The organism is Actinoplanes sp. NPDC051537, from assembly GCF_055586105.1.
In genome coordinates, this window is sequence record NZ_JBVJIU010000016.1 from 55006 (window position 1) to 112112 (window position 57107).

The 57107-nt window shown below is 70.6% G+C and carries 52 protein-coding genes, 1 pseudogene and 1 riboswitch (2 of these 54 only partly in view); of the genes and pseudogenes, 34 read left to right on the forward strand and 19 right to left on the reverse strand.

Features of this window, described 5'->3' with window-relative positions:
• The 3 genes from ACZ6TB_RS34200 to ACZ6TB_RS34210 all read right to left on the reverse strand — a co-directional run.
• On the reverse strand, positions 1-243 hold the 5' portion of the coding sequence (locus ACZ6TB_RS34200) for a putative glycolipid-binding domain-containing protein (protein ID WP_465561603.1). The gene continues 381 nt to the left of window position 1, outside the view; 243 of the gene's 624 nt are visible here — the first part of the coding sequence; its start codon is at positions 241-243; its stop codon lies beyond the left edge, outside the window.
• An 89-nt stretch (positions 244-332) separates the two neighbouring features.
• Positions 333-1940: a DEAD/DEAH box helicase gene (locus ACZ6TB_RS34205; RefSeq protein WP_465561944.1), complete on the reverse strand. Its 1608-nt coding sequence runs from the start codon at positions 1938-1940 to the stop codon at positions 333-335.
• A gap of 525 nt (positions 1941-2465) precedes the next feature.
• Complete coding sequence (locus ACZ6TB_RS34210; RefSeq protein WP_465561605.1) at positions 2466-3977, reverse strand: hypothetical protein; 1512 nt, start codon at positions 3975-3977, stop codon at positions 2466-2468.
• A gap of 112 nt (positions 3978-4089) precedes the next feature.
• Here ACZ6TB_RS34210 and ACZ6TB_RS34215 point away from each other — a divergent pair, with 112 nt between their 5' ends.
• On the forward strand, positions 4090-4788 hold the full coding sequence (locus tag ACZ6TB_RS34215; protein ID WP_465561606.1) for a hypothetical protein: 699 nt from the start codon (positions 4090-4092) through the stop codon (positions 4786-4788).
• Between the two features lie 92 nt (positions 4789-4880).
• On the opposite strand, the gene ACZ6TB_RS34220 is transcribed toward ACZ6TB_RS34215, so the two are convergent.
• Complete coding sequence (locus tag ACZ6TB_RS34220; RefSeq protein WP_465561608.1) at positions 4881-6566, reverse strand: C40 family peptidase; 1686 nt, start codon at positions 6564-6566, stop codon at positions 4881-4883.
• Positions 6567-6789: 223 nt separating this feature from the next.
• On the opposite strand from ACZ6TB_RS34220, the gene mqnE reads away from it, so the two are divergent.
• The 6 genes from mqnE (at position 6790) to ACZ6TB_RS34250 (ending at position 12301) form a co-directional block, all read left to right on the forward strand.
• Positions 6790-7959 (forward strand): aminofutalosine synthase MqnE, encoded by a 1170-nt coding sequence (gene mqnE / locus ACZ6TB_RS34225; RefSeq protein ID WP_465561609.1) that lies wholly within the window; start codon positions 6790-6792, stop codon positions 7957-7959.
• A 35-nt stretch (positions 7960-7994) separates the two neighbouring features.
• Positions 7995-8423 (forward strand): hypothetical protein, encoded by a 429-nt coding sequence (locus tag ACZ6TB_RS34230; protein ID WP_465561611.1) that lies wholly within the window; start codon positions 7995-7997, stop codon positions 8421-8423.
• A gap of 13 nt (positions 8424-8436) precedes the next feature.
• Positions 8437-8865 carry a DUF4229 domain-containing protein gene (locus ACZ6TB_RS34235; protein WP_465561613.1) on the forward strand — a complete coding sequence of 143 codons (429 nt, stop codon included), beginning with the start codon at positions 8437-8439 and terminating at the stop codon, positions 8863-8865.
• A 266-nt stretch (positions 8866-9131) separates the two neighbouring features.
• Positions 9132-9192: riboswitch (cobalamin riboswitch) on the forward strand.
• Between the two features lie 120 nt (positions 9193-9312).
• The gene (locus ACZ6TB_RS34240; RefSeq protein ID WP_465561615.1) at positions 9313-10248 is read left to right on the forward strand and encodes an ABC transporter substrate-binding protein; all 936 of its coding nucleotides are present in this window, start codon (positions 9313-9315) and stop codon (positions 10246-10248) included.
• Positions 10245-11336: a FecCD family ABC transporter permease gene (locus ACZ6TB_RS34245; RefSeq protein ID WP_465561617.1), complete on the forward strand. Its 1092-nt coding sequence runs from the start codon at positions 10245-10247 to the stop codon at positions 11334-11336. The genes ACZ6TB_RS34240 and ACZ6TB_RS34245 overlap by 4 nt, the downstream gene beginning before the upstream one ends.
• A 188-nt stretch (positions 11337-11524) precedes the next feature.
• A complete protein-coding gene (locus tag ACZ6TB_RS34250) occupies positions 11525-12301 on the forward strand; it encodes an ABC transporter ATP-binding protein (protein ID WP_465561946.1) in 777 nt (258 codons plus the stop codon).
• Positions 12302-12310: 9 nt separating this feature from the next.
• On the opposite strand, the gene ACZ6TB_RS34255 is transcribed toward ACZ6TB_RS34250, so the two are convergent.
• From ACZ6TB_RS34255 to ACZ6TB_RS34285, 7 genes are all read right to left on the reverse strand, one after another.
• Positions 12311-13135, reverse strand: coding sequence for a GDSL-type esterase/lipase family protein (locus tag ACZ6TB_RS34255; protein WP_465561619.1), 825 nt, complete (start codon positions 13133-13135; stop codon positions 12311-12313).
• Between the two features lie 111 nt (positions 13136-13246).
• Positions 13247-14074: an SGNH/GDSL hydrolase family protein gene (locus tag ACZ6TB_RS34260; RefSeq protein ID WP_465561621.1), complete on the reverse strand. Its 828-nt coding sequence runs from the start codon at positions 14072-14074 to the stop codon at positions 13247-13249.
• 23 nt (positions 14075-14097) lie between these two features.
• On the reverse strand, positions 14098-14847 hold the full coding sequence (locus ACZ6TB_RS34265) for a VOC family protein (protein WP_465561622.1): 750 nt from the start codon (positions 14845-14847) through the stop codon (positions 14098-14100).
• Between the two features lie 50 nt (positions 14848-14897).
• Positions 14898-15638 carry an ABC transporter permease gene (locus ACZ6TB_RS34270; protein ID WP_465561624.1) on the reverse strand — a complete coding sequence of 247 codons (741 nt, stop codon included), beginning with the start codon at positions 15636-15638 and terminating at the stop codon, positions 14898-14900.
• A complete protein-coding gene (locus ACZ6TB_RS34275; RefSeq protein WP_465561626.1) occupies positions 15599-16486 on the reverse strand; it encodes an ABC transporter ATP-binding protein in 888 nt (295 codons plus the stop codon). Before ACZ6TB_RS34275 ends, ACZ6TB_RS34270 begins: the two co-directional genes overlap by 40 nt.
• Complete coding sequence (locus ACZ6TB_RS34280; protein WP_465561628.1) at positions 16483-16797, reverse strand: winged helix-turn-helix domain-containing protein; 315 nt, start codon at positions 16795-16797, stop codon at positions 16483-16485. Before ACZ6TB_RS34280 ends, ACZ6TB_RS34275 begins: the two co-directional genes overlap by 4 nt.
• Positions 16794-17426, reverse strand: coding sequence for a transporter (locus ACZ6TB_RS34285; protein WP_465561630.1), 633 nt, complete (start codon positions 17424-17426; stop codon positions 16794-16796). The genes ACZ6TB_RS34280 and ACZ6TB_RS34285 overlap by 4 nt, the downstream gene beginning before the upstream one ends.
• A 77-nt stretch (positions 17427-17503) precedes the next feature.
• Here ACZ6TB_RS34285 and ACZ6TB_RS34290 point away from each other — a divergent pair, with 77 nt between their 5' ends.
• Positions 17504-17920, forward strand: a complete 417-nt coding sequence (locus tag ACZ6TB_RS34290; RefSeq protein WP_465561948.1) for a GNAT family N-acetyltransferase — start codon at positions 17504-17506, stop codon at positions 17918-17920.
• On the opposite strand, the gene ACZ6TB_RS34295 is transcribed toward ACZ6TB_RS34290, so the two are convergent.
• A complete protein-coding gene (locus tag ACZ6TB_RS34295; protein ID WP_465561631.1) occupies positions 17901-19904 on the reverse strand; it encodes a HelD family protein in 2004 nt (667 codons plus the stop codon). The genes ACZ6TB_RS34290 and ACZ6TB_RS34295 overlap by 20 nt on opposite strands.
• Before the next feature lie 187 nt (positions 19905-20091).
• On the opposite strand from ACZ6TB_RS34295, the gene ACZ6TB_RS34300 reads away from it, so the two are divergent.
• Genes ACZ6TB_RS34300 through ACZ6TB_RS34310 form a run of 3 tightly spaced genes read left to right on the forward strand, consistent with a single transcriptional unit; the run spans position 20092 to position 22833 of the window.
• Entirely contained in the window at positions 20092-20676 is a 585-nt protein-coding gene (locus ACZ6TB_RS34300) for a helix-turn-helix domain-containing protein (protein ID WP_465561633.1), read from the forward strand.
• 49 nt (positions 20677-20725) lie between these two features.
• The gene (locus ACZ6TB_RS34305; RefSeq protein ID WP_465561635.1) at positions 20726-21985 is read left to right on the forward strand and encodes an MFS transporter; all 1260 of its coding nucleotides are present in this window, start codon (positions 20726-20728) and stop codon (positions 21983-21985) included.
• Positions 21982-22833, forward strand: a complete 852-nt coding sequence (locus ACZ6TB_RS34310; RefSeq protein ID WP_465561636.1) for a menaquinone biosynthetic enzyme MqnA/MqnD family protein — start codon at positions 21982-21984, stop codon at positions 22831-22833. The genes ACZ6TB_RS34305 and ACZ6TB_RS34310 overlap by 4 nt, the downstream gene beginning before the upstream one ends.
• 761 nt (positions 22834-23594) lie before the next feature.
• Here the strand turns inward: ACZ6TB_RS34310 and ACZ6TB_RS34315 are convergent.
• Positions 23595-24548, reverse strand: coding sequence for an aldo/keto reductase (locus tag ACZ6TB_RS34315; protein ID WP_465561638.1), 954 nt, complete (start codon positions 24546-24548; stop codon positions 23595-23597).
• 149 nt (positions 24549-24697) lie between these two features.
• Between ACZ6TB_RS34315 and ACZ6TB_RS34320 the strand changes: the two genes are divergently transcribed.
• Positions 24698-26290, forward strand: coding sequence for a beta-1,3-glucanase family protein (locus ACZ6TB_RS34320; RefSeq protein WP_465561640.1), 1593 nt, complete (start codon positions 24698-24700; stop codon positions 26288-26290).
• Here ACZ6TB_RS34320 and ACZ6TB_RS34325 read toward each other — a convergent pair whose 3' ends face one another.
• Both ACZ6TB_RS34325 and ACZ6TB_RS34330 read right to left on the reverse strand, forming a co-directional pair.
• Positions 26291-27142, reverse strand: a complete 852-nt coding sequence (locus tag ACZ6TB_RS34325; RefSeq protein ID WP_465561641.1) for an SWIM zinc finger family protein — start codon at positions 27140-27142, stop codon at positions 26291-26293. It lies immediately after the preceding gene.
• A 1-nt stretch (position 27143) separates the two neighbouring features.
• Positions 27144-29996, reverse strand: a complete 2853-nt coding sequence (locus ACZ6TB_RS34330) for a DEAD/DEAH box helicase (protein WP_465561642.1) — start codon at positions 29994-29996, stop codon at positions 27144-27146.
• Between the two features lie 88 nt (positions 29997-30084).
• Between ACZ6TB_RS34330 and mqnC the strand changes: the two genes are divergently transcribed.
• The 20 genes and pseudogenes from mqnC (at position 30085) to ACZ6TB_RS34430 (ending at position 52041) form a co-directional block, all read left to right on the forward strand.
• Positions 30085-31371, forward strand: a complete 1287-nt coding sequence (gene mqnC, locus ACZ6TB_RS34335; protein WP_465561644.1) for a cyclic dehypoxanthinyl futalosine synthase — start codon at positions 30085-30087, stop codon at positions 31369-31371.
• 234 nt (positions 31372-31605) lie between these two features.
• The gene (locus tag ACZ6TB_RS34340; RefSeq protein ID WP_465561646.1) at positions 31606-32352 is read left to right on the forward strand and encodes a demethylmenaquinone methyltransferase; all 747 of its coding nucleotides are present in this window, start codon (positions 31606-31608) and stop codon (positions 32350-32352) included.
• Positions 32353-32400: 48 nt separating this feature from the next.
• A complete protein-coding gene (locus ACZ6TB_RS34345; RefSeq protein ID WP_465561647.1) occupies positions 32401-32679 on the forward strand; it encodes a hypothetical protein in 279 nt (92 codons plus the stop codon).
• A 98-nt stretch (positions 32680-32777) separates the two neighbouring features.
• A complete protein-coding gene (locus ACZ6TB_RS34350) occupies positions 32778-34058 on the forward strand; it encodes a geranylgeranyl reductase family protein (protein WP_465561649.1) in 1281 nt (426 codons plus the stop codon).
• Between the two features lie 78 nt (positions 34059-34136).
• On the forward strand, positions 34137-34502 hold the full coding sequence (locus tag ACZ6TB_RS34355) for an NADH-quinone oxidoreductase subunit A (RefSeq protein ID WP_465561651.1): 366 nt from the start codon (positions 34137-34139) through the stop codon (positions 34500-34502).
• A 6-nt stretch (positions 34503-34508) separates the two neighbouring features.
• Positions 34509-35180 (forward strand): NuoB/complex I 20 kDa subunit family protein, encoded by a 672-nt coding sequence (locus tag ACZ6TB_RS34360; RefSeq protein WP_465561653.1) that lies wholly within the window; start codon positions 34509-34511, stop codon positions 35178-35180.
• On the forward strand, positions 35177-35893 hold the full coding sequence (locus tag ACZ6TB_RS34365; RefSeq protein WP_465561655.1) for an NADH-quinone oxidoreductase subunit C: 717 nt from the start codon (positions 35177-35179) through the stop codon (positions 35891-35893). The genes ACZ6TB_RS34360 and ACZ6TB_RS34365 overlap by 4 nt, the downstream gene beginning before the upstream one ends.
• The gene (locus ACZ6TB_RS34370; protein WP_465561657.1) at positions 35890-37215 is read left to right on the forward strand and encodes an NADH-quinone oxidoreductase subunit D; all 1326 of its coding nucleotides are present in this window, start codon (positions 35890-35892) and stop codon (positions 37213-37215) included. Before ACZ6TB_RS34365 ends, ACZ6TB_RS34370 begins: the two co-directional genes overlap by 4 nt.
• A gap of 42 nt (positions 37216-37257) precedes the next feature.
• Positions 37258-37965 (forward strand): annotated as a pseudogene (nuoE, locus tag ACZ6TB_RS34375) (NADH-quinone oxidoreductase subunit NuoE); the annotation flags it as partial.
• 32 nt (positions 37966-37997) lie between these two features.
• Positions 37998-39314, forward strand: a complete 1317-nt coding sequence (gene nuoF / locus ACZ6TB_RS34380; RefSeq protein WP_465561659.1) for an NADH-quinone oxidoreductase subunit NuoF — start codon at positions 37998-38000, stop codon at positions 39312-39314.
• Positions 39314-41797 (forward strand): NADH-quinone oxidoreductase subunit G, encoded by a 2484-nt coding sequence (locus ACZ6TB_RS34385; RefSeq protein WP_465561661.1) that lies wholly within the window; start codon positions 39314-39316, stop codon positions 41795-41797. The genes nuoF and ACZ6TB_RS34385 overlap by 1 nt, the downstream gene beginning before the upstream one ends.
• Entirely contained in the window at positions 41794-43155 is a 1362-nt protein-coding gene (gene nuoH / locus ACZ6TB_RS34390; protein WP_465561662.1) for an NADH-quinone oxidoreductase subunit NuoH, read from the forward strand. The genes ACZ6TB_RS34385 and nuoH overlap by 4 nt, the downstream gene beginning before the upstream one ends.
• A 1-nt stretch (position 43156) precedes the next feature.
• Positions 43157-43747 carry an NADH-quinone oxidoreductase subunit NuoI gene (nuoI, locus tag ACZ6TB_RS34395; RefSeq protein ID WP_465561664.1) on the forward strand — a complete coding sequence of 197 codons (591 nt, stop codon included), beginning with the start codon at positions 43157-43159 and terminating at the stop codon, positions 43745-43747.
• Positions 43744-44487: an NADH-quinone oxidoreductase subunit J gene (locus tag ACZ6TB_RS34400; RefSeq protein ID WP_465561666.1), complete on the forward strand. Its 744-nt coding sequence runs from the start codon at positions 43744-43746 to the stop codon at positions 44485-44487. The genes nuoI and ACZ6TB_RS34400 overlap by 4 nt, the downstream gene beginning before the upstream one ends.
• Positions 44484-44783, forward strand: coding sequence for an NADH-quinone oxidoreductase subunit NuoK (gene nuoK, locus ACZ6TB_RS34405; RefSeq protein WP_465561667.1), 300 nt, complete (start codon positions 44484-44486; stop codon positions 44781-44783). The genes ACZ6TB_RS34400 and nuoK overlap by 4 nt, the downstream gene beginning before the upstream one ends.
• A gap of 12 nt (positions 44784-44795) precedes the next feature.
• The gene (nuoL, locus tag ACZ6TB_RS34410) at positions 44796-46715 is read left to right on the forward strand and encodes an NADH-quinone oxidoreductase subunit L (protein ID WP_465561669.1); all 1920 of its coding nucleotides are present in this window, start codon (positions 44796-44798) and stop codon (positions 46713-46715) included.
• Complete coding sequence (locus ACZ6TB_RS34415; RefSeq protein WP_465561671.1) at positions 46712-48250, forward strand: NADH-quinone oxidoreductase subunit M; 1539 nt, start codon at positions 46712-46714, stop codon at positions 48248-48250. The genes nuoL and ACZ6TB_RS34415 overlap by 4 nt, the downstream gene beginning before the upstream one ends.
• A 2-nt stretch (positions 48251-48252) precedes the next feature.
• On the forward strand, positions 48253-49785 hold the full coding sequence (nuoN, locus tag ACZ6TB_RS34420; protein ID WP_465561672.1) for an NADH-quinone oxidoreductase subunit NuoN: 1533 nt from the start codon (positions 48253-48255) through the stop codon (positions 49783-49785).
• 7 nt (positions 49786-49792) lie between these two features.
• On the forward strand, positions 49793-50407 hold the full coding sequence (locus ACZ6TB_RS34425; RefSeq protein ID WP_465561673.1) for a nucleotidyltransferase family protein: 615 nt from the start codon (positions 49793-49795) through the stop codon (positions 50405-50407).
• Between the two features lie 635 nt (positions 50408-51042).
• Positions 51043-52041, forward strand: a complete 999-nt coding sequence (locus ACZ6TB_RS34430; protein WP_465561949.1) for a polyprenyl synthetase family protein — start codon at positions 51043-51045, stop codon at positions 52039-52041.
• A gap of 115 nt (positions 52042-52156) precedes the next feature.
• On the opposite strand, the gene ACZ6TB_RS34435 is transcribed toward ACZ6TB_RS34430, so the two are convergent.
• The gene (locus ACZ6TB_RS34435; protein WP_465561675.1) at positions 52157-53338 is read right to left on the reverse strand and encodes an MFS transporter; all 1182 of its coding nucleotides are present in this window, start codon (positions 53336-53338) and stop codon (positions 52157-52159) included.
• 153 nt (positions 53339-53491) lie between these two features.
• On the opposite strand from ACZ6TB_RS34435, the gene ACZ6TB_RS34440 reads away from it, so the two are divergent.
• Positions 53492-54286 carry an IclR family transcriptional regulator gene (locus ACZ6TB_RS34440; RefSeq protein ID WP_465561677.1) on the forward strand — a complete coding sequence of 265 codons (795 nt, stop codon included), beginning with the start codon at positions 53492-53494 and terminating at the stop codon, positions 54284-54286.
• Positions 54287-54367: 81 nt separating this feature from the next.
• Positions 54368-55069 (forward strand): zf-HC2 domain-containing protein, encoded by a 702-nt coding sequence (locus ACZ6TB_RS34445; protein ID WP_465561679.1) that lies wholly within the window; start codon positions 54368-54370, stop codon positions 55067-55069.
• Between the two features lie 15 nt (positions 55070-55084).
• Here the strand turns inward: ACZ6TB_RS34445 and rarD are convergent, their stop codons facing one another.
• The 3 genes from rarD to eccE form a co-directional block, all read right to left on the reverse strand.
• The gene (rarD, locus tag ACZ6TB_RS34450; RefSeq protein WP_465561681.1) at positions 55085-56023 is read right to left on the reverse strand and encodes an EamA family transporter RarD; all 939 of its coding nucleotides are present in this window, start codon (positions 56021-56023) and stop codon (positions 55085-55087) included.
• A gap of 134 nt (positions 56024-56157) precedes the next feature.
• Positions 56158-56535 carry a phage holin family protein gene (locus tag ACZ6TB_RS34455; RefSeq protein ID WP_465561682.1) on the reverse strand — a complete coding sequence of 126 codons (378 nt, stop codon included), beginning with the start codon at positions 56533-56535 and terminating at the stop codon, positions 56158-56160.
• 58 nt (positions 56536-56593) lie between these two features.
• On the reverse strand, positions 56594-57107 hold the 3' end of the coding sequence (gene eccE, locus ACZ6TB_RS34460; RefSeq protein ID WP_465561684.1) for a type VII secretion protein EccE. It continues 1334 nt past the right edge of the window; only the last 514 of its 1848 coding nucleotides appear in the window; the start codon falls outside the window, past its right edge; it ends in the stop codon at positions 56594-56596.

Below are 57107 nucleotides of genomic sequence, written 5' to 3' on the forward strand. Positions count from 1 at the left end.
GCGGTTCGCGGCCAGCTCGAGCCGGACGCTGCGGATCCAGCCCGCGCCCTCGGCGGTGACGTCCAGGTGGGCCGTGGACCAGCCCGGCTCGGTGCGGAGCTCGTAGCGGCAGGTGTACGGGATCGGGTCGACGGCCAGGGCCGTTCCGCGGGCATAGAGGCCGGTGCGCGCGTCGATCAGGGCGTGCTCGGACCCGGTGGTGTCGCGTCGTTCCCAGAAGAGCGAGTCAGGCGTCGGCGGCATGCCTCTACCTCTACCCGACGATTCGGCTCTCCAACAGAGTTCCGGCCCCCTGCACAGGTGCAGGGGGCCGGATGACTCGCGATCAGATGTCAGTACGAGCGGGCGGGGCGCGCCGAGCCGAAGCGGCCCGAGGTGCCGTCGCGCCGGTCGTTGCGCGGGTTGTCCCGGCGGAAGCCGGTCGAGCGCTCGCCGTTGCGGGGTGCGAAGCCGCGGTCGCCACGGGGGCGGTCGGTGAACGGGCGGTCGGTGGCCGGGCGGTCGCTGGCCGGGCGGCCCTCGAAGCCGCCGCGGTCGGTGCGCTCGCCGCGGTCGGTGCGCTCACTTCGCTCACCGAACGGGCGCTGCGGACGGTCGCCGTAGGAACGCTGCGGACGGTCACCGAAGCTGCGGTCACGGTCCGTACGGTCGCCGCGGGGGCGGTCACCGTAGGTGCGCTGCGGCCGGTCACCGTACGAACGCTGCGGACGGTCGCCGAAGCGGCCACGCGGACGGTCGCCACGCTCGCGGCGGGGCTCCGGCTCGTCGACCACGGGCACGCCCGAGGGCTCGCGAGCACCGGTGATCTCGGTGAGCTTGGCGTCGCCGAGACGCACCCGCACCTCGCCCGGCGCGACGCCGGCCCGGCCCATCATGGCCTGGGTGCTGCGGCGCTGCTTGGGCAGCACGAGCGTGACCACGCCGCCGGACTCGCCGGCCCGGGCGGTGCGACCCGCACGGTGCAGGTAGTCCTTCGGGTCCTTCGGCGGGTCCACGTGCACGACCAGCGAGATGCCGTCGACGTGGATGCCGCGGGCCGCGACGTCGGTCGCCACGAGGACGCTGGTGCGGCCCTCCTTGAACTCGGCGAGCGTGCGGGTGCGGACCCGCTGGGTCTTGCCGCCGTGCAGCGCGCCGGCCCGGACGCCGACCTGGCGGAGCTGCTCCACCAGGCGGTCGACGCCCATCTGCGTACGGGCAAAGACGATGGTCTTGCCCTGCCGGTTGGCGATGGCCGCGGTGATCGGGAACTTCTCCTGCGGCGGGATCAGCAGCAGGTGGTGGTCCATGGTGGACACGCTCGCCTCGACGGGCGCGGTCGAGTGCGTCACCGGGTCGTGCATGAACCGCTTGACCAGGGTGTCGACGTCACCGTCGAGAGTGGCCGAGAAGAGCAGGCGCTGCGCGTGCTCGGGCGTCTTGGCCAGCAGCTCGGTGACCTCGGGCAGGAAGCCCATGTCGGCCATCTGGTCGGCCTCGTCGAGCACCGTGACCTCGATCTCGTCGAGGCTGCAGGCGCCCCGCTCGATCAGGTCGCCGAGGCGGCCCGGGGTGGCGACGATGACCTCGACGCCGCGGCGCAGCGCGTCCATCTGGCGGTCGTACGGAACGCCACCGACGGCGGTCTTCAGGAAGACGCCGACGGAGCGGCCGAGCGGCTGCAACGCGTCGGCCACCTGCATGGCCAGCTCGCGGGTCGGCACCAGGATCAGGGCCTTGGGGTGGTGCGGCTTGGCGCGGCCACCCTGCGCGACGCGGGCGAGCAGCGGCAGGCCGAACGCCAGCGTCTTGCCGGAGCCGGTCTGGCCGCGGCCGAGAACGTCCCGGCCGGCGAGGGCGTCGGGCACCGTCGCGGCCTGGATCTCGAACGGGGTGGTGATGCCCTCGCGGGTGAGCACGCGCACGAGCTCGCCGGGGAGGCCGAGGTCGGTGAAGCTCATGACCGAGGTGGCGGGCGTCTCCGTGGCGGGCGTCTCAGTGACGGCCGTCTCGGTGGCGGCGGGCGGCTCGGTCGCCGCGGCCGTATCGGTTACCGCGGCCGTCTCGGTTACCGCGGCCGTCTCGGTTACCGCGGCCGTCTCGATCGCGGCGGCCTCCGGGGCCGGGCTCGCGTCGGCCTCGGTCACGACAGCCTCGGTCACGACAGCCTCGGTCGGGGAAGTCTCGTCAGTAGCGGGGGTTTCGAAAACGGACGGGAACGTGCTGGGATCAGCGAAAGTGGTCAAGAGAACCTCTCTACGGGGGCGCATGCTCGCGAATGGCCCGCCGCGGCTGCCATGAGCCTGCCGCTGTAATGCCCGCAAGAACGCCCGTGGCGTGCTTCGTAAAGGCACGCCGCGTCAACAACTGTCATAAGTGTACGGCTCAACGTTTGGCACGCCGACCGCATTCCGTGCCCGCAGTGGGCAGGCTCACCCCTCGGGGCAACCTCGCCAGGATAGGCGTGATTACGCGGAGCGACAAACTCAGCCGAACATTCCCGAGATCATGTCGGTGAAGGCACTGCCCGCGGTGAGCAGGAACACGACGCTCACCGTCACCAGCAGACCCAGCACGACCAGCATGGCAATGACCACCTTGAGGTTGCCGCGGCGCCGGTCGACGATCTCGTCACGCCAGCCCTGAGCCAGGATGTGGCCGGTCAGCGACCCGGAGTTCTCCACCGCGTTGGTAGAGACGGGCATCGTTGTATCGATCGACGGGTAGCCGCCGGTGCCATAGACCGTGCCGCCCAGGCCAGGGTCGCCGGGGACGGTGCCGGCGCGCTGCTGCGGTACCGCCATCGTGGCCGCCGGATCGAACCCGGGCGGATACGCCGGCGGCGGGCTGACCTGCGCGGTCGGCGCCGAATTCACACCGAAAGGCTGGGTCATGGCGGCCGGTCCGCCGACCCCGAACGGGTTCTGCGGCGGACTCGCCACCGGCTTGGCGGGGGTCGAGGGCGGCATCGTGTACGCCGGAAGTCCGCTGCCGCCACCGACCGGCTGGGTGGCGGCCGGCGGCATCACGGCGGGCTGAACCGTCGTCGGCTGACTCGACCGCGACGAGATCGTCGGCGGCGGCGGAAAGACCGGCTGCGGCGGACCGGGCACCGGGCTGGGTCCGGGCGGACCGGGCACCGGGCTCGGGCCGGGACCCGGGGGCACCGGCGACGGGCCGGGACCGGGCGGAACCGGAGACGGACCGGGGCCAGGCGGAACCGGCGACGGGCCGGGACCCGGGGGCACCGGGCCGGGCGGCATCGGGCTGGGCACCGGCGGCGAAGGGGCCGGGCCCGGCGTCGGGTTTGGAGTCGGGCCGGGTGTCGGGCTCGGCGCCGGGAACGGCGACGGCCCCGGGAACGGACTCGGTCCCGGGAAGGGCGCGGGCTCGAACGGTCCGGGCCGCTTCGGCGGCTCGGGCCGCGGCGGCGCCGGCACCGGGTGCGGCGGCTCGGGCTTGCCCGGCTCGGGCTCCGGCTCCGGCTCGCCGGGCTTGGGTTCGCCGGGCTTGGGTTCGCCGGGCTTGGGTTCGCCGGGCTTGGGTTCGCCGGGCCTGGGTTCGCCGGGCCTGGGTTCCGGCTTGGGCTCGCCCGGGTGCGGGTCGCCGGGCTTCGGCTCGGCCGGCTCCGGCTCGGCGGGCGTCGGGTCACCGGGCTCGGGGCGCGAAGGCTCGGGCCGCGAAGGCTCGGGCTTGGGGTCGCTCGGCTGCGGCGGCTCGGGGTCGGTCGCCTCGAGCGGCGCCTTGGCGGTCTCGGCGTCGGACTTGGGGGGCGTGACGGTCGCCGAGCCGATCGACTTGGAGGACACGGCGGGCTTGTCGGTAGCCGACGACTCGGCCGGCCGCCCGCCGTAGACGTTCGCCTGGCCGCTCGGCCACGTCGCCGCCCGTACCGCCGCCGGGTCGGCGTTGATCGCCCCCGGCACGGAGGCACGAGCCGCCCCGGCGCCGGGCTTGGGCGGAAGCGCCCGCGAGGAATCGTCGACCAGCTCGGGCACGAGGCCGTCGCCACCCGGGCTGACCGGACGCGCCGAGCCACTGACCCGACCCGGCCCGGAAACCGGCGCCGAGGCGCCAACCGAGCGCGAGGTGCCGCCGGGCGCGGAGCCATTGTCCGAGCGCGAGGTGCCGCCCGGCCCGGAGACGGGCGCGGAGCCGGTCACCGAGCGGGAAGTGCCGCCTGGCCCGGAGACGGGCGCCGAGCCGCTCACCGAGCGCGAGGTGCCGCCAGGCCCGGAGACGGGCGCGGAGCCGTCGTCCGAGCGCGAGGTGCCGCCCGGCCCGGAGACGGGCGCGGAGCCGCTCACCGAGCGGGAAGTGCCGCCCGGCCCGGAGACGGGCGCGGAGCCGCTCACCGAGCGCGAGGTGCCGCCCGGCCCGGAGACGGACGCCGAGCCGCTCACCGAGCGGGAGACGGTGCCGGGCTCGCCGACGCGGGCGGAGCCACTGATCGGGCGGGAGGTGCTGCCGGGCCCTGAGACGGACGCTGAGCCGCTGATCGAGCGCGATGCACCGCCCGGCCCCGAGACGGGCGCGGAAGCGGCGGGAGAGCCGGATGTGGGCGCTGCGGGCGGCTTTCCGACTACCGCGCGGCCAGTCGAGGGCCTGTCGGCGGCCGGGGTCGCCCAGAGCGCGCCGGGGGCCGGGGGCGGCGGAGGGGCGTACTCCTCCTGGTCGTCACCGGCAGCCGGCTTCGTGCCGTCGCCGTCCGGTGTCGCCTGCCGCTCGTCCATGAACCCTCCCGACCGCGCGCCGACGGTTCGGGGACGCCGGACGCTGCCTTTAACCGTGCCATATCCGCGCTCGTGAGCACACCCGGCACCAACCCGGCCACTCGCACGGCCGGTCCCTTACCACCGGAATGGCGATCTTTTACCGCCCGGTCGACGGCCGAGAGCGGATCAACCGGCCGACGCCGAGGGCGAAGTGGTCGCCTCCTCGGTCGCGTTTGCCGAGCTGGTGTTGGTGGTCGCGGCGGCCGAGGTGTCCGACGGGTTCGTGCCGCTCGTCGTTCCCGAAGCGGGGGTGGTCTCCTCCGCGGCCGGCGTGGTGGCGGCCGCGGTGGTCGCCGGGGTCGTCGGCGTGGTGGTGGTCGGCTTCGTCGTCGCCGGGGTGGTCGGCTGTGTGGTCGCGGGCGTGGTCGGCTGGGTGGTCGCCGGGGTCGTCGGCTGCGTCGTCGGCTGGCTGGTGGTCGGCGACGTACTGGGCGTGGTCGGCGACGTGGTCGGCTTCGACGTGGCCGGAGTGGTCGGCTTCGTCGTGTGACCCGGCGTGCCGGTCGGGCTCGTCGGCGTCGTGTTGTCGGGCGTGGTCGTCGTCGGGTCGTCGGCCGGGTCGGGATCGGGCAGGCCGAGCACCGGGCCCTCGGTGGCGCCCTCGACCGAGCCGAACACGCGGGTCGCCTGGAAGAGCCGCGTCCAGCGGACCGGAGTCAGCCGCACGTTGAGACCGGTGCGCGGGGCCTCGACCATCATGCCGGCGCCCGCGTACATCGCGACGTGGTGAATGCCGCGCCAGCTGTTCGAGTAGCTGAAGAAGAGCAGGTCGCCGGGGAGCAGCGAGTAGCGGTCGACGACCTTGTTACGGGTCTGCCAGTACTGGTCGCGGGACACCCGGGTGAGCGGGAAGCCGACCGAGTGATACGCCGCGTACATCAGGCCGGAGCAGTCGTACTTGTCCGGGCCCTCCTCGGACCACACATACGGGTCGCCGCGCTGGGCCAATGCGTACTCGAGAGCCTGGATGGCCCGCGGGTCGGCGCCGCGCCCGGCCTCGTTGCCCGCCAGGTACTGCGCGCCGAGCTGGCTGTCGGCGGCGGTCTCGCTGGACTCGGCCGCGCTCAGCTCGTCGGCGTGCGCGAGCTCGAGAGCCTGCTGCGCTGCCTGCTTCTTACCGAGCTGGGTGTTGAGCGCGGTGTATTTGGTGACCAGGTCTTCGTGGTGCCGCTTGGCCAGCGTGTCCTCGTCCAGCGCGAGCTGGACGGTGGTCTCCGCGTTCTCCAGCTGGCGGGCGGCGGCCTGCTCGGTGCCGAGGTCGCCGCGCTGCATGCGGGCGAGGTCGTCGAGGCCGGCCAGGCCCGGGTCGAACGCGCCGGGCGGCAGGGCCGCGGCCTCGATCATCGACTGGGCGGCGGCGCTGTCGGCCTCGGCCCGGGCGACCTGCAGCTGGTCGACGGCCTTCGTGTATCTCTGCTCGGCGGTCTGCTGCTGGGTCACCGCGAGATCACGGTCGCTGCCGACCTGGATCAGCTGGTCGCCCATCGTCGCGATGTCGGCGCGACCTTTTTCGATCTTTTGGAGGACCGGGCTGGTGGCGGCGCCGATGATGCTGGTGGCCGGTGTCGTCGTGGTGGGTGTCGTCGTCGCGGTCTGGCCGGGCATCACGAGGGAGCCGAGCGCCATCGGCCGGGAGCCGACGTCGGGCACGGCGGGCGCGATCGGAACCTGCGGCACGCTGGGCGCGGCCAGCGCCGGAACGGGGTTGAACAGGGCCGCGACGGCCGCCGTCGCCGCAGCCGAATACAGCGCGGGACGCCACCATGGGCGCGCCGCGCGGTATTGACGGTCCGCGTGCCGTGCTGTCGCCATGAGCTCCCCGTCCGTAGCGGCGGTCGGGGGTGTGACCGTCGCTCCTTCGTGTCCCTCTAACTGCTTACCGCATCCATGACACGCGTGTCGATCGATCAGTGGTGAAAGAAAGCTGGGAATCAAGAGAACGGTGGCGTGAGCTGGACCGCTCGGACCGACAGTAGTCGTGTTCTTGTCGGGGGTGGGTCGTACTCTCGACGGCGACGTTAGGAAAGGGGCGCACATGGATGCCGGACTGAAGCGCGAGCTCGAGGCAAAGGTCTACGCCGGCGAGCGGCTGAGTCGCGAGGACGGCATCGCGCTCTACGACTCCGACGATCTCGCGTGGCTGGGCCGGCTCGCCCACCACAAGCGCACCGAGATGAACGGTGACCGGGTGATGTTCAACGTCAACCGGCACCTCAACCTCACCAACGTCTGCTCGGCCAGCTGCGCTTATTGCTCGTTCCAGCGTAAACCGGGCGAAAAAGACGCGTACACGATGCGCATCGACGAGGCCGTGCGCAAGGCCAAGGAGATGGAGGACGAGCAGCTCACCGAGCTGCACATCGTCAACGGCCTGCACCCGACGCTGCCCTGGCGTTATTACCCCAAGGTGCTGCGCGAGCTGAAGGCGGCGCTGCCCAACGTCAAGCTCAAGTGCTTCACGGCCACCGAGGTCCAGTGGTTCGAGAAGATCAGCGGCCTGCCCGCCACCGAGATCCTCGACGAGCTGATGGACGCCGGCCTCGAGTCGCTGACCGGCGGCGGCGCCGAGATCTTCGACTGGGAGGTCCGGCAGCACATCGTCGACCACAACTGCCACTGGGAAGACTGGTCGCGGATCCACCGGCTCGCCCACGAGAAGGGGATGAAGACCCCGGCCACCATGCTCTACGGCCACATCGAGGAGCGCCGGCACCGGGTCGACCACGTCATGCGCCTGCGCGAGCTCCAGGACGAGACGGGCGGGTTCGCCGTCTTCATCCCCCTGCGCTACCAGCACGACTTCGTGGACTCCCAGGACGGCAAGATCAGAAACAGGATTCAATCCCGTACGACGATGGCCGCGCCCGCGGAGTCGCTGAAGACCTTCGCCGTCTCCCGTCTGATGTTCGACAACGTGCCGCACGTGAAGTGCTTCTGGGTCATGCACGGCCTGTCCGTCGCCCAGCTCTCGCTGAACTTCGGCGTCGACGACCTAGACGGCTCGGTCGTGGAGTACAAGATCACCCACGACGCGGACTCCTACGGGACGCCCAACACGATGCACCGCGACGACCTGCTCCACCTCATCTGGGACGCGGGCTTCCAGCCGGTCGAGCGCAACACGCGGTACGAGGTCGTCCGGGAGTACGACAAGCCCACGTCGCTGGCCGACCGGCGGAGTGAGCCGCAGCAGGTCTGGGCGTAAAGGGACGACTCGGCACGGCGTACCCTCGGGGTGTCATGACCGAGACCAAGAGTGAGCGGCGCCCCCGCCGCGACCCCAGCGGACGCCTGGCCACCATCGGCGATCTGCTGGGCACCGCGCTCGCCGGCCTGGTGACCGGTGTCGTGGTGCTGCTCGCGTTCGAGGGGATCCTGTCGCTGACCAGGGTCTCCCAGTTCGGCCACACGAGCGGCTGGCTGGTGCTGATCCTTCCGCTGTGGCTGTTCACCGAGGAGTTCCGCGCCGCGGGCCCCGGGCCCTATCGCTTCGTGGTCGCGATTTTGGCCGCGGGTTTCGGCGTGACCGCCGGCATGACCTGCGCCGGGCTGGCCGCCCCCACGTTCCCGGCCCTGGTCAGCGGCATCGTCGGCGCCGGCGCGTGCGTGGTCGTCTATTGCCTGATCTGGTTCTACGGCCTGCGGTGGCTCAGCCATCGAGCGGGTTAGGGAGAGATAGAGAATGAACCCCGCAGTCAAGTACACGCTCGGCCGCCTGGGCCTGTTCGTGCTGCTCTTCGTGCTGCTCCTGCCGCTCCCGCTGAACATCCTGATCAAGGCGATGATCGCCCTGGTCGCCTCGGCCGTCCTCTCCTACTTCTTGCTGGCCGACTGGCGCAACAAGATGGGCGAGCAACTGGCCGGCGCCGCGTCCCGCCGAACCGCCGAGAAGGAGCGCCTGCGAGCCGCCCTGGCCGGCGACGAGGAGGCCGCCGCCGAGGGCGACCGCGCCGCCGACAGCATCAGCACCCGCGGCCGCCCCGACGACAGCACCGGCACCCGCGACCGCGCCGACGACAGCACCGGCACTCGCGACCGCGCCATCGAGCCGACCGCGGCCGAGCTCGAGCCGGAGGCGGCCGTCGCCGAGCCGGCCCAGGAGAAGAAGTAACCCAGCGCCCTTTGCTCTGCTCACCAATACGCGCGGCCTGGCTGGCGCGTATGGGTAAGCAGAGCGATGCGGTCCGGCAGTGCGTGCGCCCCGGCTGGCGCGTATAGGTAAGCAGAGCGATGCGGTCCGGCGAGGCGCGCGGCCTGGCTGGCGCGTATGGGTAAGCAGAGCGATGCCGTCCGGCAGTGCGTGCGGCCTGGCTGGGGCGTCGGCCGTAACGCTGTCGTGGCGGTGGGATAGCGTTCGAGAGACCGCGCCGCAGCGAAGCCGGTGGGAAACCGGCGCTGTCCCGCAACTGTGATGCCTCCGTGGTGAGGTCTAGCCAGGTCGCCTGCGTGTCGGTCGCGAAGTAGCGCTCCCGGGGAAGGGGCGCCTCGCGGACGGGCCGGTGATCCGGGTCCTGTCGGCGAAGCACCACCAAGCGCCCGGCCGACAGGAGGAAGTTCGATGAAACGTGTGCTCACCGCGGTCGTGACCGTTGCCGCCCTGATGTTCGCGGGCGGGTGCGGGGGAGGCGACGACACCGCGAGCTCCACCAGCACGCCCAGCGCGGCCGCCAGTGCGGCGTCCTATCCGGTGACCGTCGGCGATCTCAAGCTCGACGCCCAACCCGAGCGGATCGTCTCGCTCACACCGACCGCGACCGAGATGCTGTTCGCGATCGGGGCCGGGTCGCAGGTCGTAGCCGTCGACGATCAATCGAACTATCCCGATAAAGCGCCCAAGACGGACTTGTCGGGGTTCAAGCCCAACGCCGAGGCGATCGCGGCCAAGAACCCGGATCTCGTGGTGCTCTCCAACGACACCGACAAGATCGTGGCGCAGCTCGGCAAGCTCAAGATCCCGGTGTTCCTGACGCCGGCGGCGGCCAGCATGGACGACACGTACAAGGAGATCGGCGAGCTCGGCACGCTCACCGGGCACCAGGCCGAGGCCGAGGCGCTGCACCAGCAGATGGTCACCCAGATCGACAAGATCGTGAAGGGCGTGCCCACCCGCACCAAGCCGCTGAGCTACTACTACGAGCTCGACCCGACGCTGTACTCGGTCACCTCGAAGACGTTCATCGGGTCGATCTTCGCGATGTTCGGGATGACCAATGTGGCCGATCCGGCCGACGCCGACGGGGGCAAGGGCGGCTACCCGCAGCTCTCCGCGGAAGCGCTGATCAAGGCGAACCCGGACACGATCTTCCTGGCCGACAGCAAGTGCTGCCAGCAGTCGGCGCAGACGGTCGGCGCGCGCTCGGGGTGGAAGACGATCACGGCGGTCAAGAGCGGCCAGATCTACGCGCTCGATGATGACATCGCGTCACGGTGGGGTCCGCGTACGGTCGATCTGGTCCAGTCCGTCGCCGACGCGGTGGCCAAGGTCCCGGCGTGACCTCAGGCCTGCGCGAAGCGCGGCCGACCAAGCCGGCGGTGGTCCGCGCCGCCGGCCTTCGCCCCGCCTGGCTCGCGGGCGGCATCCTCGCGGTCCTGGTCGCGCTGGTCGCGGGCCTGGCGTTCGGCTCGGTCCCGCTGCCCCCGGCGGGCGTCGCGGCCGAGCTGCTCAACCTCATTCCGGGCGTGCACCTGCACAGCGGCCTCACCGAGCGTGAGGTCGCGATCCTCACCGAGCTGCGCCTGCCGCGCGTGGTGCTGGGCCTGCTGGTCGGCGGCATGCTGGCCATGGCCGGCGCCGCCTACCAGGGCGTCTTCCGCAACCCGCTGGCCGACCCGCATCTGCTCGGCGTCGCGGCCGGCGCCGGGCTCGGGGTGACCGCGGTGATCGCCGTCCGGTCCACGACCGGCGACGCGACCGTCAACCTGCCGTTCGGGGTGCCGGTGGCGGCCTTCGCGGGCGCGCTCATCGCGGTGGCGCTCACCTGGCTTCTCGGCGCGGCCGGCGGCCGCGATCGCTCACCGGCCACCCTCATCCTGGCGGGGGTCGCGGTCTCGTCGTTTCTCGCGGCGGCTCAGACGTACGTCATGCAGCGTCACGTGGACACGCTTCGCGAGGTCTATTCCTGGCTGCTGGGCCGTCTGGCCACGGCGGGCTGGCACGACGTGCTCCTGGTCCTGCCCTACGCGGCGGTGACCGGCGCGATCGTGCTGTCGCAGCGCCGCGAGCTGGACGTGCTGACCGTCGGCGACGAGGAGGCGACCGGTCTCGGCCTGCACCCGCAGCGCAGCCGCTACCTGCTGATCGTCGCGGCATCGCTGGGCACGGCCGCGGCCGTCTCGGTTTCCGGCCTGATCGGCTTCGTCGGCATCATCGTCCCGCACACGATGCGGCTGCTGGCCGGGCCCAGCTACCGCTCGATCCTCCCGCTGTCGGTGCTGTTCGGCGGCGCGTTCCTGGCCCTGGCCGACCTGCTGGCCCGCACGGCCGGCGGCCAGGCCGAGATCCCGATCGGCGTGGTGACGGCCTTCTTCGGGGCGCCGTTCTTCATCGTGGTGCTCCGCACGACGAGAACGGCCGCGCCGTGACGGCCGGCCCCGCAGACCGGGAGAAAAGCCGTGAGGTGCCGGAAAGCGTGGCCGGCAAAGAGCCGCAAAGCGGCCCGGGCGAGGCGGCCGGCGATCCCGAGGGCCGCGCGGGTGTGCGGGAAGGCGGCGTGGGCGCGGTGGTCGGAAGGCCGGAGGGCGGCGCGGGCGTCCGAGACGGCGAGGCGGGCGTGGCAGGGGCGAAGGCGGTCCGGGTGGCCGACCTCCGGGTGCGATTGGAGAAGACCCTCATCGTCGACGGGGTCGACCTCGACGTCGCGCCCGGGGAGTGGGTCACCATCATCGGGCCCAACGGGGCGGGGAAGTCCACGGCTCTGCGGGCCATCGGGGGACTGTTGCCGTTCGAGGGCGTCGTCGAGCTGAACGGCGTCGCCGTCGAGAAGCTGCATCGGCGGGAACGGGCCAAGACCATCGCGACCGTCGCGCAGACGCCCGTGGTGCCGCCGGCTATGCGGGTCGTCGACTATGTGCTGCTCGGGCGTACGCCCTATGTCGCGCCTCTCGGCCGTGAGTCGGCCGCCGACCTCGCCACCGTCGACGGGGTCCTCGGCGAGCTCGACCTCGAGCGATTCGCCGGCCGGCGGCTCGACACCCTCAGCGGCGGCGAGCGCCAGCGGGTCTTCCTGGCCCGCGCCCTCGCCCAGGGCGCCCGCATCCTGCTGCTCGACGAGCCGACCAGCGCGCTCGACATCGGACACCAGCAGGAGGTGCTCGAGCTCGTCGACCGCCTGCGGGCCGAACGCGGCCTCACCGTGCTCGCCACCATGCACGACCTGACCACGGCGGGCGAGTACGCCGACCGGATGGTGCTGCTGGCCGCCGGGCACGTGGTCGCCGCGGGCCCGCCCCGGCTGGTGCTGACCGAGGACAACCTGGCCAAGCACTACCGGGTGCGGGTACGCGTCATCGAGGGCGACCACGGCCCGCTGGTGGTTCCGGTCCGCTGAGAAGCTGAGTCACTTCAAAAACGCGGCGAGCGGGATCCCCTGAGTCCGGAGTGCGTTCGCCACGAGGCCGGCGATCTGCTGCGCCCCGTACGTCTCGAAGTGGGTGTGGTCGTTGCAGAAGAACGCGCCCAGCGCGCCCGTCCCGTAGTTCCCGTTGTTCGGGCAGAACCGCACGCTGTTGTAGAGGTTCACGCTCAGTGTCTGCAGGTCGATCACCGGAGAGCCGGTCGCCGAGCCGGCCGCGTTCGTCTGCGTGACGAAGCCGCGGTTCTTGACCGCCGTGCTGCCCGAGCAGGTGATCGCCGCGACGGCGGTGAGCAGGATCGGGTGCGCGCCCCGGGCCAGCGCCGCCTGCGCCATCATCGTCATCAGCTGCTGGTATCGGGCCGTGCCGACGTGCCGCGGGCAGTTCGGGTCGCCGTCGTTGATGCCGAACTGGACGAACAGGTAGTCGCCGGCCTTCATGCCGGTGAGCATCTCCTGCCAGCGCGACGAATACGCGGTGGAGCTGAGCGCGCACTCGCCGGCCGAGTTCTTCGTGCCGGTCACGTTGCCCTCGTAGAGCCAGGTCTGGATGCTGCGCCCGGCGACCGCCCGGTTGTTGACGGTGACGCCGTTGAACCGCGCCGCGAACTGGCTGCCCCACCCGACCGGGCAGGTGGAGCCGGGGTTCGCCATCGTCGAGTCGCCGGCCAGCCAAACGGTGGGAGCGGCCAAAGCGGCATCGGCGGAACGGGCGGCAGGCGCGGCGCAGGCGGCCGAGGCGACGGCCTCGACCGGCGCGGTCAGCAGGGGCACCAGCAGCGCCAGAACGGCAAGAGTCCGAAATTTCATGGCATCTCCTCCACGGATGAGCGGGCAAGGCCGTGGGGAGACAGGCCAATCAAACAGTGACACCCATCAATGGATGAGACAAGGAGATGAGACAAGGAGGAGTAAGGAGAATCAGGCGAGGTACGCCGCCAGCGGGCTGCCCTGGCTCCGAAGCTCGTTCGCCACCAGGTAGGCGATCTGCTGCGCCCCGTACGACTCGAAGTGGGTGTGGTCGTTGCAGAAGAAATAGCCGACCGGTCCCCGCTTGTAGTTCCCGTCGTTCGGGCAGAGGTGCAGGTTGTTGTAGAGGCTGAGGCTGAGCGTCTGCAGGTCGAGCACCGGCGCCCCGGTCACCGCGGCCGCCGCGTACGTCTCGGTGACGAAGTTGCGGTTCTGCACCGCCGTGTCGTGCGAGCAGGTGATCGCCGCGACGGCCGTGAGCAGGATCGGGTGCACGCCGCGCTGGATGGCCGCCTTCGCCATCACCGTCATGAGCTCCTGGTAGCGCGCCGGCCCGACGTGCCGCGGGCAGCGGATCTCGTCGTCGTTGATGCCGAACTGGATGAACAGGTAGTCGCCGGGCTTCATGGCAGCGAGCATCTCCTGCCACTGCTGCGAATACGCGGTGGTGCTCAGCGCGCACTCACCGTTGCCGCCCATCTGCCCGACCGCGCCCTCGCCGTAGAGCCAGGTCTGGATGCTGCGCCCGGCCAGCGCGCGGTTCTTGACCGTCAGTCCCTTGAAGAGCGGCCCGAACTTGCTGCCCCAGCCGACCGGGCAGCCGCCGACGGGATCGGCCACCGTCGAGTCGCCGGCCAGCCAGACGGTCGGTCCGGCCGGACGCGAGGGGGCGGCCCAGGTCGGGGTGGGCGAGGCCGAGCAACCGGCGAGCGACGCCTGGGCCGGGACGGCCAGCAGCGTAGCGAGCAGTGCGAATGCGGCGAAGGGGCGAAATCTCACTAAGTCTCCGGTACGGGAAACGCCTACCTGTTGCTGGCCAGCACGGCGAACATCCCGCCCTGTGCGTCCTCCAGTACCGCATACCGTCCGATCGACAGGCTCGTCGGGGGGTACAGGACCAGCCCGCCGAGCGCCGCCGCGTGCGCCGCCGTCCGATCGCAGTCGTGCACGGCGAAGTACACCATCCAATGTGGCGAGACGTCGGCCGGCCACAGATCGGTCGGCATCGGCTGAATGCCGCAGATCGCCGTCTCGTTCAGTTTGGCCACCAAATACGGCAGGCCGCTCATCTCGCTGTCCCGGAACGCCCAGCCGAACACCGAGCCGTAGAAGGCGCGCGCCTCGACCAGGTCACGGGTGTTCAGCTCGTTCCAGGTCAGGGCGCCCGGCACGTCGAAGAGGGCGGCGCCGCTCATCGAGTACGCCTGCCAGACGCTGAACGGCGCGCCGCCCGGGTCGAGGAACGCCGCCATCCGGCCCTGGTCGCCCACGTCGAAGGGCGCCACCAGCACCTTGCCGCCGTTCGACGCGACCCGGGCGGCCACGTCGTCGGCGTTCGAGGTCGCGATGTACGTGCTCCAGGCGGTCGGCTGGCCCCCGTCGTAGAGCGGGCCGGCGCCGGCCACCGGCCGCCCGTTCAGCAGAAACGTCGTGTACGAGCCATCGTCGTCGATGTCCCACCCGAACAGCGCGGTGTAGAAGCGCTGTGCATCCCGTAGGTCCGCGGTCCCCAGATCTACCCAGGTCGGAAAGCCGGGCGTCGACGCGCTCATGAACGGATCGTCGCATCGCGCACCTTTGGTTGGGCTTAAGTGTCGATGTTCTAGCTGAATCGACGACCCTCGTCCCGTCGATAGGCCCATACGGCCACCCCGGCAAGGGCGACTATCCAGGCGATAAGCGACGCGACCGACCCCGGGTGCACCGGGTGGGCGCCGACCGCGGCCCACATCAGCTCGGCCGAGGCGCCGGTCGGCAGATAGGGCGCGATGGTCTGCACGAAGCCGGGCGCGCTGCCGGGCGCGGTCATCAGCCCGCCGGCGAAGGCGAGCGGGAAGAACAGCACCTGCGCGACCACGACCGCGGCCTTGGGCGGCATCGAGTAGCCGATCGCGAGTCCCATCAGGATGAACGGCACCGCGATGACCGCGACCGTGGCCGCCGTCAGCAGGAACTGCGTCGCGGTCACCGTCGCCGACGTCAGGAACGCGGCGATCAGCACGACCGGGAGCAGCGCGAACGCCATCAGCGCGAAGCCGGAGATCAGACGGCCGGCGAAGCGCGGGAGGACGCCGGCCGGGAGCGTGCGGACGAAGGGCTCCCAGGGCTGGACCCGATCGTCGGCGACGCCCACCCCGTACTGGAAAAGGTTGGTGCTCATCACCGCGAAGGTGATCATCGACGCCGTCGCGTAGGTCGCGGCCACCGGGTCGTCGCCGGCGAAGGGCACGACGAAGGCGAGCATCGAGGCGGCCGGCCAGAACGCGCTGCCGATGACGGCGATCGGCGTGCGCGCGGTCTCGATCAGTTGAAAGCGGGCGTGGGTGAGGACGAGAGCAGACACAGGAACGACTCCTCCAGCGACGTCGGGCGGACTTCCAGATCGGCGAAGGGCGCGCCGGTCGCGACCAGATCGCGGACCAGGCGATCGGCGTCGGGGGTGAGCAGGTGCCAGCGGTCACCCTCGCGGTCGGTTGCGGTCACCCCGGCCAGAGCGGGCGGGCGTACGGGCGAAGTGAGGCTCACCCGCCGAACAGCAACCAGATTTCGTACGGCGGAGACCGTGTCGTCGGCCAGGACCCGGCCACCGCCGATGACCACCACCCGGCGGGCCAGCGCCTCGATCTCCTCGAGGTAGTGGCTGGTCAGCACGACCGTGCCGCCGTCGGCGTGGAACGACCGGATGCCCTCCCAGAGCGACCGCCGCGCCTCGACGTCGAGCCCCGTGGTCGGCTCGTCCAGAAAGACGATCTCGGGGCGGCCGGCGAAGGCGAGGGCGACCGCGACCCGCCGCTTCTCGCCGCCGGACAGGCCGCCGGTCTGCCGCCGCACGAGGCCGGTCAGGCCGAACCGGTCGAGCACCTCGTCGCGCGAAAGCGGGTCGGGATAGTGCGCGCGTACGAAATCAACGACCTCGCCGACGCGCAGCGAGGAGGGCAGCCCCGTCTCCTGTGGAGTGACGCCCAGTCGCCGCCGGGCCGCCGGCCGGCGCGGATCGCCGCCGAGCAGCTCCACCCGCCCCGACGTCGGCGTGCGGACGCCGGTGAGCAGGCTGAGCAGGGTGCTCTTGCCGGCGCCGTTCGGGCCGAGCAGGCCGATCAGCTCGCCGGCCGGGATGTCGAGGGAGACGCGGTCGAGGGCGAGGGTGTCGCCGTAACGGCGGCTGACCTCGACGGCGCGAGCGAGGGTCATGGCTGCTCCTCCACGGGGTTGAGCAGGGCGCGCAACGCCTCCGTGTACTCCTCGAAGGCGAGCCGGCCGCGGGCGGTGAGGCGGACGAAGGTGGCCGGCGTGCGGCCCTGGTGGGTCTTGGTGACCTCGACGTAGCCGGCGTCCTCGAGCTTGCGCAGATGGACCGACAGGTTGCCGGCCGTCATCCGCAGCGACTCCTGGAGCCGGGGAAACGTGACCCGGTCCTCGGTGCGCAGGACCGACAGGGCGGAGACCACCCGCAGCCGGGCCTGGGCGTGGATGACCGGGTCGAGCTCGGTGCTTTCGGTCATCGCAGCTTCAGCCACCCGATCAGGCCGGCCAGCAGCATGCCGCCGCCACCGGCGACCGCCACGATCAGCGAGTGCCACCCGGGGCCGATCAGGATGCCGATCACGTTGATCACGCTGACCCAGGCGCCCAGGAAGAACAGGTGGCGGTCGTTCCAGATCGCGCCGCCGGCCATGTGCAGCGCGCCGGTGAGGGCGACCATGCCGCCGGCCCACAGCAGGGTCACCTTGTCGTCCGGCAGCAGGTCGCCGTACTGCGAGAACAGGACGGACATGCCGGTGAAGGCGATCGCCCACGCGAAGCCGTACATCGTGCCCTGGCGGGAGGTCGGGCCCGAGGTCTGCCGGGCCGAGTGCGCGCCGGCGAAGCCGGTGATCACCCCGGCCGCGACGATCGACAGCAGCAGGACGGTCAGCGGCAGCCAGTCGGGCAGGTCGACGAAGACCTTGCCGTCCGGGCCGAAGCGCAGGAAGAGCAGCAGGAAGCCGAGGAGCCAGGCGACGCCCCAGGGCCACATCATCAGGCGCGGGTCGGGGGTGATGTCGCGTTCGAGGTTGGCGCGCTCGCGCTGGATCAGCGCGAGCGAGTCGGCCGGGTTGCCGAGCGGGGTGTCGTCGTCGTCCGTGTTCACACAAAGAAGTTTACGACACAAAGTCAAAGAAGTTTGTGCCGTAAAGTCGACAGGGCTTCCCTAGGCTTCTGCACGTGATGATCAGACCCGCGATCGCGTCCGACCTGTCCCTCGTACTCGACTTCTGGCAGGTTGCCGCCGAGAACGACGCACGGCCCGCCGACACGCACGCCGCCCTGGCCGCGCTGCACCTGCGCGACCCGGACGCGCTGCTGGTGGCCGTCGACGGCGACGAGATCGTCGGCACCGTGATCGCCGGGTGGGACGGCTGGCGGTGCCACCTCTACCGGCTCGCGGTCGCGCCGGATCGCCGCCGGCAGGGCATCGGGCGCGGTCTGCTCGACGCGGCCGAGGAGCGGTTCCGGGCCCTCGGCGGCACCCGGGCCGACGCGATGGTGCTGGACGACAACGCGTCGGCGCACGGTGCGTGGTCCGCCGGCGGCTATCGCCGCCAGGCGGAGTGGTCGCGGTGGGTCAAGCCGCTGCGGGGGTGAGAGCTTCGGGCAACGGCCTTGCGTGTACGACCGAAAGGCGCGAGACGGCACGAGTGAGAACCACGTAGAGGCGGTTGAGGCCGCGCGCCTCGGCGTCGACGATGTCGGCCGGCTCGTGGACGATCACGTGGTCGTACTCCAGGCCCTTGGCCACCGTCGCGGGCACCACCTGGACGCGCGCCTCGCTCTCGACGTCGTCCGGGGTCGCGTTCTCGATCCCGGCGGCGGCCAGGTGCGCGCGCAGCCGGTCGACCGCGGCGTCGGCGGCGATCACCGCGACCGAGCCCTCGTGCTCGAGCGCGGCGGTCACCTCGACCAGCGTCTCGGCGTCGAGCGCGGCGGCGTCGACCGGGATGATCGCCAGGTCGCCGTCGCGGCGCAGGGAGACCGCCTCGGGCACGGCCACGGCCAGGGCCGGGAGCAGCCGGTTGGCCAGCTCCACGACGACGGCCGGGACGCGGAAGCCGACCGTCAGCGGCACGACCTTCGCTTCCGGCTTGCCCAGATGGCCGAGCGTGTGGCGCCAGTCGGCGGCGGCCCAGGGCGCGGTGCCCTGCGCGAGGTCGCCGAGCAGCGTGATCGAGCCGTGCTCGCTGCGCCGGGCGATGGCCCGCGCCTGCATGGGGGAGAGGTCCTGGGCCTCGTCGACCACCACGTGGCCGAAGCTGGACTCGCGCTCGAGCAGGCCGGCCGCTTCGTCGATGAGCACCAGATCGGCGGCGCTGAACTTCGCGGACTTGACGGATTTCGGCGGCTTCGTCCACCGGATCGCGTCTTGCTCTTCCGGCTCCAAGTCCGTCTTCTCCGGATTTACCAGCACCTCGACCACCAATGCCTCGGCGCTTACGGCCGGCCACGCGGTATCGAGGAACTCCGTCACCGGCGCGACCTTGCTCATCTTCCGCAGCCACGGCTCGCTCGGTGAGTTGCCCGTCCGGTACTCCGACTGCCGCTGCAGCAGCCCGACCACCCGCGCCCGCACCCGCTCCCGCCCGACCGCGTAGGGCAGCCCCTCGCGCCGCGCCTCGTCCACGATCCGCCGCAGCGGCTCGGTGTCGATCCGCCACCGGTAGGACCCGTCCGACACCATGATCGGCACAGTCGGCTTGGCGAGCTTCGACCACAGCGCCTTCCGGAGCACCTCGGCCATCCGCACGTCGTGCTTGACCAGCGTCGCCGCCTCGCTGTCGGTGGCGCGCACCGGCTGCCGGGCGATCAGCGTGTCCACGGTCGCCTGCTGCACCTCGACCTCTCCGAGGGCGGGCAGGACGGCCGAGATGTACGACAGGAAGGCCGTGTTCGGCCCGACGATCAGCACGCCCGACCGGCGCAGTCGCTCCCGGTGCAGGTAGAGCAGGTAGGCGGCCCGGTGCAGTCCGACCGCCGTCTTACCGGTGCCGGGCGCCCCCTGCACGCAGATCGAGTCGGCCAGCTCGGCCCGGACCAGTTCGTCCTGCTCGGGCTGGATGGTCGCCACGATGTCGCGCATCGGCCCGACGCGCGGCCGCTCGATCTCGGCGGTCAGGATGCGGCTCTTGGTGCCCAGCTCCTCGCCGCGGTCGAGATGCTCGTCCTCGAAGCTGGTCAGGTCGCCCTTGACGAACCCGAACCGGCGGCGGGTCGCGACGCCCTGCGGGTCGCGCACGCTGGCCCGGTAGAACGACCGGGAGAGCGGCGCCCGCCAGTCGAGCACCATCGGCTCCCCGGCGTCGTCGGTGACGTGCCGGCGGCCCACGTAGTAGTTCGCGTCCTCGATGTCGAGCCGCCCGAAGAACAGTGGCGTGGTCGGGTCGTCGGCCAGCTCGGCGACGCGGCGGGAGAGCGTACGGCCGAGCGCCTCGGCGCCGTACGCGTCGCCGGCCACATCCGAGCCGGTGGAGTAGAGGGCTTCGGCGCGCCCACGCATCCGGGCCAGCGCGGCCCGTGACTCGCCGAGGTGGTGGCGTTCGGCGGAGAGCTCGGTGTCCAGGTCGAAAGAAGACACGGTCCATCCTCGAGACAGGCTGTGCGGGCTGCTCGCGTATCCGGGGCCGGCCGACCGGCCCACGGCGCGTGAAAACGTCCGCTGCGGTGCATGCTCACCACGGCCGTCAAGCGGCCATCCACACTACGCCGAGCTCACCCCCTGTCCACCGAATATTCGCCCGCCCGCCGTCGGTGAGAATGGGGGCATGGCTGAGGGGCGTGCCGGGAGTGACGGGGTTCGGGTCAGCGACCCGCGGGTGATGCGGGCGCTGGCGCATCCCGCGCGGATCGAGATCGTGGAGTATCTGAACGACACCGGGGCGGTGGTGACCGCCACCGAGGTCGCGGGCATGGTCGGGATGTCGCCGAGCGCCACCAGCTATCACCTGCGTGAGCTGGCCAAATATGGGCTGGTCGAGCAGGCGCCGAGCCGGGGGGACGGGCGCGAGCGGGTCTGGCGCGGCACCACCAGCACGGGGCTGCGGATCGACGCCGACCTCGAGCAGCCGGGGGCGCGGGCCGCGACGCAGGCGCTGGTCGACCTCTACCTCAACCGCGATCTCGACCGGATGCGGAACTGGATCGCGAAGCTGCCCGAGGAACCGAAGGAGTGGGCCGACGCCAGCGCGATCATGGGCCAGCGGCTGCTCCTGACGGCCGACGAGCTTCAGGAGCTCAACCAGCGGATTCGTGAGCTGACCGACCCGTACCGGATGAGGGATCGGCAGGACGACGCGCCGGAGGGCGCACGGCGGGTCTCGGTCAGCTACGCGGCAATTCCGGAGGGCTGATCCGGCCCAGGGTCTTGCGCGACCAGATGTGAAGGAATACTTTCGAAGTATGTCCTTCACATCTGGCGAGTCTCGTTGGGCCGACGTCTATGTCGTCGCGGGGACCCGGGCCGTCTCGGTCTGTGGTGACTTCCTTGCGGCGACCACCCTCGCTCTCGTTCTCCAGCAGGCCGGGCACGGTGGCCTCGCGGTCTCCGGCCTCCTGGTCGCGGCGAGCCTGCCGCTGGCGCTGCTCGCGCCGATCGCCGGGCGCATCGCCGACCGCGCCGACAGCCGGGTCGTGCTGATCGCGGCCGGCATCGCGCAGAGCCTGATCTGCTTCGCGCTCGCCTTCGTGAGCCAGCCGATCGCGATCATCGCGCTGGTCGCGCTGCTCTCCTGCGGGCTGGCGATCACCCAGCCGACGCTCTCGGCGCTGATCCCGCGCATGGTCCGCCCCGACGACCTGGCCAAGGCCAGCGGGCTCACGCAGACCGCCGGCGTGATCGGCATGCTGATCGCACCGGCGCTGGCCGGCATCCTGGTGGGCCAGACCGGCAGCCGGGTGCCGCTGCTGATCGATGCGGTCAGCTACCTGGCCCTGGTGGCGGCCGGTTTCGCCGTACGCACGCGCCGTCGTCCGGTTTCCTCGGAGGCCGGGCCGAGCGCGACCTACCGGGTGCGGGACGACCGCATCCTCACCGTCATGATCGGTTCGCTGGCCGCGGTCATCGCCGGCGTGAACGCGATCAACGTCTTCGAGGTGTTCTTCATCCGGGACACGCTGCACGCCTCCACCACCGTCTTCGGCTTCGTGAGCGCCGCCTGGGCCGCGGGCATGCTGATCGGCAGTGTCGTCTTCGGCCGCGTCCCGCCGCACCGCATCACCGTTCCGGCCCTGCTCGCCCTGGTCGCCTGCTCGTGCGCGCCGATCCTGGCCGGCGCCACGGTCGGCAGCGCCGGCTGGCTGATCCCGCTCTGGGTGCTGGGCGGCATCAGCAACGGCGGCATCAACGTCTTCGTGCTGGTGATCGTCGCGGGCCGCGCGCCGGCCGCCGCCCACGGCCGGGCGTTCGCGGTGCTGAGCGCCGTCGTCCAGACCGCGGCCCTGCTCGGCCTGACCGTGGCCGGCCCGCTGGTCGAGCACTTCGATCCGCGGCTGCTGGTGGCGGCCGCCGGCGGACTGGGCCTGCTCATCTGCCTGGTGGCGATGCCGATCGTGCGCCGCGAGACGAACGTCCCTTCCGCGGCTGCCGACTGCGATGTGAGCCACCCTCGGGTCCACCCCGAGGCCGAACTCTCACCTGCTGGGATAGCGTCGGGGTCATGAGCGACAGCGCCGGTCGGCCCCGGGTCGGGCACATCCAGTTCCTCAACTGCCTCCCGATCTACTGGGGCCTGATGCGGTCCGGTGCGCTGCTCGACGTCGACCTGCGCAAGGACACCCCCGACAAGCTGAGCGCCGACCTGGTCGCCGGCGACCTCGACATCGGCCCGATCACGCTGGTGGAGTACCTGCGGCACGCCGACGACCTGCTCCTGCTGCCCAACCTCGCGGTCGGCAGCGACGGCCCGGTCCTCTCGGTCAACCTGATCTCGACCCGCCCGCTGGCCGAGCTCGACGGCCGCCCGGTGGCGCTGGGCTCGACCTCGCGCACCGGCGTGCTGCTCGCGCAGATGCTGCTGGCCGAGCGGTACGGCGCCGAGCCCGAGTACTTCCGGTGCCCGCCCGAGCTCACCCAGATGCTGATGGAGGCGGACGCCGGCGTGCTGATCGGCGACCCGGCCCTCCGCGCCATGTACGAGGCGCCTCGCCTCGGCCTCGACGTCACCGACCTGGGCCAGGCCTGGCGCGACTGGACCGGCCTGCCGATGGTCTTCGCGGTCTGGGCGGTCCGCAAGGACTACGCGGCCGCCAACCCGGGCGCCGTGAAGGACGTGCACGAGGCCTTCCAGCGCTCCCGCGACCTGTGCCTGGGCGAGCTCGACGAGGCGGCGGCCGCCGCGGCCCGCTGGGAGCCCTTCGACGCCGAGACCCTGGCCAACTACTTCCGGGCGCTCGACTTCTCCCTCGGCGAGCGCCAGGTCGCGGGGTTGCGGGAGTTCGCCCGCCGGGCCGCCCTACGAGGCGAGGTACCGCCGCTGCCCGCGGACGGCCCGATCTTCGCCGAGGTCTGAGCCCGGTTCCGCGGCGGCCTCCACTCCGGCGAGCCGTTCGGTCCGCCACGCTGACTCGCCGAGTGGCGCCCGGCAGTGCGGCATTTTGTGCTGTGCGCCGGGGCCGCTTCGACGGGATGGTGCAGCGCCGAGGCAATCTTGAAGAGTTCGTGCTCGGTGGAAGCACAAACTCTTCAAGATCTGGGGCAGTCGGTCGACGGCCGAGCCGAGGTCGGTACAAAACGGGCGTGGGCTCGTTGACGCGCGTGCGATCAGAACATCGCCAACCTCAGAGCCCGCCCCGATCTTCGGCGAGGTCTGAGCCCGGTCTTCGCGGCTGGTCTCCATTCCGGCGGGCCGTTCGGCTCGGTGCGCCACGCTGACCCGTCGAGTGCCTGGCAGCGCGGCAGTTCGCGCTACGCGGGGCCGCTCCAACAAGATCGCGTAGCGCCGAGCCAATCTTGAAGAGTTCGTGCTCGGTAGAAGCACAAACTCTTCAAGATCTGGGGCAGTCGGTCGACGGCCGAGCCGAGGACGCGGCAAAACGGGCGTGGGCTCGGAGACGCGCGTGTGATCACAACATCGCCGAGCGCGGAGCCCGCCGAGCGCAGAGCCCGCCGAGCGCAGAGCCCGCCAACCGCAGAGCCCGCCAACCGCAGAGCCCGCCCTCCTCTGGGGGCGCCCCCGCCGGTCATTATCGCGGGAAAGCGTGATGTTGGGCGGCCGGCCGGCGGCGGGCTGTGGACAAGCCGTCGCTGTGGACAACCCGGCGGCTGTGGAAATCAGGCCAGCACGTCGTCCAATGCGGCCACATCCTCGGCCGTCAGGGACCAGTTTGCGGCGGCCGCGTTGGCGGCGACCTGCTCGGCCGTCGTCGCGCCGGCGATCACGCTGGTCACCGCCGGGCGGGCGGCCAGGCCCGCGATGGCCACCTCGAGCAGGCTGTGCCCGCGTTCGGCGCCGAATGCGGTCAGCGCCTCGATGCGGTCCCAGTCGGCGCCCGCGAGGACCCGCTGGTAGCGGTCGAGCGAGAGGCGCGTGCCGGAGGCCGGTGCCTCGCCGCGGCGGTACTTGCCGCTGAGCAGGCCCGAGTCGAGCGGGAAGAACGGCAGCAAGCCCAGACCGAACTGCTCGCAGGCCGGCACGACCTCCGCCTCCACGCCGCGCTGGAGCAGGCTGTAGCGGTTCTGGGCGCTGATGAACGGCGTCCGGCCCGCGGCCCGGGCGGTCCAGTCGGCGTCGGCGATCTGCCAGCCGGCGAAGTTCGAGTTGCCCAGGTAACGGACCTTGCCCGAGCGGACCAGGTCGTCGAGGGCCGCCAGCGTCTCGTCGATCGGCGTCGCCGGGTCGGGCTCGTGCAGCTGGTAGAGGTCGATGTAGTCGGTCTCCAGCCGGCGCAGCGAGGCCTCCACGGCGCGGACGATGTAGCGCCGCGCGCCCCGGGCGCCGAAGTCGTTGCCGTTCAGGCCTTCCATGTTCATGCCGAATTTCGTAGCCACGATGACCTCGTCGCGACGGCCCTTCAGCGCCGCGCCCAGGCATTCCTCGGAGCTGCCGTGCGGTGTGCCGTAGATGTCGGCCGTGTCGAACAGGGTGATGCCGGCGTCGATCGCCGCGTCGACGACCTCGCGGGTGCCGTCCGCGTCGAGCTTGCGGCCGAAGTTGTTGCAGCCGATCCCGACCACGGATACGACGAGGCCGGACGTACCCAGCCGGCGGTAGCTCATCTCGCTCATGGTTGCGACCTTATGCCCGTTCGATACAACGCTGCCGGACATCCGTACTCATCTATTGACACACGTTGTTAACAAAGCTGAGCCTGTGAGAGCGCTCTCAGTGCAACAACGAGGTGAAGTAAACGAGAACGAAAAGAGGTGTTCCCCCGGTGCGTGTCCTCCGCGCTCTCGCCGCTCTGGCCGTCGCGATCCCCGTCGCGGCCGCAGTCAGCCCACCCGCCGCTCAGGCGATCGGGCCAACCATCCTGCCGGTCACCGTCACCAATCAAACCGGCCGCGGCGACGCGGTCTACCTGTACGTCATCGGCATCCAGCTCTCCTCGGGCCGGCTCGGCTACGTCAACCAGGGCGGCACGTTCACCGCCTGGAGCGGCGGCCAGATCCCGCCCTCGCCCGCGCCCGATGTGTCGATCGCGGGGGCCGGCAACGGCGGCAGCACCACGATCAACTTCCCGCGCGGCTTCTCCGGCCGGGTCTACTTCTCCCTCGGCGAGAGGCTCAAGTTCTTCCTCACCCCGGACGGCCTCGTGCAGCCCGCGCCGTGGGCGGGCGGCGACGCCAACCAGAACATCCTGTTCGACTGGAGCGAGTTCACCTACAACGACTCCGGCCTGTGGCTGAACAGCTCGCAGGTGGACATGTTCGCGGTGCCGCACGCGGTCACCGTGACCAACAGCGCCGGGGTCACCAAGCGCACCGGCGACCTGGTCGCGAACGGCCGGACCAACGTGATCAACACGATCAAGGGGACGTCCGGGTGGGCGAACACCGTCTACACCCGGTCGGACGGCACGGTTCTGCGCGTCCTGGCGCCGGGCAAGGCGGCCGGCGCGGGTCTGCTCGCGGGCAACTACCTCGACTCGTACATCGCGAGCGCCTGGAACGCGTACAGCAGCAAGACCTTGACCGTCGTGCCGTTCGGCGACCAGCCGAACACCAAGTTCTTCGGGCGCACCAGCGGCAACGTCATGAACTTCACCAACACGTCCGGTCAGCAGGTGGCGTCCTTCAACCGGCCTTCGTCGGCGAGCGTCTGGGGCTGCGACGGCGATCTCCCGGCACCCAACGACCTGGTGGTCGGGCCGATTTCCCGTACGCTGTGCGCCGCTCTCAACCGGGGAACGCTCGGCACCATCGACACCCAGCCGAGCACGAACGCCGCCGACTTCTACAAGAACAACCCGACCAATGTGTACGCGAAGACGATCCACGCCAACATGACCGATGGCAAGGCGTACGCGTTCGCGTTCGACGACGTGGGCAACTTCGAGTCGCTGGTGAACGACGGGGATCCGCGCTCGGCCGGCATCGTCCTGTCGCCGTTCAGCGGCGGCGGTGGCACCACGCCCCCGCCCAGCGGCGGGTCCGCGCTGATCAGCTCGCTCAACAACAAGTGCGTCGACGTGCCGAACTCGAACTTCGTCGACGGCGCCCGGCTCCAGATGTGGGGCTGCAACGGCACCAACGCGCAGAAGTGGACGTTCAGCGGCGGCGCGCTGGTCAGCCCGAGCGGCAAGTGCATGGACGTGAACGGCGGCTCGACCGCGAACGGCGCGGCCGTGCAGTTGTGGACGTGCAACGGCACCGGCGCGCAGAAATTCACCCTGAGCGCCGCCGGTGACCTGGTGAACCCGCAGTCCAACCGGTGCGTCGACATCGTCGACGTCAACCCGAACGACGGCGCGAAGCTCCAGTTGTGGGACTGCGCCGGCTCCGCCAACCAGAAGTGGCGCCAGGGCTGATCAAGTGACGGGGTCGTCGTCCCCAGTGGACGGCGACTCCGCCAGATCCCGGTACGCCGGACGCAGCAGGTCGGTCAGCGGGATGTGCCGCACCTTGACCGGCGGCGGGTCGAGCGCCCGCAGCAGCAGCTCGGGCGGCGTCGTGACGCGCGGGGGCCGCTCCCGCAGCCGGCTCAGGCTCAGGCCGGGGGAGTAGTAGTCGGCGACGTGGTCCTCGAGCGGCGACTCGTCGACCGCCAGCGGGTCGACCTCCTCGACCGGCTCGGGCGTGCCGCGCAGGGCCCCGAGCAGGGCGTCCCGGTCGCGCCCGCGCCAGGCCAGCACCAGGAACGGGTCGTCGTCGAACGCCTCGGCCAGCACGTAGAGCACGGCCGAGCCGTGCTTGCAGGGCACGCTCCAATCCGGACAGCTGCACCGGATGTCGAGGCGGTCGGGGAAGAGCGGGAGCCCGTGCTCGTCGAACAGCTCGATGATCTCGCGCGGCATCTCGCCGGCCAGCAGCGCGGCGCGATACAGGGCCTGGCTTCCCAATGCGGAAGTCAGCGACGTCCACTGTGTCTCGTCGAACGCGTCGATCGCGATCTCCACCGCGTACGGCTGAGGTCGTGAACCCTGCACGCGAGCCGTCACCTTCCCGGCCGAGAGGTGGAAGTCCATCACCTGGCCCTTGCGGGCGTAGGCCCGCCCGCGGGCCAGCCGCCCGCCGTCGCAGACGCGTTCCAGCACGTCGACGAAGCGCCGCGACCACCACTGCTCGCCGATCTTGCCGCGCTTGGCGCGCACCGCGATGCCGCCGTCGACCGCGATCGCCTTCGCGCCCTCGAAGAAGCGCCCCTCCGGGTCCAGCGGCATCTCAACGCACCACCGCAGTGTCCAAAGAGAACAGCTCGCGCAGCTGATCGGTGTTCAGATCGGTTATCCACTCCTCGCCGGTGCCGACCACCGACGAGGCGAGCGCCTTCTTCCGCTCGATCATGGCGTCGATCTTCTCCTCCAGCGTGCCGGTGCAGATGAACTTACGGACCTGCACGTCCCGCTTCTGTCCAATGCGGAACGCGCGGTCGGTGGCCTGGTCCTCGACCGCCGGGTTCCACCACCGGTCGAAGTGGACGACGTGGTTGGCGGCGGTCAGGTTGAGCCCGGTGCCCGCCGCCTTCAGGGAAAGAAGGAAGAACATCGGCTCGTCGTCGTTCTGGAAGCGCTCGACCAGCTCGTCGCGCTTGGCCTTCGACAGTCCACCGTGGAGCCACAGCACCGGCCGGTCGAGATGCGCGGCCAGGTACGGCTGGAGCAGCGAGCCCCACTCCGCGTACTGGGTGAAGACCAGGGCCTTGTCGCCGTCCTCGATGATCTCCTCGGCCAGCTCCTCGAGCCGGGCCAGCTTGCCCGACCGCGACGGCAGCCGCGAGCCGTCCTTGAGCAGGTGGGCGGGGTGGTTGCAGACCTGCTTGAGCTTGGTCATGGCGGCCAGCACGTTGCCCCGGCGCTCGATGCCCTCGCTGTTCTCGATCGTGGCCATCATGTCCTCGACCACGGCCTGGTAGAGGGTGGCCTGCTCGGGGGTGAGCGTGCACCAGACCTTCATCTCGTTCTTCTCCGGGAGGTCCGAGATGATCGTCTTGTCGGTCTTGAGGCGGCGCAGCACGAACGGCCCGGTCGCCCGCTTCAGCGCGGCGGCCGCGTCCTCGTCCTGCCGGGCCTCGATCGGTTCCTGGAAGCGGCGGCGGAACCGTTTCGCCGGCCCGAGCAGTCCCGGGTTGACGAAGTCCATGATGGACCACAGCTCGGCGAGGTGATTCTCGACCGGGGTGCCGGTCAGGGCGATCCGGGTGCGGGCCTTGATTCCCCGTACGGCCTGGGATTGCCGCGTTCCGCTGTTCTTGATCGCCTGGGCCTCGTCGCAGACGACCCGTTCCCACTTCACCGCCGCCAAAGTGGACAGATCGCGCACCGCCGTGCCGTAGGTGGTGACGACCAGGTCGGCGTCGTCGATCCCGTCGCGCCGCCGCGTCCCACCATGATGGACGTACACGCGGAGCGAGGGCGCGAACCGCGCCGCTTCCTTCTGCCAGTTGCTGACCAGAGACATCGGACAGATCAGCAGGGTGGGGCCGGTCCGGTCGGTGAGCAGCAGCGACAACGTCTGCGCGGTCTTGCCGAGGCCCATGTCGTCGGCCAGGATCCCGCCGAGCCCGAGGCGGGACAGGAAGTGCAGCCAGGAGAGGCCACGTTCCTGGTACGGCCGCAGCGTGCCCTGGAAGGTGTCCGGTGTCGGCAGCGGCGCGATCCGTTCGGCCGCCTGACCGGAGAGCAGGTCGCCGAGCATCCCGTCGGCGTCGACCTCGACCAGCGGCAGGTCCTCCTCGCCGCCGTCGATGACCTGCTGGAGCACCTCGCCGGCGGTCAGCTCGCCCTCGCGTCGCTGCCCGACCGCCTTGAGCGCGGCCTTCAGTTGGCGGTCGTCGAGTTCGACCCACTGACCCCGTACGCGAACGAGCGGCACCTTGAGCCGGGCCAGCTCGGCCAGTTCGTCGGCGGTCACCACACCGTCGCCGATGACCAGGTCGACCCGGAAGTCGACGAGTTGCTCGAGCCCGAACCCGGAGGCGGCGACCGCCCGGCTCTTCGGCGACGACGACTTCGAGCGCGTGGTCAGCTTGAGGCCGACCGCCTTGCGCCCGGCCCAGGCCGGCAGCTGCACCCCGAAGCCGGCCGCCTGCAGCAGGGGAGCGGCCTGGCGCAGGAAGTCGTGCGCCTCGCCGGTGGTCAGGTCCATGGCCGCCGGTTGCTGGTCGATCAGGGCCACGTGCAGCAGCGGGAAGAGCCGGACCGCCCGGCCGAGCCCGGCCAGCAGGGTCTCGTCCGGCCGCGGCGGCAGGCCGGGGAAGCGGGCGCCGTCCCAGACGTCGGCGGCGGGTAGCCACAGGCTCGGGTCCTCCGCCGACTGGAGGGCGAACTCGAGCGCCCACGCGTCCGTGCCCGGTTGCGGCTCGATCAGCCGGAAGCTCACCCGGACCGGCCCGTTCGCCTCGTTCGCGGCCCGCATCCAGTCGCCCAGGGCGGCGCCGAGCTCGCGCACCTCCTCGGGTCGGCTGCCCGGCAGCGTCGCGTCCGCGGCCGTGAGCGCCGCGATCCAGCGGTCGGGCAGCGGCGCCTTGGGCCCGGCCCGGTGGCCGTGGAGCAGCCGCTCCGGCATCACCGATCGGGCGGCCGCGTCGACCAGCGCGTCGAGGGCGTCGCGCAGGGTGCGGCCGACCCCGGTGTCGGCGGCCCGCACGACCGGCGGCATGGCCGTGGCGAAGTCGCGGTAGGTGGCCGCGTCGGCGCCGGTGAGCACCGGGCGCCAGCGAGCGGCCGGCACGCCGGCCTCGAGGACGAGCTGCGGCAGCAGGCGGCCGCGCCGGGCCAGATCGCAGGCGAAGCCGGCCAGCAACTGGAGGTAGCGCACCGACGCCGCGGGCATCCAGTCCTCGGGGAGGTCGGCGAGCGTCTCCATCGCCGCCGGGCCGGGCGTGAGCTGGGCCGGGATCTGGTACTTGCGGAGCGAGAGCCGCTTGGGCGGCTCGATCCCGCTCTCCGGGGAGGGCGCCGGGCCGCGGGCGGTGCCGGGCAGGCGGAGCGTGACGGTCTCGGTGCCCAAAGAAGAAGAGCCCTCGGCCCACAGCGCGAGACGACCCGGCAGCCACGACCCCTGTACGACGAGCACACCCACCCCCTGGAAACGACGGCATCGAGAGTACGACCGTGACCCGCGCCGCTGTCGTCCGCCGAACCGGGGACGTAATCTTCGTGTCGTGACGGCGAACCCGGAAATCGACAGCATCCTGCAGCGCGGCGCGGACGGCGGGCGCATCACGCCCGAGGAGGCGCTGCTGCTTTACACGGACGCGCCCTTCCACGCGCTCGGCGAGGCGGCCGACGCGGTGCGCCGTCGCCGGTACCCGGACGGCATCGTCACGTACCTGATCGATCGCAACATCAACTACACGAACGTGTGCGTCACCGCCTGCAAGTTCTGCGCCTTCTATCGCGCACCCAAGCACGGCGAGGGCTGGTCGCACCCGATGGAGGAGATCCTGCGGCGGTGCGGCGAGGCGATCGACCTCGGCGCCACCCAGGTGATGCTCCAGGGCGGCCACCACCCCGACTACGGCGTCGAGTACTACGAGCAGCTGTTCTCCGGGGTCAAGGAGGCGTACCCGCAGCTCGTGATCCACTCGATCGGCCCCAGCGAGATCCTGCACATGGCCAAGGTCTCGGGCGTCTCGATCGAGGAGGCGATCCTCCGGATCAAGGCGGCCGGCCTCGACTCGATCGCCGGCGCCGGCGCGGAGATGCTGCCCGACCGGCCGCGCACGGCCATCGCCCCGCTCAAGGAGAGCGGCGCCCGCTGGCTCGAGGTGATGGCCGTGGCGCACCGCAACGGGCTCTCCTCGACCGCCACGATGATGATGGGCACGGGCGAGACGAACGCCGAGCGCATCGAGCACATCCGGATGATCCGCGACGTGCAGGACCTGGCCGTGGCCAACGGCTACCGCGACGACGCGATCGAGACCTCGCACGAGCTTGGAGAGTCTTCAGTCCGGTCAAGGGCGGGTGGCGGGGCGGCAGCCGGGGGTTTCCGCGCGTTCATCCCGTGGACCTACCAGCCGGAGAACAACCATCTCAAGGGCCGCACCCAGGCCAGCAACCTGGAATACCTGCGCTTCATCGCGGTGTCCCGGCTGTTCTTCGACAACATCGCGCACCTGCAGGCGTCCTGGCTGACCACCGGCAAGGACGTCGGCCAGCTGTCGCTGCACCTCGGCGTCGACGACCTCGGCTCGATCATGCTCGAGGAGAACGTCATCTCCTCGGCCGGCGCCCGCCACCGGTCGAACCTGCACGAGCTGATCTGGATGATCCGGACGGCCGACCGCGTCCCGGCCCAGCGCGACACCCTCTACCGCCATCTCGCCGTGCACGCGACCGAGGCCGACGACCCGACCGACGAGCGCGTGGTCTCGCACTACTCGTCGATCGCGATGCCCGAGGGCGGGGCCGGGCGGAAGTCGCTCCCACTGGTGGAAGCCAAGTAAGAGCCCCATTCGGGGGGTCGCGATCGACCGTTCGGACAGGTAGGGGTCGGTAAACCGGTGTGGGGCTGATTGCTCCTTCGTAACGAGGCCGGTAAACCTCTGTACCCCCTGTGGTCCCGCTGGTTACGTTCCTCGCGTAAGTCTGAGAACTTCCTTGGAACGTCAAGCTGCAGCTTGACGGCCGCGGACCCGACCGATGGCGGTCGTTTACATAACGCACAAGGAACGGGCGGGATGGGTCACCATCCCGCCCGATCTGTTTCCCGGGGTGGCAGAGTCACGAGTGTGACGCGCGCAGACCTGGACAAGCAGCCGCACGAGGTCGCCGAGATGTTCGACGGCGTGGCCAAGCGGTACGACCTGACCAACACCGTGCTCTCCTTCGGCCAGGACCGGGGATGGCGCCGGGCCACCCGGGCGGCGCTCGCGTTGCGGCCGGGCGAGCGGGTTCTCGACGTCGGCGCGGGCACCGGCATCTCGACCGAGGAGCTGGCCCGGTCGGGCGCCTTCGCGGTCGGCGCCGACCTCTCGATCGGCATGCTGCGGGCCGGGCGGGCGGTGCGTCCCGAGGTGCCGCTGCTGAACGGGGACGCGCTGCGGCTGCCGTTCGCGGACGGCACGTTCGACGCGGTGACGATCTCCTTCGCCCTGCGCAACGTGGTGGACACCGATGGCGCGCTGCGCGAGCTGGGCCGGGTCACGCGACCGGGCGGCCGGCTGGTGGTGTGCGAGTTCAGCAGCCCGGTGAACCCCGCCTTCCGCACGGTCTACCTGCAATATCTGATGCGGTCGCTGCCGGCGGTGGCGCGCGGGGTGTCGAGCAACCCGGACGCGTACGTCTATCTGGCCGAGTCGATCCGTGCCTGGCCCGACCAGGAGGCCCTTGCCGGGCGTATTGGCGCCGCCGGGCCCTGGTCCCGGGTCGGCTGGCGCAATCTCACTGGGGGTATTGTCGCGCTACATCGTGCCACTCGGGTATAAAACGCCCATTCGGCTTCGGCGGGCGGTAAACGGTGTTTTGCTGCACGCATGACTACCTTCGGGCATCTTGAGGACACCGACATCGACATCGCGATCGACGACGGCGAAGCGGGCGAGCGGCGCGGCATGGAGCTTGCCGCCCGGATCCGCATGGTGGCCGCGCAGGACCCGGAACTGGCTCAGGACCTAGTAGATGAGCTGATCGTCGCTCTTGAGCGCGCCATGGGCGGTACGTTTCGGGAATACATGGATCAAGAGCAGCGCAATGGAGCAGAGCGGGCCTTGACCGATAGCGGATCGGGCATTTCACCGGCGCGAAACAGTTAGGGTTGCCTAACCCGAACGTGCTTCGATGGCCGTCCTAGACTCCGATCTGGGCGTGCTTGTGAACTGTTTCACGAGCCCGCACGAGACGGAGGTGTGCCGTGCACAACCCAATAGGCGACGAAGCCGACGTAATAGTGGTCGGCGCCGGGCCTGGGGGCTCGGCGGCGGCCTACCATATGGCTCGGCACGGCCTGCGGGTCCTGCTGCTCGAAAAGACCGAGTTCCCGCGGGAGAAAGTCTGCGGTGACGGTCTGACCCCGCGTGCCGTGCGGCAGCTCGTCCGGATGGGCGTCGACACCTCCGAGAAGGCCGGCTGGCTGCAGAACAAGGGGCTGCGGGTCATCGGCGGCGGCGTCCGGCTCGAGTTGGACTGGCCCGATCTCGCCAGCTTTCCCAACTACGGCCTGGTCCGCACCCGCCTCGACTTCGACGACATGCTGGCCAAGCGCGCGGTCGAGGCCGGCGCGCTGCTGCGCACCGGCGTGAACGTCACCGGCCCGCTGCTCGACGACGACGGCCACGCGATCGGCGTCGTCGCCAAGACCGGCCCGGACAAGGAAACGGTCGAGTACCGCGCGCCCCTGGTGATCGCCGCCGACGGCGTCTCCGGCAAGCTCCCGCTGGCCATGGGCCTGGCGAAGCGCGACGACCGCCCGATCGGCGTCGCGGTGCGGCGCTACTACCACTCCCCGGTGCGCGCCGACGACGACTACCTGGAGTCCTGGCTCGAGCTGCGCAGCGCGAGCGACCACAACAAGCTGCTCCCGGGCTACGGCTGGATCTTCGGCCTCGGCGACGGCCGGGTCAACGTCGGCCTGGGCATCCTCAACTCGTCCAACGCCTTCGGCAAGACGAACTACCGCGCGATGCTGACCGACTGGCTGGCCGGCACCCCCGCCGACTGGGGCATGCGCGACGAGACCAACGCCGACGGGCCGATCCTGGGCGCCGCGCTGCCGATGGGCTTCAACCGGGTGCCGCACTACACGCGCGGCATGATGCTGGTCGGCGACTCCGGCGGCATGGTCAACCCCATGAACGGCGAGGGCATCGCGTACGCGATGGAGTCCGGCGAGCTGGCGGCGGAGGTTGCCGTGCAGGCGCTCGCCCGGCCCGCGGGCGCCGATCGTGAACGCGCTCTCCGGGCCTACCCCGACGAGCTCAGCCTGCGGTTCGGCGGCTATTACCGCCTCGGTGGGGTATTCGTGAAGCTGATCGGGAACCCGCAGATCATGCGGATCGCCACCAAGCACGGCATGCCCCACCCGACGCTGATGCGGTTCGTGCTGAAGCTGCTGGCCAACCTGACCGACCCGCGGGGCGGCGACGCGATGGACCGGATCATCAATGGCCTGAGCAAGGTGGCACCGGCGGTATGAGCAGCATGCCACCCCGGTCGCGGCGCCGCCTAATCGGATTAATAGTGTGAAGCGGCTAACAGAGCAGCTGGAGACACAATGACGATCAACCCATACGTCCCGATCGTCGGGTTACTGATCCTGGGCGGGCTCTTCGCCTTGTTCTCGGTGGGCATCGCGCCGATCGTCGGCCCGAAGCGCTACAACCGGGCGAAGCTCGACGCGTACGAATGCGGCATCGAGCCGGCGCCGCAGCCCATCGGCGGCGGCCGCTTCCCGGTGAAGTTCTACCTGACCGCGATGCTCTTCATCGTGTTCGACATCGAGACCATCTTCCTGTACCCCTGGGCCGTCTCGTTCGGTGCGCTGGGCGTGTTCGGCTTCGTGGAGATGGTCCTGTTCATCGTCACCGTCTTCATCGCCTACACGTACGTGTGGCGGCGTGGCGGACTCAACTGGGACTGATGTGACATGGGAATCGAAGAGAAACTCCCTGCCGGAATTCTCCTGACGTCGGTCGAGAAGCTCTCGAACTGGGCGCGCAAGTCCTCGTTCTGGGGCGCGACGTTCGGTCTCGCCTGCTGCGCCATCGAGATGATGGCGTCCGGCGGCCCGCACTACGACCTCGGCCGCTGGGGCATGGAGGTCTTCCGCGCCTCGCCCCGCCAGGCGGACCTGATGATCGTCGCCGGCCGGGTGAGCCAGAAGATGGCCCCGGTCGTTCGGCAGATCTACGACCAGATGCCCGAGCCGCGCTCCGTCATCTCCATGGGTGTCTGCGCGTCGTCCGGCGGCATGTTCAACAACTACGCGATCGTGCAGGGCGTGGACCACATCGTCCCGGTCGACGTCTACCTGCCCGGCTGCCCGCCGCGGCCGGAGATGCTGATCGACGCCATCCTCAAGATGCGCGAGAAGGTCATGGCCCAGCCGCTCGGGCCGAACGGCCGCAAGATGCTCGAGGCGCGCAAGGCCGAGGGCAAGATGCCGATCGTGGCCCCCGGCGCGATGCCCTCGTCGTACCGCGTGGACAAGGTTCGTCGTGCGGAGTGGACGCAGGCCGTCAAGGAAGGCCGCGAGGAACAGCTGCGCATCGAGAACTGGATGAAGCTGCGGCCGCACCTGCGGGAGGACGGGAAGTGAGTATCGAGAACACCGGTGGCGTGCCGGTCAATGCGGAGCCGGTCGGCGCCGACATCGACGCGCCCGCCCAGGTGCCGTCCAGCCCGCAGAAGGGCATGTTCGGCATCACCGGCACCGGCGACGTCTCCGGCTTCGGCGGCCTGGTCCGCCGGCAGCCCGACGTGGTCGGCAGCCCCAAGCCGTACGGCAGCTATTTCGACGAGGTCACCGACGCGCTGGAGGAGGCCTACCCCGGCTTCGCCGACGCGATCGAGAAGGTCGTCGTCGACCGTGGCGAGCTCACGCTGCACATCAAGCCGGAGCGGATCGCCGAGGTCGCGCAGATCATGCGGGACGACGAGTCGCTGCGCTTCGAGCTCTGCTCCTCGGTGTCCGGCGTGGACTACCTGAACAGCGACGCTCGCCGGCTGCACGTCACCTACCACCTGACCTCGATGACGTACCGCCGCGTGGTGCGCCTCGAGGTGGCCGTGCCGGTCGACGGCACCGTCCCGAGCGTGACCAGCGTCTACCCGACCGCCGACTGGCAGGAGCGGGAGACGTACGACATGTTCGGCGTCGTCTTCACCGGACACCCCAACCTGACCCGGATCCTCATGCCGGACGACTGGGAGGGGCACCCGCAGCGCAAGGACTATCCGCTCGGCGGCGTTCCCGTCGAGTACAAGGGCGCCGAGATTCCGCCTCCTGACCAGCGGAGGGTCTACCAGTGACTTCAAGCGGCTACGCAACCGAACGCGAGACCACCGAAGGCCGCGTCTTCACGGTCACCGGCGGCGACTGGGACACGATCACCGGCAGCATCGATCCGCTGTCGAACGAGAAGATCGTCGTCAACATGGGACCGCAGCACCCGTCCACGCACGGCGTGCTCCGGCTCGTGCTGGAGCTCGAGGGCGAAACGGTCACCGAGGCCCGGTGCGTCATCGGCTACCTGCACACCGGCATCGAGAAGAACCTCGAGTACCGCAACTGGACTCAGGGCACCACGTTCGTGACCCGGGCCGACTACCTCGCGCCGCTGTTCAACGAGGCCGGTTACTGCCTCGCGGTGGAGAAGCTGCTCGGCATCACCGACCAGATCACCGAGCGGGCCAACACGATCCGGGTGCTCTTCATGGAGCTCAACCGGATCTCCTCGCACCTGGTCTGGCTCGCGACCGCGGGCATGGAGATCGGCGCGATCTCGATGATGCTGTACGGCTTCCGCGAGCGCGAGTACATCCTGGACATCTTCGAGGAGACGTCCGGTCTGCGGATGAACCACGCGTACTTCCGTCCCGGCGGCGTCGCGCAGGACATCCCCGAGTCGGCGATCAAGAAGATCCGCGACTTCCTCGTCTACCTGCCGAAGAAGCTCAAGGAGTACGAGGACCTGCTGTCCGGCCAGATCATCTGGCAGCAGCGGACCCAGGGCGTGGCCGTTCTCGACGTGACCGGCTGCCTCGCGCTCGGCATCACCGGCCCGGTGCTGCGCTCGGCCGGCCTGGCCTGGGACATGCGCAAGACCCTGCCGTACTGCGGCTACGAGAACTACGAGTTCGACGTGCCGACGGCGACCACCGGCGACGTGTGGGGCCGCTACCAGGTGCGCATGGCCGAGATGCGGGAGTCGCTCAAGATCGTTGAGCAGGCGCTCGACCGGTTGAAGCCCGGCCCGATCTTCGTCGCCGACAAGAAGATCGCCTGGCCCGCCCAGCTCGCGATCGGCGTCGACGGCATGGGCAACTCGCTCGAGCACGTCGCCAAGATCATGGGTCAGTCGATGGAGTCGCTGATCCACCACTTCAAGCTCGTGACCGAAGGCTTCCGGGTTCCGCCCGGCCAGGTCTACATCGGCATCGAGCACCCGCGCGGCGAGCTCGGTGTGCACGCGGTCTCGGACGGCGGCACGCATCCGTACCGGGTCCACATGCGCGACCCGAGCTTCGTGAACCTCCAGGCCATCCCGGCGATGGCCGAAGGCGCGCTGCTGGCCGACGTCATCGCCGGCGGCGCATCCCTGGACCCCGTGATGGGTGGGTGTGACCGCTAAATGTCCGACACTGAGCTTTCGAGGCGGCAGAGCCGCACTGCAATGGGCGAGAATGAGATCGAGTTCTCCGCCGCGGCAGCCCCGCTGGCCGAGAAGCTGCTCCCGGCCGCGCTCGAGATCATCGCGCGCTACCCCGAGGGCCGCAGCCGCTCGGCTCTGCTCCCGCTGCTGCACCTCGTGCAGACCGAGGACGGTCACGTCAGCCCCGACGGCGTGGCCTTCTGCGCCGAGGTCCTGGGCATCAACAAGGCCCAGGTCGGCGCCGTCGCCACGTTCTACACGATGTACAAGCGGCGGCCCACCGGCGAATACCTGGTCAGCGTCTGCACCAACACGCTGTGCAACATGATGGGCGGCCAGGACGTCTACGACCGGCTGAACGACCACCTCGGCGTCGGCCACGACGAGACCACCTCGGACGGCCGGATCACGCTCGAGCACGCCGAGTGCCTGGCGGCCTGCGACTACGCGCCGGTGGTGACGGTCAATTACGACTTCGCCGTCGACGAGGCCACGCCGGAGAGCGCGATCGCCCTGGTCGAGAGCCTGCGCAAGGGCGAGCGGCCGACGCCGACGCGCGGCGCGCGGGTCTGCTCGCTCAAGGAGATGCAGCACCAGCTGGCCGGCTTCGCCGACGAGCGGGACGGCGCGGTCGCCGACGGTCCGGCCGGCGCGCCCACGCTGCGCGGCGTGAACCTCGCCCAGCAGCACGGGATCGCGGTGCCGAACTTCAACCTCGACGCCCCGATCACCAAGACCAAGCCGGCTCGCGAGGAGAAGAAGTGACGCAGCCACGGCGTGAGGTTCTCGAGAAGCTGACCCCGGTCCTCACCAAGCGCTGGCTCTCGCCGGACGCCTGGAAACTGGACGTCTACGAGCGGCTGGACGGCTACGCGGCGCTGAAGAAGGCGCTCGACGTGCACCCCGACGACCTGATCCAGCTGATCAAGGACTCGGGTCTGCGCGGCCGCGGCGGCGCGGGCTTCCCCACGGGCCTGAAGTGGGGCTTCATCCCGCAGGGCGACGGCAAGCCGCACTACCTGGTCATCAACGCCGACGAGGGCGAGCCGGGCACCTGCAAGGACCTGCCCCTGATGACGTACGACCCGCACTCGCTGATCGAGGGCGCGATCATCGCCTCGTACGCGATCCGGGCCAACCGCGCCTTCATCTACATCCGCGGCGAGGCGGTGCACGCCGCGCGCCGGCTGCGCAGCGCGGTCCAGCAGGCGTACGCCAAGGGCTACCTCGGCACGAACATCCTGGGCACGGGCTTCGACCTCGAACTGGTCGTGCACAGCGGCGCCGGCGCGTACATCTGCGGCGAGGAGACCGCGCTGCTCGACTCGCTGGAGGGGTTCCGCGGCCAGCCCCGGCTGCGCCCGCCCTTCCCGGCCATCGCCGGCCTGTACGCGAGCCCGACGGTGGTCAACAACGTCGGCACCATCGCCAGCGTGCCCTACATCGTGCTGGGCGGCGCCGACTGGTGGAAGAGCATGGGCACGGAGAAGTCGTCCGGCCCGATGATCTACTCGCTGTCCGGCCGGATCGCCAACCCCGGCCAGTACGAGTGCGGCCTCGGCATCACGCTGCGCGAGCTGATCGAGCTGGCCGGCGGCATGAAGCCCGGGCACGAGCTGAAGTTCTGGACGCCGGGCGGCTCGTCGACCCCGCTGCTGACGGCCGAGCACATCGACACCGCGATGGACTTCGAGGGCGTCGCGGCCGCGGGCTCGATCCTGGGCACCACGGCCATGCAGATCTTCAGCGACAAGGACTGCCCGGTCTACGCGACCTGGCGATGGCTCGAGTTCTACCACCACGAGTCGTGCGGCAAGTGCACCCCGTGCCGCGAGGGCAACTACTGGATGGTCCGCACCTACCGGCGGATCCTCTCCGGCGAGGGCACGTACGCCGACCTCGACACCCTGCAGGACACGGCGGACAACATCTTCGGCCGGTCGTTCTGCGGTCTCGGGGACGGCGCGGCCACGCCGGTCATCTCGACCCTGAAGTTCTTCCGCCAGGACTACCTGGACTACATCGAGGGCCGCACCGCGCCGCGTCTGTCGGCCAAGGCTCTGGTTGGAGCTCACTGATGACCGACGTAGCCAAGAAGGCTGACACCGTCACGCTGACGATCGACGGGATCGAGGTCGCCGCCGCGAAGGGCGAGCTGGTCATCCGGGTCGCCGAGCGGATGGGCATCGCGATTCCCCGGTTCTGCGACCACCCGCTGCTCGCCCCGGCCGGCGCCTGCCGCCAGTGCCTGGTCGAGATCGAGGGGCAGCGCAAGCCGGTCGCGTCGTGCACCCAGGCGGTCGCCGAGGGCATGGTGGTGCACACCCAGCTGACGTCCGAGGTGGCCGACAAGGCCCAGCACGGCGTGATGGAGCTGCTGCTGGCCAACCACCCGCTCGACTGCCCGACCTGCGACAAGGGCGGCGAATGCCCCCTGCAGAACCAGGCGATGTCCAACGGGCGTACGGAATCCCGGTTCCACGAGCACAAGCGCGAGTACGAGAAGCCGATCCACATCTCGAGCCAGGTGCTCCTGGACCGCGAGCGGTGCATCCTGTGCCAGCGCTGCACCCGGTTCTCCGAGGAGATCGCCGGCGACAAGTTCATCGACCTGATGGACCGCTCCTCCGGCGAGCAGATCAACGTGTACCGGGACGACTTCTTCGGCGGCCGGGGCACCGGCGACGGGCAGGTCGGCGAGGGCGAGGGTGACGTCGCCTTCAACTCGTACTTCTCCGGCAACACGATCCAGATCTGCCCGGTGGGCGCGCTCACCGGCGAGCAGTACCGCTTCCGGGCCCGCCCGTTCGACCTGGTCTCCACGCCGACCGCGTGCGAGCACTGCGCGGCCGGCTGCTCGATGCGCGCCGACCACCGCCGCGGCAAGGTGCTCCGGCGCCTGGCCGGCGACGACGCGGCGGTGAACGAGGAGTGGAACTGCGACAAGGGCCGTTGGGGCTTCCGCTACGCCACCGCGAACGACCGGATCATGAACCCGCAGATCCGCGACGCCCGCACCGGCGAGCTGCGGGAGGCCTCCTGGAGCGAGGCGCTGCTGGCGGCGGCCGAGGGGCTCAAGGCGGCCAAGGCCGCCGGCGGCGTCGGCGTGCTCACCGGTGGCCGGCTCACGGTGGAGGACGCGTACGCGTACGCGAAGTTCGCCCGGGTCGCGCTCGGCACCAATGACATCGACTTCCGGGCCCGCCCGCTGAGCGCCGAAGAGGCCGACTTCCTGGCCTCCTCGGTCGCGGGCGGCGTCTCCGACGTCACCTACGACGACGTCGAGAACGCGCCGGCCGCGGTCATCGTCGGCCTCGAGCCGGAGGAGGAGTGCCCCATCCTCTTCCTGCGGCTGCGCAAGGCCGCCAACCGCGGCAAGCTGCGCGTCACCGCGGTCGCGCCGTTCCTCACCCGGGGCTTCGCCAAGCTCGGCGCCGCGCTCGTCGCGGCCGCCCCGGGCGCGGAGGCCACGATCCTGGCCGAGGACGCGGCGGTCGCCGCCGCGCTCGGCACACCGGGCGCGCTGCTGATCGTCGGCGAGCGCCTGGCCGGCGTGCCCGGCGGCCTCTCCGCCGCGGCCGCGCTGGCGGACCGCACCGGCGCCCGGCTCGCCTGGGTGCCGCGCCGGGCCGGCGACCGCGGCGCGGTCGACGCCGGGTGCCTGCCCAACCTGCTCCCCGGTGGCCGCCCGGTCACCGACCCGTCGGCCCGCGCCGAGCTCTCGCTGGCCTGGGGCGTCGAGGCCGGCGCCCTGCCCAGCCGGGCGGGACGCGACACCGACGCGATCATCAAGGCGGCCGCGGACGGGTCGCTCGGCGGCCTGCTGGTCGCCGGCGTCGACCCGGCCGACCTGGCCGACCCGCGACTGGCCGAGCAGGCGCTCGACCAGGCCGGCTTCGTGGTCAGCCTGGAGATCCGCGGAAGCGCGGTCACCCGCCGCGCCGACGTGGTGCTCCCGGTGGCCCCGGCCCAGGAGAAGTCCGGCACGTTCATGGACTGGGAGGGCCGGCTCCGCTCGTTCGGGACCGTCCTGCCGACCACGGCGATGACCGACGGCCGGGTGCTCGAGGCGATCGGGGCCCTGCTCGAGGTCACGCTGGGCACCGGCGACGTGATGGCGATCCGCCGCGAGCTCGGCGCCATGCCGGCGAGCAAGTCGGCCCGCCCGTCGCACCCGTCGGTCGCGACCGCCGCGGCGCCGAAGCCGGGCGCCGGCGAAGCGGTCCTCGCCACCTGGCACCACCTGATCGACCAGGGCTCGCTGCTCGACGGTGACGACGTGCTCAAGGGCACGGCCCGGCCGCCGCTCGTGCGGATCGGCAAGGACCTGGCCGAGTCGCTCGGTGTCGCCGAGGGTGACGCGGTCACCGTCAGCACCGATCGCGGCGGCGTCACGCTGCCGGCCGCGATCACCGACCTGCCCCCGCAGGTGGTGTGGCTTCCCACGAACTCGCCAGGCTCGACGGTGCGTCGCAGCCTCGGCGTCACTTCGGGCGCGGTGGTCCGGCTCAGCGCCGGCAAGCCGGGTCCGATCCTCGCCGAGGGGGCGAAGAACGCATGAAAGAGATGATCCTGGCCCAGGATCCGACGCTCGAGTCGTTCGAGCACACGGTCTGGTGGATCTCGCTGATCAAGCTGTTCGGGGTCTTCGTGATCCTGCTGCTGCTGACGCTCTTCACGATCAACTACGAGCGCAAGGTCGTGGCCCGGATGGCGGTCCGGCCGGGTCCCAACCAGGTCGGCCCGAAGGGGTGGCTGCAGAGCCTCACCGACGGCCTGAAGCTGCCGTTCAAGGAAGAGATCATCCCGAAGACCGCCGACAAGGTGGTCTATTTCATCGCGCCGGTGATCTCCTGTACGACGGCGTTCACGGCGTTCGCGGTGATCCCGTTCGGCCCCGTGGTCAGCATGTTCGGCCAGAAGACCGCGCTTCAGCTCACCGACGTGCCGGTCTCGGTGCTGGTGCTGCTGGCCTGCTCCTCGATGAGCGTGTACGGCGTGGTGCTGGCCGGCTGGGCGTCCGGTTCGACCTACCCGCTGCTGGGTGGCCTCCGGTCCAGCGCGCAGATGATCTCGTACGAGGTCGCCATGGGTCTCTCGATCGTCGCGGTCTTCATGACCGCCGGCACGATGAGCACCTCGCAGATCGTGGCCGCGCAGGCGAACGGCAACCAGGCGAGCTTCGACATCCTCGGCTGGCACCCCACCACGCCGAGCTGGTACGCGGTGCTGCTGTTCCCGAGCTTCATCATCTACTGCATCGCGGCCGTCGGCGAGACCAACCGGGCGCCGTTCGACCTGCCCGAGGCCGAGTCCGAGCTGGTCGGCGGCTTCCACACGGAGTACTCGTCGTTCAAGTTCGCGATGTTCTTCCTCGCCGAGTACATCAACATGATCACCGTGTCGGCGTTTTGTACCACGCTCTTCCTCGGTGGGTGGCGTGCCCCGTGGCCGATCACGTTCTGGAGCGGCGCGAACTCCGGCTGGTGGCCGCTGCTCTGGTTCTTCGGCAAGGTGCTGATCCTGCTGTTCGGCTTCATCTGGCTGCGGGCCACCCTGCCCCGGATGCGCTACGACCAGTTCATGCGCTTCGGCTGGAAGGTCCTCATCCCGGTCAACCTGGTGTGGATCCTCTTCCTGTCGTACGTGAAGGTCGCGAACAGCCACCAGTCCGACCGCACCAAGTGGATCACCATCGGCGGCATCGTGGTCGTCATCCTGCTGGTGGCCATGTTCTGGCCGGCCAGCCGCAAGCCTCGCAAGTTGTCCCTGGAGGAACAGATCGCCGCCCGCCCGCCGGGCAGCTTCCCGGTTCCCCCGATGGACCTGCAGGTACCCCCGAGCCCGCGGGCCCGCCGCGCGGTGGCCGAACGCACCCCCGCCACCGTCGGCGGCGACTCCGAATCCAAGGAGGTGTGACGTGTCGACGTTCCTCGGCTCCTTCAAGGGCTTCGGAGTGACCTTCGCGCACATGTTCCGCAAGGTCATCACCACCGACTATCCGTTCTCCCCGCCGACGCCGGCGCCGCGCTACCACGGGCGGCACATCCTCAACCGGCACCCGGACGGCCTCGAGAAGTGCATCGGCTGCGAGCTGTGCGCCTGGGCCTGCCCGGCCGACGCGATCTACGTCGAGGGTGGCGACAACACCGACGAGGAGCGCTACTCGCCCGGTGAGCGGTACGCCTCGATCTACCAGATCAACTACGCGCGCTGCATCTTCTGCGGCCTGTGCATCGAGGCCTGCCCGACCCGTTCGCTGACCATGAGCAACGAGTACGAGCTGGCCCGCGACAGCCGGCAGGACCTGATCTTCACGAAGAAGGAACTGCTGGCGCCGCTGCTGCCGGGCATGGAGCAGCCGCCGCACCCGATGCGCCTGGGCGAGACCGACAAGGACTACTACCTCGGTGCGCTGACCAACCCGGGCACGTCGGCCGGGGCGGAGCGGGCCCCGTGGGCGACCAACGAGGCCTCCGACGGCAGCGGAAATGCGGAGGCCGTCCGATGACGCACGTATCGACCGGCGAGGCGTGGGCCTTCTGGATTCTGGGCTCGATCGCGGTGCTCGGCGCGCTCGGCATGGTGATCGCCCGCAACGCGGTGCACTCCGCGCTCTGGCTGGTGCTGACCATGCTCTGCCTGGGCTTCCTGTACGTGGTCAACGCGGCGCCGTTCCTGGGCGCCGTGCAGATCATCGTCTACACCGGCGCGATCATGATGCTGTTCCTGTTCGTGCTGATGCTGGTCGGCCGGGACGCGTCCGATTCGCTGATCGAGACCTTGCGCGGCCAGCGGGTCGCGGCGATCGTGCTCGGCGTCGGCTTCGCGATCCTGATCGGCACCGGCCTGGCCCGGGCGCTCGGCGACACCCCCGCGGTCGGCCTCACCGCGGCCAACGCGAACGGCAACGTTCAGGGCCTGGCCCGGCTGTTGTTCACCCGCTACGTCTTCGCGTTCGAGGTCACGTCGGCCCTGCTGATCACGGCGGCGGTCGGCGCGATGGTGCTGGCGCACGTCGAGCGGGCCAAGGCCGACATCCACGACCAGGTCACCCGCATGACCCAGCGCTTCCGGCCGGGCAACTACCCGGGCGCCAAGGCGGGCCCGGGCGTCTACGCCAACACGATGTCGGTGGCCGCGCCGGCCCGGCTGCCGGACGGCAACGGGTCCGAGCGGAGCATCTCGCCGATTCTGCCCGTGCGTGAGCTGAGCGCCTCCGAGGCGGCTCCGAAGGGAACAGAGAAGTGACTGTCGACTACTACCTGGTCCTGGCGGCGATCCTGTTCACCATCGGTGCCACCGGGGTCCTCATCCGCCGGAACGCGATCGTGCTGTTCATGTGCATCGAGCTCATGCTCAACGCGGCGAACCTGGCGCTGGTCACCTTCAGCCGCATCAACGGCACGCTCGACGGCCAGATCATCTCGTTCTTCGTGATGGTCGTCGCGGCGGCCGAGGTCGTGGTGGGCCTCGCCATCATCATGTCGATTTTCCGTACGCGACGCTCGGCGAGCGTCGACGACGCGAACCTTCTTAAGTACTAAAGGGGCCTTCCTGTGGAACAGACAGTGGAGTATGCCCACGCGACGGGAGTGTTGGGCGGAATCTGGCTGTTGGTAGCCATTCCGCTTGCCAGCGCCGCGGTCCTGCTGCTCCTCGGAAAGCGGGCCGACAAGTGGGGACACTGGCTAGGCGTCCTCGCGGTGGCGGCCACCTTCGTGCTTGGGCTGATCTTCTTCATCAAGCTCGGCGGCCTGAACGCCGAGCACCGCTCGGCCGAGCTGAGCATGTGGGACTTCATCGCGGTGGGCAAGCTGCATGTCGACTTCGGCCTGCTCTTCGACCCGCTGTCGGGCGTCTTCGTCCTGCTGATCACGGGCGTCGGCTCGCTGATCCACCTGTACGCGGTCGGCTACATGGAGCACGACCCGGGACGCCGGAAGTTCTTCGGCTACTTCAACCTCTTCGTCGCGGCCATGCTGCTGCTGGTTCTCGGCAACAACTACGTGATGCTGTACTTCGGCTGGGAGGGCGTGGGTCTCGCCTCCTACCTGCTGATCTCCTTCTGGTACACCCGCCCCTCGGCGGCCACGGCCGGCAAGAAGGCGTTCCTGATGAACCGGGTCGGCGACGCCGGCCTGGCGGTCGGCATCTTCATCATGTTCGCGACGCTGGGCACCACCCAGTACTCGGCCGTCTTCAACGGCATCGGCTCGCTCTCCGCGACCACGGTGCTGATCCTGGGCATCCTGCTGCTGCTCGGGGCGGCCGGTAAGTCCGGCCAGTTCCCGCTGCAGGCCTGGTTGCCGGACGCCATGGAGGGCCCGACCCCGGTCTCGGCCCTCATCCACGCGGCGACGATGGTCACCGCCGGCGTCTACCTGATCGCCCGCTCGAACTACATCTTCTCGGCCAACCACGCGCTGCAGACGATCGTGGTCAGCGTCGGCGCGCTCACCCTGCTGATGGGCTGCATCATCGGCGCCGCGAAGGACGACATCAAGCGGGTCCTGGCCTGGTCGACGGTCAGCCAGATCGGCTACATGTTCCTCGGCGTCGGGCTCGGCGGCGGCGCGTACGCGCTGGCCATCATCCATCTGCTGGCGCACGGCTTCTTCAAGGCCAACATGTTCCTCGGCGCCGGCTCGGTCATGCACGGCATGCACGACCAGGTCGACATCCGGCGGTTCGGCGGCCTGCGCAAGTACATGCGGTGGACCTGGCTCACCTTCATGATGGGCTGGCTCGCGATCATCGGCATCCCGCCGCTGTCCGGCTTCTTCTCGAAGGACCCGATCATCGAGGCGGCCTTCGCCCGCGGCGACTGGACCTCGTGGCTGTACGGCTGGGTCGCGCTGCTCGGCGCCGGACTGACCGCGTTCTACATGACCCGGCTGTACTGGCTGACCTTCCACGGGCCCGAGCGCTACACCGAGGACAACAAGCACCCGCACGAGTCGCCGTACATCATGACCGTGCCGCTGATGATCCTGGCGCTCGGCTCGATCGGCGCCGGCTACCTGCTCTCGACGAGCATCCCCGACTGGCTGGAGCCGGTCACCGGGGAGGGCGAGGGCGAGCCGGTCATGGCCAAGTGGCTGATCCTGGTGCTCGGCCTGGTGTTCTCGGTCGTCGGCGCGCTGATCGCGGTCGCGCTCTTCCGCCGGGGCACGGCGCTGCAGGAGCAGCCGGCCGGAGTCGTGGTCACCGCCGCGCGGCGCAACCTCTACACCGACGCGTTCAACGAGGCGGTGTTCGAGCGTCCCGGCATCTACCTGACGCGGGCGCTGGTCTACTTCGACAACAAGGGCATCGACGGCCTGGTCAACGGCATCGCGGCCGGCGTCGGCGGCAGCTCCGGACGACTACGAAGACTGCAGACCGGCTTCGTCCGCTCGTACGCCCTCTCCATGCTCACCGGCGTCGTGCTCGTACTGGGCGCCTTCCTCGCGATCCAGTTGGGGTGGCTGGCATGAGCGACTTCCCTTTCCTGCCGATCCTGACGCTCCTGCCACTGGTGGGCGCGATCGTGGTCGGCGCGATCCCGCGGCGCAACGCCGAGCTCGCCAAGACGGTGGCGCTCGTCTGGTCGCTCGTCGTTCTGGTGCTCAGCATCTTCATGTGGATCGCCTTCAAGGTCGACGGTGACCGATTCCAGTTCCGCGATTCGTACGCCTGGATCCCCTCGTGGGGCGCCCGGTTCACGTTCGAGGCCGACGGCATCGCGCTCGTCCTGCTGATGCTGATCGCGGTGCTCACGCCGGTCGTGATCCTGGCGTCCTGGAACGACGTCGACGAGAGCAAGCGGTCGGCGCCGGTGTACTTCGCGCTGCTGCTGGCCTTCGAGTTCACGATGATCGGCGTCTTCGCGGCCGGCGACGTCTTCCTGTTCTACGTGTTCTTCGAAATCATGCTGATCCCGATGTACTTCATCATCGGGTCGTTCGGCGGGCCCCGCCGGCAGTACGCGGCGGTCAAGTTCTTCCTGTACAGCCTGGTCGGCGGCCTGTTCATGCTGGCCTCGGTGATCGGCCTGTGGGTCGTCGGCGGCCACACCTTCGACTTCACCAAGCTGATCCAGTCGGTCAACTCGATCGACCAGAACACGGCCCGCTGGCTGTTCCTCGGCTTCTTCGTGGCCTTCGCGATCAAGGCGCCGTTCTTCCCGTTCCACACCTGGCTGCCGGACGCCGGTGGCGCCGCCCCGGCCGGTGCGGCCGCGCTGCTCGTCGGCGTGATGGACAAGGTCGGCACCTTCGGCATCCTGCGGTACTGCCTCCCGCTGTTCCCGGAGGCGTCGCGCTGGTTCGCGCCGGCCGCCCTGGTGCTCGCGGTCATCGGCATCATCTACGCGGCGCTGCTCGCGGTCGGCCAGAACGACCTCAAGCGGCTCGTCTCGTACACGTCGATCGCGCACTTCGGCTTCATCGGCATCGGCATCTTCGCGTTCACGACCCAGGCCGGCACCGGCGCGGTGCTCTACATGGTCAATCACGGTCTGGCCACCGGCCTGCTGTTCATCGTGGTCGGCATGTACGTGGCCCGGCGCAACTCCAACCTGGTGAGCGACTTCGGCGGCGCCGGCAAGCTGACGCCGGTCCTGGCCGGGGTGCTCTTCTTCGCCGGTCTCGCGTCGCTCGCGCTGCCCGGCACGGCGCCGTTCATCAGCGAGTTCCTGGTGCTGATCGGGACGTTCACGGTGCACAAGGCGTACGCGGTGATTGCGACCGCGGGCATCATCCTCGCCGCCGCGTACGTCCTCTGGATGGTCCAGCGGACCACTCAGGGCACCCTGAACCCGGCCCTCGCAGAGGTGCCGGCCATGCGCAAGGACATCACCTTGCGGGAGAAGGTCGTGGTCGCGCCGCTGATCATCCTGCTCATCCTGCTCGGCTTCTACCCGAAGCCGGTCACCGATGTGATCAACCCGGCGGTCCAGGCGACCATGCAGGACGTCGGTACCCAAGATCCAGGCCCGACGGCGGTCACCGCCAATGGAGGGGCGCGCTAGCCATGGAAGATCTCAAACTTCCTGCCATCGACTACGCGGCACTGGCGCCGATGCTGATCCTCTTCGGGGTCGCCTGCGTCGGCGTCCTCGTCGAGGCGCTCGTCCCACGCCGGTCGCGCCACACGATCCAGCTGTCCCTGTCGTTCCTCGCGATCATCGCCGCGGTCGTCGTCGTCATCGCCCAGCACCACAAGCGGACGGTGACGATCGGCGGCGCGGTCGCGATCGACGGGCCCACGCTGTTCCTCCAGGGCTCGATCCTGGTGCTCGGCGCGGTCTCGCTGATGCTGATCGGCGAGCGGACGATCGACCGGGGCGGCGCGTTCGTCTCCCAGGCCGCGATCACCGTCGGCTCGCAGAAGGACCTGCGGCAGGCGGGCGAGCAGCCCGGCGCGACCGAGGTCTACCCGCTGACGCTGTTCGCGCTCGGCGGCATGCTGCTGTTCGTCTCGGCGAACGACCTGCTGACCATGTTCGTCGCGCTCGAGGTCTTCTCGCTGCCGCTCTACCTGCTGTGCGCGCTCGCCCGCCGGCGTCGCCTGCTCAGCCAGGAGGCGGCACTCAAGTACTTCCTCCTCGGTTCGTACGCCTCGGCGTTCTTCCTGTTCGGCGTGGCGCTCATCTACGGCTTCTCGGGCGGCATCTCGCTCAGCGAGGTGCACGCCGCGGTGGCGGCGCCGAGCAAGAGCCAGGTTCTCCTGTACGCCGGACTCGCGATGCTGGCGATCGGGCTGCTCTTCAAGGCGGCGCTCGCGCCGTTCCACGTCTGGACGCCGGACGTCTACCAGGGCGCGCCAACCCCGATCACGGCGCTGATGGCGGCGTGCACGAAGGTCGCCGCGTTCGGCGCCCTGCTGCGGGTGCTCTACGTGGCGTTCGAGGGCGTGCGCTGGGACTTCCAGCCGGTGCTGGGCGTCATCGCGGTCCTGACCATGCTGGTCGGCGCGGTGCTCGCGGTGACGCAGACCGACATGAAGCGGCTGCTCGCCTACTCCTCGGTGGCGAACGCGGGCTACCTCCTGGTGGGCGTCCTGGCGCTCAACAAGGAGGGCCTGAGCAGCACGATGTTCTACCTGGTCGCGTACGGCTTCTCGGTGCTCGCCGCCTTCGGCATCGTGACCCTGGTGCGCGACGCCGACGGCGAGGCCACCCACCTCTCCCGGTGGGCCGGCCTGGGCCGCAAGAGCCCGCTCTTCGCCGCGACCTTCACCTTCATCCTGCTGGCCTTCGCCGGTATCCCGCTGACCAGCGGCTTCACCAGCAAGTTCGCGGTCTTCGGGGCCGCGATCGAGGGTGGGCAGACCTGGCTGGTCATCTTCGGCGTGATCACCAGCATGCTGATCGCCTTCCCGTACCTGCGGGTCGTCGTGATGCTCTGGCTGAGCGAGCCGGGCGAGTCCACCCCGACGGTCTCCATCCCGGGCTTCCTGACGTCGGCGGCCCTGGCCATCGGCGTGATCGCCACCCTGGCGCTGGGCGTCGCCCCGGCCCCACTGATCGACCTGACCCGCGACGCGGCCCAGTTCGTCCGCTGATCTCGTGATGTCCGAGGGGCCCCGGTCGCCACGGCCGGGGCCCTTCGTCGTCCGTGGAGACGAGCTGGCCGGGATCGTGGGGGAGTGCGACTGGTTGCTCGGGGTCCTGCGGGTCGTGCGCGACGCGGGTCTGCCCGACGCCTGGGTCGGCGCCGGGGTGCTGCGCGATCTGGTCTGGGGCCGGCGCTACGGCACCGGGTTCCGGCCCGCCGAGGTTCGCGACGTGGACGTGGCGTTCTTCGACCCGGACGATCGTCGCCGGGGACGCGATCAGGTCGCCACGGAGCTTCTGGCGGCGAACGGTCCCGGCGTGCCGTGGGAGGCGACCAACCAGGCGGCGGTGCACACCTGGTACCACGAGGAGTTCCCGGGCGGCCCGGTCGAGCCGTTGGTCTCGACCGCCGACGGCGTGGCGACGTGGCCGGAGACGGCGACCGCGGTGGCCGTCCGTCTCGACTCCGGCGACCGCGTGCACGTGTGCGCGCCGCTCGGCGTCGACGACCTGCTGGACGGCATCTGGCGGCGCAACCCGCGGCGGATCGGCGTCGAGCCGTCCCGGGCCCGGCTGGCCCGGCGCGACCCGGGTCGGCGCTGGCCCGGGGTGCGCGTGATCACACCCTAGGCCGAGCATGCGGCCGTGGCCGGAAATGATCGGCTCGGGCGGCATGGTGGACGCAGGGTGGGGCCGACGTGATGGGTGTTCCGCCGGGACGGCGGAGCATCTCGGGGACCTGCAGCGAGGTCTGGGTACGTGCGCGGGGTCGGGCGGGGAATGCCGTCCGCGGCAGCGCTGGGCGGTGGCGATGTGCCGCGGTGGCGGCGCGCCGAGCGATGGCGGGCGGCGGCGCTGGGCGGTGGCGATGTGCCGCGGTGACGGTGCGCCGGGCGATGGTGGGCGGCGGCGCTGGGCGGTGGCGATGTGCCGCGGTGGCGGTGCGCCGGGCGACGGCGGGCGCCGGGTCCGGCCCGAAGCGTCGAGCCTGGCCCGAGGCGCTCGACCGGTCGGCGCTCCACCTCGGACGGGGCGCCACGCATGCCGGGCCGGGGCTGCTGGTCGGGGTGACCATCCCCGGGAGTCGCGCGCCTCCCGGACATGGCGACCAGGGGCGGCGGTCAGCGGCTGGAAATGATCAGGCGGGGGACGGTGCTCCGGGCGTACGGGCGCGGGAATTCGATTTTGATCTTGTGACGGAGACCCCTGGGACCGGAAGCGTGAGGCCGGTATGGCATCGTGAAAGTGTGGTGAGCACCGGTGACATGACGCTGTCGTCGCTCGGCCTCGACATCGACCCGGAGGTCGATGCGTCGGTCACAGCGACGCTGGCCGCTGTGGAGGAGGCGCTACGGGCCAACGTGGCCAGCGCCGATCCGTTGGTGGCCGAGGCTGCGCGGCATCTCGCCGATGCCGGTGGCAAACGGTTCCGTCCGCTTCTGGTGGCCCTCGGGGCGCAGTTCGGCGACCCGCAGTCGCCCGAGATCATCGCCGCGGCGAACGTGGTGGAGCTGACCCACCTCGCGACGCTCTACCACGACGACGTGATGGACGAGGCGCCCGTCCGGCGGGGCGCGCCCAGCGCCAACTCCCGCTGGGGCAACTCGGTGGCGATCCTGGTGGGCGACTACCTCTTCGCCCGCGCCGCCGACATCGCCGCCTCTCTCGGGCCCGAGGCCGTCCACCTGCAGGCGCGCACGTTCGCGCGGCTCGTGCACGGGCAGATCGCCGAGACCGTGGGCCCGCGCGACGCCGACCCGATCGAGCACTACCTGCACGTCATCACCGAGAAGACGGCCTCCCTGATCGCCACCTCGGTGCGCTTCGGCGGCATGTTCTCCGGCGCGCCGGCCGAGTTCGTCGAGGCGCTCGCGGGCTACGGCGAGATCATCGGCATCGCGTTCCAGCTCTCCGACGACCTGCTCGACATCGCGTCCGAGTCGGTGCAGTCGGGCAAGACGCCCGGCACCGACCTGCGCGAGGGTGTGCCGACGCTGCCGGTGCTCTACGCGCTGGCGGGCGACGACACCGACGCGTCCGCGGTGCGGCTGCGCGAGATCCTGGCGACCGGACCGATCACCGACGACGCCCTGCACGCCGAGGCGCTCGGGTTGCTGCGCGACTCGGCGGCGATGAAGCGGGCCCGCGAGACCGTGCGGACCTACGCCGAGGAGGCGCGCGCCCAGCTCGCCCCGCTGCCCGCGGGGGAAGCCAAGCGCGCGATGGAGGCGCTCTGCGACTTCATCGCCGACCGGACGAGCTGAGCCTTCTGCTTCCCCGCTGAGCAGGCGGGCCCGGCTTCATTGGCTGAGCAGGCGGGCCGGCTTCACTGGCTGAGCAGGCGGGCCGGCTTCACTGGCTGAGCAGGCGGGCCCGGCTTCACTGGCTGAGCAGGCGGCTTCCCAGCAGCATCAGGGCGGCCGCGCTGACCATGGCCACCGCGGCGACGATCCACATGGTGGGGTACCCGGACACGGTGGCTACCGCGCCGAGGCCGAGCGGTCCGACGCATCCCCCGAGGTAGACGCCCGTCTGGGTGATCGACGTGGCGGCGGCCGGCGCCTGTGGGTGCAGGCGCACCACGGCGAAGTTCATCAGGCCCGGCCAGGACCAGCCGAGGCCGAAGCCGAGCACCACGCCGGCGACCAGCGAGATCGAGCCGGGCACGGCGAGCAGTGCGAGGCCGACCGCGCCGCAGGCGAGCAGCCCGGCGATGACGCCGACCTGACGGCCGGGCCGCCGGTCGGCCTGCCAGCCGCCGATGATGCGGGCCGCGACGCAGACGGCGCTACCCAGCGTGAGGGACAGTCCGGCCGGGCCGGGCGCGATGCCGCGAGCCACCGCCGAGTCGACCAGGAACGTGCCGAGGGCGTTGGCCGCGGCCGCCGCGAGGGTGGCAGCCAGCCCGACGACGACCAGAGCGCCCCGCCTTTGCCCACTATTTCGCGAAATAGTGCTGTATTCGCGGTCGATCGGCACGAGAGGGATCGCCAGCAACGCCAGGAGACCGCCCAGGACGAAGGCCCACCGCCACCCGATGGTCAAGGCGACCACCGGGACCGCCGCGCCCGCCAGCAGCGTGCTCACCGGGATCGCGGCCTGCTTCACGCCGAACGAGAGACCCTGCCGTCCCGGGGGCACGTGCCGGGACAGGCTGGTGTTGCTGGCGAGCTGCCCCATCGCGTTCGCGCCGGCCCCGAGGGCGAGGATGGCGATGAGGCTCCACAGTGCATGGGCGCCGATCGCGATCCCCAGCATCGAGGCGGCCGCGAGCACGATGCCGTACTTCGAGATGCGCGCGGCGCCGTACCGCTCGACGAGCGCGCCGGCCGGGATCGACGCGAGCGCGCTGGCCCCGAAGTAGGCCGAGACGGCGAGGCCGAGGCCTGCCGGAGAAAATCGAAGATCATCACTTACTTGTACGGCGAGACCGCCCACGAGGAAGACCGGGAACGCGACGGCGACCGTCGTGGTGAGCGCGCCCGTGGCGGCCCGCAGGGGACGGGCCACGTTCACGCTGGTCGATGCGTTGCGGCCCTCGGGGATCGTGGGTTCGGCCATCCGTCGCAGACTAAGCCCGCAGAATGCATCCGAGCGCGTTGAGTGCAAATGACCACACGCCTCGTGCAAATCGATCGTGATCCACATGGCTTTTGGCATTCCGTCGGCGGAAGATTATTCATATGGTGTAAGTCCCTGGCGTCGGAGGTAGCTGTGCGCGACCCCCTGGCGGAGCCGTCCGATCTGATTCGGAGCGTGTCACGCGCGTTGCGCGTCCTCGAGTCGGTCGGCCGGGCCCCGCGCGGACTCACCGTGAAGCAGATAGCGCGACGGTGCGAGTTGACCGTGGCCACGACCTACCACCTCGTGCGCACCCTGGCCTACGAGGGCTACGTGATCCGCCGAGAGGACGGCACGTACATCGTCGGTCTGGAGATCGCCGATCGGTACCGCGAGCTCGTCTCGGCGTTCCGCGGGCCGCCCGCGGTCGGCGAGGCGCTGCGCCGTGCCGCCCTCGACACCGGGTACACCCACTATCTCGGCCGCTTCGTCGGCGGCCGGATCGCGGTGACCGCCTCGGCCGAGGGCGCCCGTTCGCCGTTCGTCGACGACATGGCGCCCGGCTTCGACGAGGGCGGCCACGCCACGGCGCTGGGCAAGGCGCTGCTGGCCACGCTGACCCCCGACCAGCGGGCGCGGTACCTGCGCGACTACGGCATGCGCCAGTTCACGCCGGCCACGCTGATCACGTCCGACGCGCTCGAGGCCGACCTGGCGGCGGGCGAGCGGCGCGGGATGCAGATCGAGATGGGCCAGTTCCGGCAGGGCCTGGCCTGCGCCGCCGTGCTGGTGGTGGCCGACCGTGACATCGAGCGCCGGCTGGTGCTCGCGTGCTCGCTGCCGGCCGCGGAAATGCTCACTTCGGCGCGCGTCGTGCGGGCCAAGCTGACCGCGGCCGCGCGCAACGTGGCCGAGGCCCTGTCCGCCGGGGAGTCCGCCACCGCCTGACCAGCGTGTCTAAAGCTCCGTTGAACCTCACGCCGCTCAGCCCCGTAAGACAGGGTGCACGCGGGAGGTCAGCGGAGGGTGGTGACGGGGGTGCACTGCGAGCACGAGCATGATGACGGCGCGTACGTGTTGGGCGCCCTCTCCCCGGCCGAGCGCGCCGCCTACGAGCGGCACCTGGCCACCTGCTCGTTCTGCCGCGAGGCGGTCGCCGACATCTCGACGCTGCCCGACCTGCTGTCCCGGCTGGACGCCAAGGAGTTCGCGAAGCTCCTCGACCCGTCGCTGACCGCCGATCACCCGGGCGCCTCGCTGCGAGACATGGCGGCGCCCTCCGCGGGGCGGGGGCGAAGGCGTAAGAACTTGGGCGTACGGGTGATGAGCACCGTGGCGGCGGTGATCCTCGTGGGGCTCATCGGCATCGGCGTCCTCGCCTGGACCCGGGACACGTCGGCGCCCGGCGCCGCCCCGGCGGGTCCCGCGGTCGCGATGACCCGGGTCGACGCGGCCTCGCCGGTCGCCGCCACGCTGCGGCTCACCACCACGGCCGGCGGGACCAAGGCCGAGCTCAAGTGCGACTACAGCGACGCGGCCAAGGAGAAGGCGACCTTCCGGCTCATCGCCTACGGCCGGGACAACGAGCAGGAGCAGATCGGCTCGTGGGACGCCACTCCCGGCGGCGAGTTCCCGATGCAGGGCTTCACCCACTTCGGCAAGGGCAACATCAGCCGCCTCGAGCTCGTCCGCGCCGACGGCACGGTCATGCTCGCTTACGACGTCCCCTGACCTTCTGATTCCAGGTCAGCGGGTCGGTAGGGCGTCGACCGGCTCGGCGGTGGCGGCCGCCGGACCGGTCGCCGTCCGTGGGTTCTTTCGCTGCCGCAGCGCGTCCACGGTGAAGATGGCCAGCGCGACCCAGACCAGGCCGAAGCCGGCGAGCCGGGCCGGCGGCATCGGCTCGTGGTAGATGAACAGGCCGCAGGCGAGCTGGATGATCGGCGCCACGTACTGGAGGATGCCGATGCCGACCATCGGCACCCGGTTGGCGCTCGCCGCGAACAGCAGGAGCGGCACCGCCGTGGCGACGCCGGCGAAGATCATGAGAACGGTGTGGGTGGCGCCCTCGTGGCCGAACTTGGCGTGCCCGGCCGCGGTCAGCCAGGCCACGTAGCCCAGGGCGGGGACGGCCAGCACGGCCGACTCGACGAACAGGCCCTCGGCCGGCGGCAGCTGGAGCCGCTTCTTGACCAGGCTGTAGGAGCCGAAGCTGGCCGCCAGCAGCAGCGCGATGTAGGGCAGGCGGCCGTAGTCGACGGTCAGCACCACGACCGCTCCGGCGCCGACCGCGACGGCGATCCACTGCCAGCGGCGCAGGCGCTCGCGTTGCACGGTGACGCCGAGCAGCACCAGCACCAGCGGGGTGATGAAGTAGCCCAGCGCCGTCTCGACGACCCGCGACGAGTTGACGCCGTAGATGTAGGTGCCCCAGTTGATCGCGATCAGCACGGCGGCGACGGCGATCCCGCCGAAGAGCCGGGGCGAGCGCACGATCCGGGCCAGGAACCGCCAGTTGCGGGCGGCGGCCAGCACCAGGCTGACGAAGAGCACCGACCAGATCACCCGGTGGGCGAGGATCTCCAGCGGCGAGGCGGGCCGGAGCAGCTTGAAATAAATCGGGAAAAATCCCCACAGCACGTACGCCACGAGGCCGTACAGATACCCGCGCCGCTCCTCACCCATGCCCACACGGTAAGGGTTCGCCCGCGCCACGGTCCTTGCATATGGCTCAGCTCACGCGGCGTTCACGCGGCGCGAGGGCCGCCCGCGTCGTCTCGAGCGGGCGGCCCTCGGTGTGCCGGCGGAACTTCGGGCGATCAGTCGTCGCCGTCGGGGACCAGCATGTTCAGCAGCCAGCTCACGACGCCGACGATCAGGGCGCCGAGGACCGCGCTCCAGAACCCGTCGACGTGGAACGGCAGGTCGAGCTGGTCGGCGATCCAGCTGGTCAGCAGGAAGAGCAGGCCATTGACGACGAGCGCGATCAGGCCGAGCGTCAGGACGTACAGCCCGCACCCGACGACCTTGATGATCGGCCGGAGCACCGCGTTGACGATGCCGAAGATGACCGCAACGGCGAGCAGCGTTCCGATCTTCTTCGGAACGGAGTCGGTCTCGACCGTGATCCCGCTGATCAGGAGCGTCGAGATCCACAGCGAGACGGCCGTGATCACCAGCCGGATGAGGATTCCCATGGCACGGGATGGTGTCACGATCATGCCAACCTTGTCGCCCCTTCGGGCGACTTGTTGATCAGCGCGTCGGCGTGCCGATCAGCTGGCCCTCGATCGGGGTCTCGGCCAGCGCCGCCCAGCGGACCGCCCGGCGGTTGACCACGCCCACCATGTCGGGGCGGATGCGGGTCATCCACTGCGCCACCTCGCCGAGGCCGAGCGCGCCGCCCAGCAGTGTGGCCTCCTCCGGCCGCAGCGGCTGGAGCAGGAGCAGATCGGCACGGGAGGCCACGTCGACGTCGGCGGCCCCGAAGTCGTCGCGGACCACGAGCGTGGCCTGCCAGCCGGCGCCGGGGCGGCTGTCGGCGCCGACCGGGCCGACGTCGACGACGACCAGCAGCGGGTGCAGGGCGGAGCCGGGGGCGATCTCGATGGCCCGGCCCGGCGGCACCACGGCGATCGCCTCGCCGGGGACGGCCGCGCCGCGGACGAACGGCTCCCAGGCCTGCGGGCGGGCGGTCTGGACGACGACCCGGGCGCCGAGCGCCATCGCCCGCATCGACAGCAGCTGGGCCGCGCGGACGCCGCCGACC

Bases quoted from the DNA above. Each gene is read 5' to 3' on its own strand.
- ACZ6TB_RS34205 (WP_465561944.1), bottom strand. From the start codon at position 1,940: ATGAGCTTCACCGACCTCGGCCTCCCCGGCGAGCTCGTGCGCGTGCTC.
- ACZ6TB_RS34220 (WP_465561608.1), bottom strand. From the start codon at position 6,566: ATGGCGACAGCACGGCACGCGGACCGTCAATACCGCGCGGCGCGCCCA.
- mqnE (WP_465561609.1), top strand. From the start codon at position 6,790: ATGGATGCCGGACTGAAGCGCGAGCTCGAGGCAAAGGTCTACGCCGGC.
- ACZ6TB_RS34230 (WP_465561611.1), top strand. From the start codon at position 7,995: ATGACCGAGACCAAGAGTGAGCGGCGCCCCCGCCGCGACCCCAGCGGA.
- ACZ6TB_RS34235 (WP_465561613.1), top strand. From the start codon at position 8,437: ATGAACCCCGCAGTCAAGTACACGCTCGGCCGCCTGGGCCTGTTCGTG.
- ACZ6TB_RS34240 (WP_465561615.1), top strand. From the start codon at position 9,313: ATGAAACGTGTGCTCACCGCGGTCGTGACCGTTGCCGCCCTGATGTTC.
- ACZ6TB_RS34255 (WP_465561619.1), bottom strand. From the start codon at position 13,135: ATGAAATTTCGGACTCTTGCCGTTCTGGCGCTGCTGGTGCCCCTGCTG.
- ACZ6TB_RS34265 (WP_465561622.1), bottom strand. From the start codon at position 14,847: ATGAGCGCGTCGACGCCCGGCTTTCCGACCTGGGTAGATCTGGGGACC.
- ACZ6TB_RS34275 (WP_465561626.1), bottom strand. From the start codon at position 16,486: ATGACCCTCGCTCGCGCCGTCGAGGTCAGCCGCCGTTACGGCGACACC.
- ACZ6TB_RS34280 (WP_465561628.1), bottom strand. From the start codon at position 16,797: ATGACCGAAAGCACCGAGCTCGACCCGGTCATCCACGCCCAGGCCCGG.
- ACZ6TB_RS34290 (WP_465561948.1), top strand. From the start codon at position 17,504: ATGATCAGACCCGCGATCGCGTCCGACCTGTCCCTCGTACTCGACTTC.
- ACZ6TB_RS34300 (WP_465561633.1), top strand. From the start codon at position 20,092: ATGGCTGAGGGGCGTGCCGGGAGTGACGGGGTTCGGGTCAGCGACCCG.
- ACZ6TB_RS34305 (WP_465561635.1), top strand. From the start codon at position 20,726: ATGTCCTTCACATCTGGCGAGTCTCGTTGGGCCGACGTCTATGTCGTC.
- ACZ6TB_RS34310 (WP_465561636.1), top strand. From the start codon at position 21,982: ATGAGCGACAGCGCCGGTCGGCCCCGGGTCGGGCACATCCAGTTCCTC.
- ACZ6TB_RS34315 (WP_465561638.1), bottom strand. From the start codon at position 24,548: ATGAGCGAGATGAGCTACCGCCGGCTGGGTACGTCCGGCCTCGTCGTA.
- ACZ6TB_RS34325 (WP_465561641.1), bottom strand. From the start codon at position 27,142: ATGCCGCTGGACCCGGAGGGGCGCTTCTTCGAGGGCGCGAAGGCGATC.
- ACZ6TB_RS34340 (WP_465561646.1), top strand. From the start codon at position 31,606: ATGGGTCACCATCCCGCCCGATCTGTTTCCCGGGGTGGCAGAGTCACG.
- ACZ6TB_RS34345 (WP_465561647.1), top strand. From the start codon at position 32,401: ATGACTACCTTCGGGCATCTTGAGGACACCGACATCGACATCGCGATC.
- ACZ6TB_RS34355 (WP_465561651.1), top strand. From the start codon at position 34,137: ATGACGATCAACCCATACGTCCCGATCGTCGGGTTACTGATCCTGGGC.
- ACZ6TB_RS34360 (WP_465561653.1), top strand. From the start codon at position 34,509: ATGGGAATCGAAGAGAAACTCCCTGCCGGAATTCTCCTGACGTCGGTC.
- ACZ6TB_RS34385 (WP_465561661.1), top strand. From the start codon at position 39,314: ATGACCGACGTAGCCAAGAAGGCTGACACCGTCACGCTGACGATCGAC.
- nuoH (WP_465561662.1), top strand. From the start codon at position 41,794: ATGAAAGAGATGATCCTGGCCCAGGATCCGACGCTCGAGTCGTTCGAG.
- ACZ6TB_RS34400 (WP_465561666.1), top strand. From the start codon at position 43,744: ATGACGCACGTATCGACCGGCGAGGCGTGGGCCTTCTGGATTCTGGGC.
- ACZ6TB_RS34415 (WP_465561671.1), top strand. From the start codon at position 46,712: ATGAGCGACTTCCCTTTCCTGCCGATCCTGACGCTCCTGCCACTGGTG.
- nuoN (WP_465561672.1), top strand. From the start codon at position 48,253: ATGGAAGATCTCAAACTTCCTGCCATCGACTACGCGGCACTGGCGCCG.
- ACZ6TB_RS34425 (WP_465561673.1), top strand. From the start codon at position 49,793: ATGTCCGAGGGGCCCCGGTCGCCACGGCCGGGGCCCTTCGTCGTCCGT.
- ACZ6TB_RS34430 (WP_465561949.1), top strand. From the start codon at position 51,043: ATGACGCTGTCGTCGCTCGGCCTCGACATCGACCCGGAGGTCGATGCG.
- ACZ6TB_RS34435 (WP_465561675.1), bottom strand. From the start codon at position 53,338: ATGGCCGAACCCACGATCCCCGAGGGCCGCAACGCATCGACCAGCGTG.
- rarD (WP_465561681.1), bottom strand. From the start codon at position 56,023: ATGGGTGAGGAGCGGCGCGGGTATCTGTACGGCCTCGTGGCGTACGTG.
- ACZ6TB_RS34455 (WP_465561682.1), bottom strand. From the start codon at position 56,535: ATGGGAATCCTCATCCGGCTGGTGATCACGGCCGTCTCGCTGTGGATC.